We start from the raw sequence: 55,300 nt of genomic DNA on the forward strand, positions 1-55,300 counted from the left end.
CACAAAGACTCCTCTTCCGCTTCATCTCAATCGTTCTAACGACTCACCCCGACGCCGTCGGCGGATTCAATAGAGCTATGACGACGGAATCGACGTTGTCTTCCTGCTCTTTCAACGAATAATATTGCTGCATGTCAGGGCTACCAACGGTCGTATTGGGACCGTAGCGTTTCGCTTGTATCAGCTTCTTCTGTGGATACGGGTTTTCCTTCGTCGCAATCACATCGATACCGGCGTCTGAACTCGCCTGTGACACCTCAGTATCCCATCCCTGCTGTTCCCATAGATCGGCCACCAGATGCTCAAAGTCGTAGCTGTCCATCGACTGTAGCTGCGACAAGACCTGCCCGGATTCTCTCGTCGTGCCCATCTGTTTGAACAAAACCACCGATGGGCGGCACTTAGTGTTTGCTACTCACCCACACATCGTGTCTGTGTGTCACGCCCGAATAGCGACCTATCCTTCCCTTTCTGCGACAACACCATGCCGCTCAGAACGGCCACGAACACCCACGCTGATTGGTCCGTATCGACACCATCACGTCGTCAACCGAACACCGATAGCTGATATACCACGCGAAAAGTATAGTTGTATCGCGGACATTACGAACGCATCGCCGAATGAACGACTCTTGGTCCGCTGGACCGACTCAGTCAACGAAACGAATCGGTCGATGCTATCTATGACAGCCGTTGGCACGAATATGTGAAGCCCATAATAAGGATGTTATGGGATTCGCATATATGCGCTAATCCTTCACACACCCTCCCACGTTCGACGAAGATTTCCGCTATTGTCTGTCCCGCCGATGCCGACGAATCCCTGCTCCTCCAGTCCGGTCAGTGACCGTGAGACGTTCCCTTGGTCCATCCCTGTCTCGTCAACGATTTCACTTTGGGTCCTCCCATCGGTGTCACGAAGACAGCCAATGACGCGCCTGTCGGCACCGTTGAACGTCGTCATCGTCAACGGCTCAGGTTCGACCCACGACGGCGTACACATCGATGTGACAAGGACGTGCGCCTCTTGACCATCCCGACCGAAGCGAAGAATCGACTGTAGCACCTGATTGTGAACGTAGTGCTGGTATATCTCGTCGCCAGTCCGTCCGTACTCAAGGTTTGGCCCTTTATCATCTGGACTGTTATCCCCTAAGCGGCGAATGGGTAGTCCCATGAACGCACCCCAGCGTTTGAACGTCTCGTCGCCGGGATGTGGGGAACCAAGAACGGCCCCCAGCGTCGATTCACGAAAAGCGTTCGATGACTTCACCGATGCGAAGTTTCGGTACTCGTCGGCGTGATGAAGGACTCGGTCGTCTTCGTCGTACCGACGAATCGCTGCCTTCGTCGTAATCACGTCCGGCTCGGCGTCGAAGTGCATCCCCATCCCATGCAGCAGCTTCTCGTCGGTATCGGCATACAGGTGAACACCCGATGAATACGGTCGCGTCCCCCCATTATCGTTGTGCGCCCCGTATTGGTGGACGTGGATATCCAGCGCGTCGGTTAGATAGTCGTTCATGCGCTCCTCGGGGACGACTCTCTCGTGGTCGAAGGACACGCCGAACGCAGTATCCCACATCCGCTTCGTTGGTGTCCCATCAAGCCCAACGACACCGTTCGCGGACTCGAAGTTGGGGACGGACAGCAGGTGGACGGTGGTGTCTTTGGTGTTCCACGCCACTGTTGGCGCAATCTGACGACGTTGGTCCATGCCTCGCAGTGGCACTCGTTGCCAACCCTTCGCCGTCTGTTTGGGGACGTACTTCTCGGTCGTACGGAAGCCGTTGCCCAAATCCTCACAGAACAACAGTCCCAGCACAAGCTTGCCAGCCAGACCATGCACGTCCCCCTCGTCATCGATAACGTCCCAAGGGTCAGGGTTCTTCTCGTCGTAGTTGCGAACGAACTAGCTCACGGCTTCGGCCCTTCGTTCGTACCGATGTTCGACAAAATCGGTCCAGTCGTCGAACGGAAGGCCGCGCCGACGTGAAAGGAAGGCCGAAACCACGGTGTCAGGGTCGTCGAAGGGGGTTACAAGCGCCTCCTCAGCGAACTCATCGATGACGATGGTTCGGTTTTCCACGACGGACGGAATGTTGGCATGGGCGTAGTGACCCACCAGAACGTCGTACTCGTCCGGCTCAAAGTCCCACGCTTGTTGGTAGGGACACGCACCGTCGTCGGTACATGGTAGGTCCATCACCTCGTGGATAGCGCTACCAGCGACTTTTTGACGATACAGATGTCTCACACGGTTGCGCAAGTCATCGCCATGATCGCCATCGAACGTCGGACAGGTTCGGTGGGGACTCGGCAATATCTTCGATTTCAGACTGTCGTCTTGTGCCAGTTCCTCGGCTTGGTCGTACAAGTCCTCACGTTTGGTTAGGTAGGTAATTGGCTCACCCGTATCCTCGACCGCAGGGAACAGTTCAGTTGTCTTGCCAGCCGCTGGTGGCGCTTCGACTAACGTCTCGTCGTCACGCCGAAGTGCATCGGTGATGACCGCTCTCGTCCGGTCACGGACCCACGGCTTCGTGAGGACTTCCGGCAGTCGTTCGGTTTCGCTTCGATTCGTGTCGTCAGTCGATTCAGTAGTGCTCAATGTCGCAGGGGTAAACTCGTCGGCGTCTCACCAGCGCGTTGACGAAGGGCAGTATCCCTAAGTACCCACAGAGCCAAAGAAGGGGCACAGGCTTCCATCCTGCCATCGTCACCACGATGGGTTGCGATTCGTGGTCGTCCGGTGATCTCACCCACCGGGCACGGTTCCCAACTTTGCCATAGCTACGGGTTTGCGAACCATGAATGTGTCGGCAACTCGACTATAATACTGACGGCTTCGCTGTCTTGCGATTATCGGCAAGTGACGACGTGGAACACGTTGACCGACGTACCTTCGCTGTCACGACTCGCACAGCGCGTTCTACGGCGTTCTGACAACGGTGAATAGCAGGCCGTTTCGTCGGCTCGTGCAACGGTCACAGCGACGGCTACAGCGTGTCTGATTCGACTCGAAACCAAGAGCCGTATGAATGGAAAGCCGGACCGTTGGAACCGAATTTTCGGTGGAAGGTTGGATGAAATCCATCGGATGCCAACCGATGCCAGTGCCCACCGGCAACGCCGACAGTCCGGCTGTTCGTTCGGATATCGGCAGATGGAATAAAAGTACAGGGTTCAAAGACCGCGTTCGTATTCATTTCGCACATCATCGTCAGTGATATCAAGATATCGTTGGGTCATGGATATATCGGCGTGACCGAGGTGTTTCTGGACCGTTCGTACGTCTTTCTTGTTCGGGCGTGTCAACGCCGCTACGGCGTGGCTATGACGTAGCACGTGCGACGTGATCTTGTTTCGCTTCAACCCACCGGCGTCCTCGTACATGGACGACTGGATACCGGCTTCGTCGGCGGCTTCTTTGACCACCCAGTTCACTTTGTGGTCAGTGAATTGTTCCGATTGACGCGAACAGAACAGATACGGTGATTCGGCGGCGTACATGGATGACGACCGGTAGCCGCCGTCAATCCACTGATTCATCAGGAAATCGATATCCGGCTGATAGTAGACGGTCCGGTTCGTATCGGTTTTCGTCGCGTGAATCCGAATCGAACGATCGTCCCTGTCGATATCCTCAAGCCGAATCCCCACCAGCTCGCCCTGCCGGCACCCCGTCTGAAACATCAACCGTACCATCAGTTCGTTTCGCAATCGTGGTTCCGGCACGTTATCGGCCAGTTCGTCCACTTGTTCGCGCGACAAGTAGCTGATTTCTTCGCGCGTTGCTTCCGCCTTTTTCGTCCCGTTCATCATGTTGCCGAGGTCCGACCGGTCAACGCCCTCGAACGGTGTTTCGTCGATGATATCCAGCTTGTCGTCAAGGAACGCGTAGAACTTCTTGACGCTGTAGTATCGGTTGTTGATAGTGCCGTTCGCGTAGCCGTCCTGTGATTGCGCGAACACGAAGTCTTCGATATCCAGCGACTCGACGGCCGTCACGTCGTCAACGCCGTCGTTCTGGTTCACCCATCGTTCAAAGTGCTTCATATCCGAACGTCGGCCTTTCGCCGTCGTTTCGGCTTTCATCTGCTCCTGTCGTTTCAAGAACCGTTCGACGTGTTTCGACGGTTCGTATTCGGTGGTCGCCATTATCGGCTACCCCCGTGGGGGTGATTTTCTTGAACGAAGCAGTCCGTACATAGAACGCGGAACTGTTCGCTATTGGCGTTCGATTCGGTGAGTTCGCCACAAAGTTCACAGTCGGTCATGGTCACGCCCTCCTGTAGTATCGTTCGTGGCCGTCCATCGTGGTAGACTCGACAAGGCTGCTGTCTTCCTGTAGCTGTTCTATCGCTCTGCGCACTTTGTACGTCTGTTCGCCAAGGTGGTCGGCGATGTGTTCGACTCGACCGGTGGTCACTGGTGGGTTCATGATCGACACCTCGTCGCCTTCCAGAACGCCCTCGCTGGCAGGCCCGACATCGTGTTCTTCCGGCAAAACGTCGAAGACGGTCCCCATTAGTTCCTTCACGTCTTCAGGTGGTTCCGACATTGCGGATTCGACGGCCTGTAGCCGGTCGTCTACGCCGTCAATCCGCGACAAGATTTTCCGGTGGCCGTCCACCAGTTCGTGTAGCATTTCACGTGCTTCATCGTCTACACCTGCGCCTGCGGTATCATGACTGCCAGCCAGCTCACGCTCTACCGACTGTCGAATCAATTGTGACAGTGACGAGAACTCGTTGTCTTCTTCGACATGGGTATCCCATTTGTCTTTCTGTGCCTGTGATAGCATGAAGTTCGCACGCGCTTTGCTATCCGTGCTATCGCCGTCGTCGGTGTCTGTCGTCGGCATTTGGCTTCGACCTCCGTCATATAGCACACACCGTGTCTACATAGTTATTGTGTATAGCTACAAATGGTTGTTGTTGAACTCGACCAGCGCCGTGGTCAGGCTCGTCCCATAGTTGACCTTCGCGTGCATCGTCCGGAACTCGTCGGCGAGCCGGCCCGAAGAGGTGTCGGCGACCAGACGCAGCGACTCCAGCAGGGTGAGGCCTGTACTGTTCGCACTCGACAGTTTCCGGAGACTTTCGGAGAGTTTGCCGGTGATCCGTCGGCGCGACCTGACGTTCCACTCGTAGAACACCGCGAGCGGCAGGAGATTCAGATAGAGCGGCACGTAGATCCACAGCACCGTGCTCCCGATCGGGTTCGCGACGAACCCATCGATCGAGAGTGGCGCGGCACCCGAGACGAGCGCGAACCCGAGCAGCACGATCGTGGCCGGGATCGTGAGCGCGAGCACCGCGAGCGGGTGATCTCGGAAGAACAGGTGGGGCCGTTCGAGCAGCTTCGCCGTTTGATACGTCCCCTCACGGTCCCGGATTCGATCGAACACGGCGTGCGTGCCGGCGTAGTGCTCAACCGCACCGAGATCCGTGATCCGGCCGAGCCCCGTCTTCCCGACCCACTCGCCCTCGACGTCGTCCGGTCGGAGGTAGCCGTCGCCGACCTCGTCCTGCTGGACCGTCGAGACCAGGATCATGAACCCGATCGCGATCAGCGGGATCAGCGCGTAGACGGTGACGTAGAGCAGCGTGGTCTGGGAACCGCCAATCATGCTCATCACGACGAGGATGATGATGAGCAGGAGCGGAAACACCGAGAGCGTGATGTACATCTCGCCGAACAGTTCGAGGGTTTCGAGCACCAGCGACTGTTCCTGTTTCGCGGTCCGGAGGTGTTTGTCCTTCTTGTCTTGCAGAAAGTCGGTCATGTCACCACCGGAGTCGATGATCGAGAGCATATCGGTCAGAAACTGACTCAGCTCCCCGCTCGGCGTCCGTGTGGTCTGTTTTCTGATCGCCGTTCGGTAATCCGTCTCGAAGTACTCGGTTTCGAGGTAGATGCTCTCGAACTCCCGCGCGACCTCGCCGTAGGTGTCGTCGGCCTCGGCCATCGCCTCGAAGATTTCGAGCTGGTTCAGCCCGCCGATCGAGAGCGCGTACATAAAGGAGACCGAGTCCGCGAGCAGCATGTTGATCTCCCGTTTCCGCGAGCTCGCCCGGAAGTAGGGGATCGCGATCAGCGTACCGAACCCGAACGTGAAGCCGACGAGCCCGAAGACGAGGCCCGAGACCGCGACGAACAGCGGGATCTTGATCGCCTCGAAGAGTTCGAGCGCCGTCCCGTGGAGCACCCGGAGATCGGTCAGCTTCGGCGTTTCGGTGACGTAGAGCTCGACGGCAGCGTAGCCGGCCAGCGTAACCACGAGCCACAGCAGCGCACCCGCGATGACGCCGACCCCGAGCGCCCGCGAGAGATACATCTCGACGGTGTCACCCATCCGCGCCTCCGCGAGCTTGCGCTCCATGTCGTCGACGAAATCGCCGTCCTCGTCGAACAGCCACCGATAGAGCGGGTAGAACCGATCGCCGAGCGTGCTCGATCCACCCCCGTAGCCCGCGCTTCCTACTTCGTGGCTCACTTCCCGCCCTCCGCGCCGTCGTCGGTTTCGTCTGTATCACGCCCGCCGCCGGACTCGTCGTCCTCGTCCGGCGTGGTTCGCAGGCCTCCGGCCTGCTCACCGCCGCCAGACCGGATGCCTGGCGAGGATCGCGCGCCTTCGGCGCGCTCACTTCCATCGGGCGGAGCCCGATGACGTTCGCGCTCGCTGCGCTCGCGCTCACCACCGCCAGACTCACTTCGCTCGACTGACGAGGCTCGCCTCGCTTCGCTCGGCTTACTTCCGGAAGACTCGCTTCGCTCGTCTTCCGACGTTCGCAGGCCTTCGCTCGGCTCACCGCCGCCAGACCGGAGGTCTGGCGAGGATCGCGCGCCTTCGGCGCACTCACCCCCATCGGCGAGCGCGGTGGTGAGATGCGGCGTCGCTCCCTGTCGGTACTCGTCGAACAGTCGATCGTCGGCCTCCTCCAAGATCGCGCCCGTCAGCTCCTCCAACTCTTCGTCGGGATCGGGCCGCGGTACCATTGCCTCCGCCGCCGGATCGGTGTCGATCAGCACGCTCTCCATCCCGCGGAGATCGTCGAGGCTCCTCTCCAGCCGGTCGTTCGCGATCAGTCCGAGAATCGTGTCGGGGTCGTTGATGAACGCCTGGAGCGTCGCGGCGGCCTCGGTGTAGGTGTTGAGCCCGTTATCGATCAGATAGGCGAGCACGACCTTCCGCTGGAACAGCTCCGATGAAAGCCGATCCTGATCCCAGCCGCGATCAAACTTGATCTCCTCTAGGGTGGTCGAACTCCCCATTCGGAGGAATTCATCGGTTTCGGCCTGCCACTGGAACACGTCCTGGACGTTGATCTCGTCGTTCTCGGCGTCGTAGTAGTTGATCTCGGTCAGCACCTTGTTCCGACGAACCTTCTGCCCCCGCACGCGAGTCGCAGTTTGAATACTCACGAGGTCGAGCGCCGTGAACAACGTCTTCGAGACGTTGATCGGATCGGTCGTAAAGCGCTTGATGACCTCGCCGACGTTGTCGGCGTGGAAGGTGGTGAGCGTGGTGTGACCCGTGCTCATCACCTGGAACAGCGTCCGACCCTCCTCGCCCCGGACCTCGCCCATCAGGATGTAGTCAGGGCGCTGGCGCAGACCCGCTTCGAGGAGTTTGAACTCGTCGACGTCGCCAGCGTCATCCGCACTGAACGACGGTCTCGTTACCGAGGCGACCCAGTTGCGCTGGGGGATCTCGAGCTCTCGGGTGTCCTCGATCGAGACGATCTTCGCCTTGCTCGGGATGAAGAGCGAGACCGCGTTCAGGCTCGTGGTCTTGCCCGAGGCGGTGCCGCCCGCAAACAGCATCGACTTGTTATTCTCGATGCAGAGCCAGATGTACGCCATCTCCTCCAGACTGAAGGTTCCCCAGTTGATGAGGTCGATCGGGGTGAAAGGAACGTCCTTGAACTGCCGAATCGTGTAGTTCGTCCCGTGATCGGAGACCTCGTAGCCGAGGGTGAGCTGGGCGCGCGACCCATCCGGCAGGGTGGCGTCGACCTGGGGCTGGCGCTTCGAGATGCCCTTGCCCGAGCGCTGGGCGAGCTTGACGACGAAATCGTCGAGTTCGTCCTCACCGTGGTACACGTTGGAGATCAGCTGTTCGCGATCGGAATGGTAGACGAACACCGGGCTGTTGTAGCCGTCACACGAGATGTCTTCGACGTTGACGTCGTGTTTGATCCCGTCGATCCGGCCGTAGCCGATGAAATCGCGCTTGAGTCGGTAGAGGAGCTTTTCGACCTGGTACTCCGAGAGGTCTTTCGCATCCTCGTCGAGCACCGCGGCCTCGGGTCTGGCGGCGATCCCGACGAGGTTCCCGTCCTGCGCTTCGTCGTCGCCGTCGTCCGCCCCCACTCCGAGGGCGCGTTTCAGCCGAGCGATCACGCCCGACTCGCCGGCCCCCGTGATCGGGCCGTCGTAGAGACCATAGCGATCGAGCAGTCGGGCGGTCTCGGTCTCGATGACTTGTCCGCGGTCGGCGTCGCTGCCCTCGACCATGACCTCGTCGCTCGAATACTTGATCGCGGTCTTCAACTTCCGGGTCAGGAACTCCTCTAAATCCCCCTCGATTTCCGTGACGTGGGGCTCGACGAGGTAGTATTTCTCCTCGTTTTCCTTCGCGGAGTGGAAGATCACCACGAACGCGTAGGGTTTGTTGACCCAGTAGCGCGTCACCTCTCGGAAGTGTGTGCGCTTCTCTACGGGGACCGCCTTCGCGAGGTCGTAGCGGTTGGCGACCGTCGTCCGTCCGTCGGCGGTCGAGAAGAATCCGTCTTCGTCGACCGACGGATCGGTGTCGACCGTGCGCCGATCGACTACCCTGGCGAGCGTGCTCGCGGTTTCGGCCCCAGCCGCGATTCGTTCGACGACCGTTCCGGTGCCGTCCGGAGATCCGGATTCGGTACCGTTGCTCTCCCGACCGCCAGCGGCGCGTTCGTCGGTGTGACGCTGCGAACCGAACACGTCCATCACCGGTGGTGGTCCGGTTATCGTACAAAAACCCTCACCTGCCGCCCGATCGGCTCCGCGTCGGCCCGTTGTCCCGTCGGTCGCTGCTGCCGCCGTGTCCATCAAACGACCGCCGGTCTCTGGCGGACCCTGGGCGTGCAGTTACTCGACGAACGCCTCGATCCGGGCCATCGCCTCGCGGAGGTCCTCGAGACCGGTGGCGTACGACACCCGGAGATGGCCCTCGCCGCCCGCGCCGAAGACGTCGCCGGGGACGACCGCCACGCCCGTCTCGTCGAGCAGCGCCTCCGCGAACGCCTCGGCGTCGGGCCACGGGCTCTCGGGGAAGACGTAGAACGCCCCTTCGGCCTCGAAACAGTCGATTCCCATCTCCTCGAAGCGCGAGAGCACGAACCGACGGCGACGGTCGTACTGGGTGCACATCTCCGCCACCGCGTTGTCGGCGTGTTCGAGTGCGTCGAGCGCGGCGTACTGAGCGGTCGTGGGGGCCGACAAGAGCGAATACTGGTGGATCCGGTTCATCGCCCGGATCGTTTCCGGCGGTGCGAGTGCGTAGCCGAGCCGGAGGCCGGTCATCGCGTAGGCTTTCGAGAAGCCGTTGAACACGATGGTTCGCTCGCGCATCCCCGGCAACGTCGCGATCGACGTGTGATCCCGTCCGTACGTGAGCTCGGCGTAGATCTCGTCCGAGAGAACGGTGAGGTCGTGCTCGCGGGCGAACGCCGCGATCGGGGCGAGCTCCTCGCGGGTCATGATCGCGCCAGTGGGGTTGTTGGGATAGCAGAGCACCAGCATGTCGGCCTCCCCCGCATCGTGTGCGTCGAGGACCTCGGGGGTGAGCTTGAACGCGTCTTCCTCGCGGGTCGGCACGCGAAGCGGCTCGCCGCCGGCGAAGATCACGCCCGGCACGTACGAGATGTAGGCGGGCTGGGCGACCGCGACGCGATCGCCGGGATCGAGGAGTGCGCGGAAGGCGACGTCGATCGCCTCCGATGCGCCCGCGGTCACGATGATCTCCTCGTCGGGATCGTAGTCGAGAGAGTACTGCTCGTCGACGTTCGTCGCGATCGCCTCGCGGAGTTCGGCCATCCCGCGGTTCGCGGTGTAGGAGGTCCGGCCCCGTTCGAGGGAGTCGATGGCGGCCTCGCGCGCGCTCCACGGCGCGGTGAAATCGGGCTCGCCGACCCCGAGCGAGATCACGTCGTCCATCTCCTCGGCGAGCTCGAAAAATCGCCGAATCCCGGAAGGAGGGACGCGTTGGGTGCGCTCCGAGGGATTCATGGAGAGACCGACAGCCGATCGTCGTCGTGGCCGTCGTCGAATTCGACCCCGCGCTCCTTGTACGTCGTCATCAGGTAGTGGGTCACGGTCTGGGTGATCTCGGGCACCGGTGCGACCTTCTCGGAGACGAACCGCGAGACGTCGCTCATCGAGTCGGCGCGCACCCCTAGCGAGAAATCGTACTCGCCGGAGACCAGCCGGAGCGACTCGACTTCGGGGAACTTCGCGAGCCGGTCGGCGATGTCGTCGTAGCCCGTCTCGCGGTCGAGCGTGACGTTGCACTCGACCAGCGCGCGCACCGGCTCGTCGTCGACCTGCCGCCAGTCGACGACCGCCTGATACCCCCGGATCACGCCCTCGTCTTCGAGAGTCTCGATGATCGCCTCGATCTCGCCTTCGTCGGCGTCGATCTGTCGGGCGAGATCGGTGGTCGAGTAGCGCGCGTTCTCGCACAGCAGCGAAAGCACCTCCTCGCGAACGCTCATACTACCGAGGCCACCAGCCCGGGGCAAAAGACTTCCGCCCGACCTACGCGTCGGGGTCGTTTTCGAGGAACGCCGCCGCCAGCTCGCGCTGGGCTTTCCGGAGGTGGTTGTGAAGCGTGGGGGAGGTGATCCCCATCGACTCCGCGACCTGCTCGGCGGTGGAGTCACGGGGCCAGTCGTAATACCCCGCGAAGTACGCCGCCCGCAGCGCGGAGCGCTGTTTCTGGGTGAGGCGCTCGTCGAGGGTCTGTCGGAACGTACCCTCGGTCCGGAGCGGGAGTTCGACGGTGCGTTTCGACAGCAGCTCTGCCCCCGGGTACGCCGCCTCGAACCCGTCGACCACGGTGCGAACGTCGGCGTCGGTGGCGATCTCCGCCACCACCCGTGCTTCGCCGTCCTCGGCCGTGAACTCCTGGACCGTTCCCCCGACCTCGATCAGCGTGTTCACGGGCGAGTCGGTGATGGCGAGTTCGAACACGCTACCCGTCTCGCGCTCGCTGACGAGTCGCGCTGACGCGACGAGGTCCGATTCGTCGGCGGCATCGAGCACGCGCTCGGGCGCGACGCCGTCGACGACGACGTACTGGAGGAGCGTTCCGTCGGCACCGGGAACGACGCCGTCGAGGCTGTACCGACAGTCGAGGCGCTCGGTGAGGCGGGTGGCGAACCCCGAGCCGTCGGGAACGTGGAGTTCGAGCGCGACCGCGGTGTCCGACAGCAGGAGCCGCATGTTCTGGGCGGCGTTGATCGCGAACCCGGCGATCTCGCCGAGCACCGCGAACCCGGACTGTTCGCGCTCGCTGAAGGCGTCCCGTCGCGTGGAGTACACCGCGAGCACGCCGTACACCACGTTCTCGTAGGACAGCGGGATGGCCGCCGCCGATCGGTGCTCGTGATCGGTCGCAGCTTCGTCCTCCACGATCGAGCCGTCGGCTGGATCGAGAACCTGTACCCCACCCGTCTCTAGCGCGCGTGCTGCCGGTTCCGCGACCGCCTCGCCGTCAGTCGCGACATCGACCCCGTCGGTGTCGTCGATCCCGGCTCCGGTCCGTACCGCGAGGTCGCCACCCGCGCCGCGCTCGGCGATCCACGCGAACTCGTAGAGCTCCGAGGCGGCGAGGCGCTCGCAGATCGTGTGTTCGATCTCGTCGCGCGTCGCCGCGGCGACGAGGTTACGGATGATCCCCTGGATGACTGCGTTGATTCGATCGAACGTCGCGAGTTCGTCGCGCTGGGCGGCCAGCCGGCGTTCGCGCTCGGCCAACGCCCGCTCCGCCCGGCGCTGGGCCACCGCGTTCTCGATCCGGTTCGCGAGCACCGCGTACTGGTCGGTGCCGGTGTCCTTCCGGAGGTAGTCAGTGACGCCCGCCGAGATCGCTTCGCTCGCCACCTCCTCGCTCCCTTTCCCCGTCGAGAGGACGAACGGAACTTTCGAGTGCTCCTCACGAACCGCTTCGAGGAACTCCAGTCCGTCGAGCCCCGGCATCCGGTAATCGCTGACGATGCAATCGGGGACTCCCTCGTGATCGAGCCGGTCGAGAGCGTCGCTGGCGCTGGTTTCGGTGACGACCACGAACGACTCCTGGAGGTCCTCGAGAAAGCGCGCGGCGACCTCGACGAGGCGCTGCTCGTCGTCCACGAACAGCACGCGGATCGGCTCGGTCACGCTCGCCTCGTCGTCCGACGACATTCCTCTCAAAACCATTCCGCTCGACGTATTAATATATCGTCTGTCAGTTCGCACTCAGTTTTTCGGTGTTTACCGACAGACGGCCGACGAATTCGATCTCTCTTGCAGTTCGAGCGGTCACATTCGTGTCTCATCGGACGTCTGTGTCCGGATCTCGAAGCGTGCGCCGCCTGCCTCGCTTTCGTCGACGGTCACCGTCCAGTCGTGAGCTTCGGCGATGGATCGGACGATCGAGAGCCCCAACCCCGTGCCGTCGTCGGCGGTGGAGTACCCACCCTCGAACACGTTCTCGCGCTCCCCGTCGGGGATTCCCGGGCCGTCGTCTGCAACGAAGAGCCCGCCATCGTCGAGCGCGCCGACGGTCACGGCGACGTCGTCGTGTTCCGTTGTGTCGTCAGGTGAAGCCTGACTGTTCGTGGAGCCGTGTTCGACAGCGTCCTCCTGAGCCTGCGAAGGTGGGTTTGTGGAGCCATGCTCCACAGCGTCGCCGGCCTCCGACCGGCTGCTCGTCGAACCATGTTCGACGGCGTTCCGGAACAGGTTCTCGAACAGCCGCGCGAGCCGGTCGGGATCGGCCTCGACCTCGCCGGGATCGTCGACGGTGAGCTCCGCGGTTTCGGTGCCGGCGGTGTGCCACGCTCGCTTGGCGACCGTCGCGAGCGAGACGCGCTCGGTTGCGCCGATCACCCGTCCCTGTCGCGCGAGCGTGAGCACGTCCTCGATCAGCTCGTTCATCCGGACGAGCGCCGCGTCGATCTCCTCGTGGTGTTCGGAGTCCTGTTCCCTGCGTGCGAGTTCGAGTCGGCCGCGCGCGACCGAAAGCGGGTTCCGGAGGTCGTGGCTGATGACGCTCGCGAACTCCTCCAACAGCTCGTTCTGGCGTTCGAGCTCGCGCTGGCGGCGTTGCTGATCGGTGATGTCGGTGTAGATCGAGTAGCCCTCGGCGTTGCGCTCGTCGAGTGCGATCGGCACCACGTGCAACAGGAAATCCCTGACCCCGTCGGCCGTCCGCCGGCGTGCGGTCGTTCGGAGCCGTTCGCCCGCCAGCAGCCGTTCGTTGAGCTCGTCGGCCTCGTCGTCGTCACTCATTGGAACGATGAACTCGTCGATGTTCTCGCCGGCCACCGTTTCGGACGAGTAGCCGAAGACTTCCTCGAACGCCGTGTTGACGTCCCGGACGATCGGCTCGCCGTCGACGAGGTCGTAGCGGAGCGCGGCGTCGGGAACGTTCTCGAACAGCGCCGCGAGCCGATCGTGTTCGGCGACGAGCCGTCGCTCGCGGTCTGCACGCGAGAGCGCCGCCTCGGTGTTGGTGGCGAGGAGCTTCGCGAGCGAAACGTTGTCATCGTCGAACGCGCCCGGCTCGGTCGATCCGATGTTCAACACGCCGAACTCGCCGATCGGGACCACGATCTCGCTGCGGAGCGGCGTCTCGGGATCGAAGACGTCGGCTTCGCGGTTGACGTGGTCGTACCGACGGGTCTCGCCGTCTTCGAACGCCTGCCACGACAGGCTCTCGCCCCCGGTGTATGTCGGGGCCGTCCCGAACAGCTCCACGCCGCGCTCGGAGATCGCTGCCGGGCGGAGCACCGCGTCGGCCTCGTCGTGGAGCCAGATGCCGCACATCGGCATGTCGAGCACGCGCTCGACCGTCGCGACGGCGATCTCGGCGATCTCGTCGCGGTCGGCCGCGTCGATCATCGCCCGCGTCGCGTCGTGGAGCGTCTCGATCGCCGCTTCGTGGCGTTTCTGGGCGGTAATGTCTCGGATCGTGGCGGTGAAGCGATGCTCGCCCTCGGCGGCGTGTTCGCCGAACGAGACGCCGAGCTGGATCTCGCGTCCGTCTCGGTGTCGACCGGGGAGCTCGATCCACCCCCAGTCGAGATGCTTGTCTCCCTCTCGGAGATACCGGTCGAGCCCTGCGAAGTGGGGATCGTGAAGCCGGTCGGGCATGACCGTCGTGAGCGACTCGCCCTCGAGTTCGGTGGCGGAATAGCCGAACACCCCTTCGACCGCGTCGTTCGCGTACCGAATCGTACTGTTCTCGTCGATGGTGACGACTGCGAGCGTGGTGTTCTCGGCCAGCGCCCGGAACCGCGCCCGCGCTGCCTCGAGTTCCCCCTCACGCTGCTTGCGCTCGGTGACGTCCTCACAGATCATGACTGTCCCTTCGAACTCCGTGTCGTACGGGAGCAACGAAACCCGGATTTTGAGCGTACGCCGATCCCCGTTGGGCGGAGTGATGGTGAGTTCGTACGTCCCGGTCGTGCGCTCGGTGTCCGCCGAGAGCAGGTCTCGTACTGTCGTGGCGTACTTCTCGATGCTTTCCGGCGGAACGATTCCGTTCTCGACGAGCGTCCGGAACGGTTTCCCGCGGAGCTCCATCATGGGGTAGCCTGCCATCGATCCCGCCCGCTCGTTCCCCCCGACGACCGTCCCATTGGGATCGACCACGAACATCCCGACCGGCGCGGTTTCGACCATCGTCTCGTAGCGTTCCAGCTCGCGCTCACGCTGCTTGCGCTCGGTACTGTCGCGGATCACGCCGACGGTCCCCTGGAACGCTTCTGCTTCCGCCGTCGGGAGCAGTGCGACCTGAATCTCACACGGGAACGTACTGCCGTCGGCGGGATGCACGGTGGCCTCGAAGGACTCGCTGACGCTCCCGAACGAATCCCGCGAGAGCAGATCGCGGATCAGGGCCCGTCCGTGTTCGATGTCCGCCGCTTCGAGGAACGTCGAGACGTGCTTGCCGAGCAGCTCCTCGCGCGCGTAGCCCGTTTTCTCGACGATGGTGTCGTTGACGCTCGTGACCTGCCCGTCGGTATCGAGTGCGTAGATCCCGTCACCGGCGGCGTCGAGCATGCGTTCGTGGCGTCGCAGCTGTGCCTCGCGGTCGACCCGATCGAGCGCGACTGCCGCGTTCGCCGCGAGCACCTGTGCCAGCCTGATGTCAGCGTCGTCGAACGCGTCGTCGGACAGGCCGATGCTCAGCGTTCCGTGGTCGCCGAGCGGCACGTACATGGAGCTCTCGAACGGGAGGTCGTCCGCACCGTACTCGGCGACGCTCCCCGCGGTCAGGACGGGCTCGTCCGAATCGAGCGCACGCCACGGGAGTGCCTCGCCGTGGGCGTAGCTGGGTCGTTCGCCGAGCAGCCGTCTCGCGGCATCGGACACCGCGACGGGTTCGAGCGTGTCGGTGTCCGAGTCGTGCAGTCGCACGGCCGTCGCCGAAAAACCGAGCACCTCCGCCGCGGCCTCGATGGTCGCCGTCGCGACTCCCACCCGGTCGTCCGCGCGGACGAGATCACGGGTCGATTCGTGGAGCGCCGTGATCGCCGCCTCGCGACGTTTGCGACCGGTGATGTCGCGACCGGAACCGATCACTCCGTACACCGACTCGCTGTCGGTGAGCGGTGCGCCGTTGAACTCGTGGGGGATCGCCTCCCCATCCGAAGTCACGAACGCCGACTCGACGGTGACGGTTTCGCCGCGCTCTGCGATCGCCGCGATCCGATCGGCGATCAGATTTTGGTCGGCCTCGGGGACGAACTCGAGGGCGTTCATCTCCGCGATCGTCTCGTCGTCGTACCCCACCGTCGCGGCGAACGCGTCGTTCCACCGGAGCATTCGGCCCTCGGGATCGAACGCGTAGATCGCGTCGGGAATCGCGTCGAAGACCCCCTCTGCGACCGCGCGCTCCTCGCGGAGTTCGCGCTCGCGCCGTTCGAGTGCGGCCCGGGTCTCGGCCGCGTCGATCGCCTGCCCGATCGTGCCCGCGAGCTCCGCGAGCGCCGTTCGCTCCTCCTCGCCGAACGCGTACCGCCGACTCGAATAGACCACCAGCACGCCGTACTCGACCTCATCGTACGAGAGCGGCAGTGCGATCACTGACTCGTGGTCGTAGCGATTGGCGGTCTCCGCCCACGGCTCGAACGTCTCGTCCTCAGTCAAGTTCCGCGTGGTTTGAACGGCCCCCAAGCGGAGCGCTCGTCCGGCCGGGCCGCGACCACGGGGTGTGTCGTCGGCCCGGACGGTGATCTCGTCGAGATACCCCGTCCCCGATCCCGCGCGCTCGCTGATCACGACCCGGTCGCCGTCATCGGGCTCGCCGATCCACGCGAGCGTGTACGGTGTCGACCGGGCGAGACGCGCACAGACCTGCTCCTCGATCCCCCCGCGAGTCGACTGGCCGACGAGTTCGCGCTGGACGTCGCTGATCACGCCGTTGATCCGGGCGAGTTCGTCCGCCCGGCGCTCGGCACGGTGGGCCTCGACCGCGTTCTCGATTCGGTTTGCCAACAGTTCGTACTGCTCCGTTCCGGTTCCCTTCTGGAGGTAGTCGGTGACACCCGCCGAGACGGCTTCGCTCGCGATCTCTTCCGATCCCTTGCCGGTGAACAGCACGAACGGGCGATCGGTGTCGATCTCTCGTACCGCGGCGAGGAAGTCGAGCCCGTTCATCCGGGGCATCGTGTAGTCGCTCACGATGCAGTCGAACGCCGCCGGATCGCGTTCGAACCGGGCGAGTGCGGCCGCGCCACCTTCGACGACCGTGACGTCGAAGTCGTCGCGAAGCCGCTCGAGGTGCGTCGCCGCGAGGTCCGCAACCGCCGGCTCGTCGTCGACCAACAGCACCGCGATCTCGCCATTCATGCTCGTTGTTGTCGAGTGCGTCGCCGCTGGCAAAAACCTATCTGCACCATTCCGCCGACGACCGACAGCGAGCGGCTCCAAGCGGTGTCGAGCCATCTTTGGTCCTCGCGCACGTGGGTCGGCCGTGACTCTCGAAGAATCCGCACGCGAACTCGACCGTGGCGACGAAGCTCCCGACTTCGAACTCCCCGGTGCCGACGGCGAAACTCATGCTCTCGCCGATTTCGCCGACCACAAGGCGCTGCTGGTGACGTTCACTTGCAACCACTGTCCCTACGCCCAGGCGAAGTTCGACACCCTGAATCGGCTCGCTGACGACTACGACAACGCCGCTGTCGTGGGGATCAACCCCAACGACGCCGAAGAGTATCCCGACGACTCCTTCGAGACGATGCAGGAGCTCGTCGACGAGGGTACGATCGATTACGACGCCTACCTCCGCGACGAGTCCCAGGACGTCGCGCGGGCCTACGGCGCGGTCTGCACCCCCGATCCGTTCCTGTTCAAAAGTACCAACAACGGGTTCGAACTCGCCTACCACGGCCGGCTCGACGACGCCCACGGCCCCGACGAACAGCCCTCCGGCGAGCCAGGCTTCGAGATGGCGGGTGCGATCGAATCGGTGCTCACTGGCGTCCCGGTGGACCACGAGTTCCGGCCGTCGCGTGGCTGCTCGATCAAGTGGCAATAATACATGAAAACTCGAACAAACGTTATTGTGTCCGTTCCCTGAATCTGCTAGATCAGTCCGTATTTGAGTGTATCAATCCCCTCCCACTGTCTGGCGATCACGGTACCATACCAGTGTGTCTAGGAGTGTAAGTACCGACATAAACGCGATAATACCTGCCATCTCCCACACTACGCCTCTCCCGACACCGATCAGGCTGAGGAGGAAAAGCACGACAGCACTGGCGACCACCGAAATGATCGGGAACAACACCGCCACACCCGCTGTACGAATCCCCCTCATAAACTGATGTTTCTGTTCGTTGTTGTATGAGTTTTGCACTATGGTCATGATCGGCACACGGACCGCAACCGTGATTCACCGATGAACCGCACCGCTGACCGCCACCACAACCACGCAGCACCGCCCGAGCCCTCGGCCATTCACTCCGTTCGTGGCCTTCGCCCTCGATCCGCCAGGACCGCCACCGCTCCGCTGACCGCCGACCACTTTGCCGCACCGCACCCGCGCCGCAGCCGCAAACTCAGCCCTCGCCAACGAGGTCGTCGTAGCGCGCGCCAGTTTGTTTCAGCGTCTCGGTCGAGTAGAGACGTTCGTGGTCGTAGGGCAGATGGTCGCCGGCGAGTTCGTCGACTTTCGCGTCGACGGCGTCGGACTCGCGGCCGTGGATCATCGTGAAGAGGTTGTACGGCCAGTCCTGCTCGGGCCGGCGCGGACGGTGATAGCAGAGCGTGACGTACGGCAGCGCCCCCACCTCGGTCCCGCGGGCGTCGAGTGCGTCGTCGGGCACGTCCCAGACCACCATGCAGTTCGCGTCGAACCCGGTGACGACGTGGTTCACGATACAGCCGATCCGCTTGATACAGCCCGCATCGCGCAATCGGTGAACGGCGTCGAGCACCTCGTCCACGGGAGCGTCGATCTCCTCGGCAACGTCGCGGTACGGCGTCGCAGTTAGCGGGAATCCTTCTTGGATCGCAAGCAGCAAGCGCGCGTCGAGCGCCGAAAGATCGCCGGCGGCGTCCTCACCGATCCGGGTCGGCGAGACGTCGGTTTCGTCGACTCCTTCCCGAGCGAACCGATCGGTGTTGACCACGGGGAATTCGAGATCGATGTAGAAGTCGGTCAGCATCGGGAGCCGCAACACGCCACAGCCCGTCCGCTCCTCGATCTCGTCGAGGATCGTGTCGCGGGTCTCGCGCGATCCCGCAGTAACCACGAACCACATGTTCCAGTCGTGATCGCGCCGGTAGTTGTGGTTGACCTGACGATAGCCGTTGACGACTTCCGCGATTTCGTCGAAGCGTTCTTCGGGGGCTCTGACCGCGGCGAGCGCCGACGATCCGATCACGGGCGGGTTGAGGACCGCGCCGAACCGCCGGAAGACGCCCGCTTCGCGCAGCCGCTCGACGCGCGCGAGCGCTTCGGCCTCGCTCACGCCCAGCTCGTCGCCGACGGCCTCGAAGGGACGTTCGCGGACGGGGAACCCGCTCTGATAGCCGTCGACGAGTGCGGCGTCGACGTCGTCGAGATCCGCGCGCCAGCCCTCCGCCAGCGAACTCATTGTTTGGAGGAGGAGCCCTCGACACAACGGTCTATCGGTTCGGCGGAACTATCCCGTTCGCGCGTCCACTCACCGCATGACCGGGTTCGAAGATCTCACTGATCGGGTCGCGCTCGTGACGGGCGCGACCGGCGGCATCGGGCGTGTCGTGGCGCGGCGACTCGGCGGCCGCGGCGCGACCGTGGTCGTGGTCGGACGCTCGCGCGAGCGCGGCCAGGCAGCCGTCGATGAGATCGAGCGCGCGGGCGGCGAGGGAGCGTTCGTCTGCGCCGACCTCGCTACGACGGACGCCGTTCGCGGGCTCGCCGACGCGTTCCGTGAGCGGTACGACCGCCTCGACGTTCTGGTCCACAACGCCGCCTGCTCACACGACGACCGCCGGCTCACCGACGACGGGTACGAGAAAACGCTCGCTGTCAACCATCTCGCGCCGTATCTCCTGACCCACGAACTGCTCGACCTGCTCCGTGCGTCCGCACCGGCCCGCGTCGTCAGCACCTCTTCGACGGTCCACCGACGCGGCGAAATCGACGTTGACGACCTCCACCTCGAATCGGGCTACGACGCGCTCGACGCCTACGCGCGCTCGAAGCTCGCGAATCTCCTGTTCACCATCGAGCTCGCCGCGCGCCTCGACGGGACTGGCGTGACCGCGAACGCCGTCCATCCCGGGTTCGTCCCCGGCAGCGGGCTCTACCGGGACGCCTCACTGCCCGTCCGCGCCGCTACGGCCGTCGCCGCACGCCTCCCCTTTGTGGGGACTTCAGTCGAAGATGCCGCCGACGGTCTCGTTCGACTCGCCGCAGCGTCCGAAGTGGCCGAAGTCAATGGTGTGTACTTCGAAGGATGCGAGCGCGCCGACCCGGACCCGCGCGTCCACGACGACCAACTGCGTGAACGTCTCTGGAAGGCGAGCGCCGACTTCGTCGGTGTCGATCCCGCGTGGCCGTGACCCGAGCACCCAGATCGACGAAAGCCGGCTGCTGTCAACCGCGGTGGCGCGCGGGAGCGGAGCGCGGCGCGACCGAAGGGAGGGCCGCGGACGTGAACGGGGAGGGACGACCCGTGAGCGCGTCGAAGACGCGCGACTCGCGCGAGGGATGACCGAGTGAGCGTAGCGAACGAGGGGGTCGGTTGGGGAGGGTGTGGCCTGCGGTCTCTCGTTTGTGTCGGGATTAGCTATAGCCAAGTCAGCTGTCCTCACCGAATTCCAATCGCCGAGTTCGATGGTGTTCGATTCAGGAGCGCACCGAGCGGGAGCCTTTTGCGCCACGCGATCCAACACGAGTCATGGCCCAGATCACAGAACAGTACGGCGAGTGGCCGCTCAAGCGACTCATGACCGAGGTCGTCGGCTCGGGACACAAGTCCGCCGACGACATGACGCGCGACCAGGCCAGCGAGGCGATGACGCGGATCCTCGATCACGAACCCGACCACACCACCCTCGGCGCGTTCTGGCTCGCGAACCGTTGGAAGCGCAACACCCCAGAGGAGCTCGCGGCGTACATCGACGTCATGGCCGAGGAGTCGGTGAACGTCGCCGCTCCCGACTGCGATCCCGTCGACTGCGGTGCGAACTACGATGGCAAGGGACGCTCCGCGATCCTCGGTGTCGGAGCGGGCGTGGTCGCTGCCGCCGCCGGCACCCCGGTCGTCGCCCACTCCGGCGACCGCGTCCCCACGCAGAAGCAGGACGCCTACAAGCACGTCCTCGACGCCTTGGAGATCCGGACCGAGATCGAACCCGACGAAAGCGCTGCGATGGTCGACGAAACCGGGTTCGGCTTCTACTACCAGCCGCAATTCAATCCGGGGATCGACGCGCTCGCCGATCGCCGCGACATGATGGGGGTGCGGACGTTCGTCAACACGATCGAGACGCTCGCGAACCCTGCCGGGGCCGACGTCCACCTCGGGAGTTTCTACCATCTGCCCTACGCGAAGCGGATCATCGACACCTTCGAAGCCAGCGAGCGCTACGACGTGCCCCGGGTCGTGATGTTCCAGGGGATGGAGGGGTACGACGACATCCGGCCGGGCTCGACGACGGTCGCCGTGGGCGAAGCCGGCGAGCTGGAGGACTTCACGATCGAGACCCCCGAGTACGGGATGGACTTCGACGAAGAGGATCTCGGGGTCGAGGACGTGGCCGCCGACTCCGCGGCGATTACCGAGGACGTACTCGCGGGCGAGCGCGAGGGAGCGTTCGCCGACGCCATCGCGCTCAACGGCGCGTTCCGGATCTACGCCCGCGAGGACTGTGAGTCGCTCGACGACGGCCTCGCGATGGCCCGCGACGCCATCGCCGACGGGAGCGCCGAAGCGGTCCTCGACGACCTCCGCGCGTTCTGAGACCGCCGGGGCTGTCGTCGAGTCCACGACCGGAACCCGTTCGTCAGACCAGCTTTCCGCCGGCCAACTGCCGATTTCGGAGCGATCAGAGTGCCTGGTCCGTGCCGAGCCCCGCTTCCCGTGCCGCCCCGTAGATCGCCGTGGCCGCGGCGACGTCGAACACCGCCGATCCGACGCTTTCGACCACGACGATCTCGTCGGCGGACTCCCGGCCTGCGTCGTCCTCGAACAGCGCCGCCATCGGGACGAGATCGGCGGCGGTCAGCGACGTCGCGGCGAGATCGCCGGTCGTCGCCGCCTCCTCGGGCACGTCCGCGAACACACGCGCCGCACGATCGAACACTCCTGGTTCGAGCTCCTGCATCCCCGACTCGTACGCCCCGATCGCCACCACGAGCGTTCCGGGTCCGAGCGCGTCGGCCGGGAACACCGGTTCGGTGCTCGTGGTCGCCGTCACGACCACGTCTTTGTCGCGAACGGCGTCGGCGGCCGATTCGACGGCCTCCGCCGGAATTCCCTCCTCGTCGAGCGCGTCGACGCACTCGTGTTTCGAGTCGCTCGGCGAGTAGATCGCGACGCTCTCGACGTCACACAGCGCGGCGATGGCCCTGGTCTGCCACCGCGCCTGCGCGCCCGCCCCGACGACGCCGATTCGAACCGGGTCGGTCGCGAGCTCGCGGGCGGCGAGGCCGCCGATGCAGCCGGTTCGTGCGTTGGTGATCCGCGTCCCGTCGAGGAAGGCGACGGCCTGGCCGGTGCGTGCGTCGGCGAGCACGATCTGGGCGTGGAGCGTCGGCAGCCCGCGGTCGGCGTTGCCCTCGTGGATGCTGGCGAGCTTCGTCGCGAAGTAGTCCTCGCCGTGAACGTACGCGGGCATCACGAGGCCCGTTCCGAGGGGGTCGTCGGAGTCGAGTCCTTCGCCGACCGGGTAGTGGGGTCGTTCCGGGCGTTCGACCGCCCCCGCGGCCTGCTTGACGAGCGCGTGCTCGACCTCACTGGCGAGCGATTCGAGGGCGAGCACCTCGTCGATCTCGGCGTCGGTGAGCACCAGGACCATGCGTTCGCCTCGCCAGCGACCGGGTTATGGGTTTCCCCGCTTCGGTGTGAGGGCGGGAACGGTCGTAGAAATATTCGAAAAGCGAAACGAACGGGTTTGTTGAGGTTCCTGAATGATGATTGGATTTTAAGTCATGCTGTATATAAGGGCCGTATACAACAAATAGCGTTTTCTAACGAACGTGTGACGATAGCAGAGAATCAAATATCTCTATCAGAGAACATTTCTGCATCCTCGTAGCCAAGCTCGTCGGTAACACGATAGTTCACATCTCTTTCTTTAACAATCGTGATGACCACTCGCTTGGCAGAGACATTTTCACCACCGTCAGTCGCAGCTGTTCGGTTAGGGACATCGTCACTGGAATTGGCTTCAAGTAATTGATTATAGTGTTGAGCGACCCATCGATCACCCCATAGACCGTAGAACACTTCTTTAAAGAAGTTTCGTGTCGCTCGATTTGAAAACTTCTTGCTCATTTCTGGTAGTGAAAGTTTAGTGTCAGCAAGACCGTCTGCTACGAGTTGGGATGCAGGGAAGAATCGATAGGTGTCATTGTAATAGATATTCGCAAAGCTGGCTGGAGTGTGTCCCTGCATTGTGTTGCATTGATCGACGAGTTTGGTTGTCGCACCTGATCGATTTGTCGCATTAGCATAGTACTTGGCCTGCGATAGAAATCCCCAGTCTGTGATTGCGGCTCTCGTCGCATACACAACCATAAATATAAAATCGGCTCCCACGACAGATTCAGCCCGTGGATTAATCTTAGAAAGTTCGTCAGCCGCGACGAGATGCTTCATCGAGGCGCTATTCAGTTTGCTAACTAGATTGTGGATGAATTCATCAGTAATATCTTCCTCATCCGATACGCCCAGGGTGGTGTCACGAGTAATTAGCGCCGCTTCTTGTGCTACTGCACCGAGATTTTCTGCCTCATCCAGCGAGAGCATATCTTCTCAGAAGCGGGCAAAATCCAAAACCGTTTATACTATTGCTCTCCAGTCGACTTCCGCTTAAGACTACGACACGAAGGTCAAAAAGAGAAAGAAAGGATTGCTCGAAACAGCCACTCAAGTGGAATATACACAACGGATATGTTTGAGCTACTTTCTTTCCAATAAAAACTACACAATTATTAAGCCACTTCCACCAATCATTGAGTGTCTTGACGGAGCCGAATGAACGATTCCTCGGAGAGGGCTCCGATGGGCACCGCTTCCGGCGTCGCCAGTAGACTTATTCCACCACGCGGCTCAGATTCGCCAGCATGAATGTGGTCGTCGTCGGGGGCGGCATCGTGGGGCTCTCGTCCGCGAACGCGCTCGCCGCGGCCGGTGCGGACGTGACCCTCTGTGAGAGCGGCTCGCTCGGAACGGGGAGCACCGCCCGCTCGGCGGGCGGGATCAGGACCCAGTTCTCGACGCCGGTCAACGTCCGCCTCTCGATCGAGAGCCTGCGGGTTTGGGAGGCGTTCGAGGCGAAGTTCGGCGTCGACATCGCCCACCGGCGGCCAGGCTACTGCTTCCTCGCCCGCACCCCCGAGACGGCCGATCGGTTCCGCGAGAACGTGGCGATGCAGCACGACCTCGGCGTGGACAGCGAGTTCCTCTCGCCCAGCGAGGCCGTCGAGCGCTGTCCGGGCCTTGATCCCGACGAGTTCGTCGGAGCGACCTACAACGCTGCCGACGGGTTCGCCGACCCGAACCTCGCCGTCCAGGGGTACGCGACGAGCGCTCGGGAGGCCGGCGTCGACGTCCGAACGGGGACGCCCGTCGTCGATCTCGTCACCGACGGCGGCCGGGTCACGGGCGTCGAAACCGACGCCGAACGGATCGACGCGGAGTTCGTGGTCAACGCTGCGGGCGCGTGGGCGGCGACCGTCGCCGACCTGGCGGGGATCGACCTCCCGATTCACCCGCGCCGCCGCCAGATCGCGGTCGTCGATCCCAGCCGCCCGGTGTCGGCGGATGTCCCGCTGACGATCGATCTGGAGGAGGGGTCGTACTTCCGCCCCGAACGGGACGGGGCCGCGCTCGTCGGTGGCCACTTCGCCGAGACCGGGTCCGACGTCGATCCGAGCGCCTACTCGGACTCGATGGATCTCGACTGGGCGGCCACGGCGGTCGAACGCGCGGCGGCGTACACGAGCTACTTCGACGGCGATTCGCGCATCCGCCGTGGGTGGGCGGGGCTGTACGCCGTGACGCCGGATCACCACCCCATCCTCGAAGAAACGGTACCTGGCCTGGTCACCGCGGCGGGGTTCTCGGGCCACGGGTTCCAGCACGCGCCAGCCACCGGACGGCTGGTGGCCGAACTCTGCACCGACGGCGAGGCGTCGCTGGTCGACGTCGAGCCGCTGTCGAGTCGCCGGTTCGAGGACGACGGCGACGAACTCGTCGAGCGAAACGTCGCGTGACGCCGGCGACGGTGCGTCGATCGTCGTTCTGGCTCCGGCGGTCGCCACGTTGCACGGAACGGACGGGAGCGATCGGTCACCAGCACCCTTTTCCGCCGGCTCGTCGTTCGAGCGGGTATGACGGACGCAACGCTGCACACCAATCGAGGCCACATCGAGGTCGAACTCCACGACGAGCGCGCACCGCGCACGGTCGAGAACTTCGTCGGGCTCGCGACCGGCGAGCAGGAGTGGGAAGACGACGGCGAAACGGTCGAGGAACCCCTCTACGACGACGTGGCCTTCCACCGCGTGATCGAGGGGTTCATGATTCAGGGCGGCGACCCCGACGAATCGGGTCGCGGCGGACCTGGCTACCAGTTCGACGACGAGTTCCACGACGAGCTGCGCCACGACTCGGCGGGCACGCTCTCGATGGCGAACTCCGGGCCCGACACCAATGGCTCGCAGTTCTTCATCACCCTTGACGCCCAGTCCCACCTCGACGACCGCCACGCGGTGTTCGGCGAGGTCACCGACGGGATGGACGTCGTCCGCGAACTCGGCTCGGTCTCGACCGACGCGAACGACCAGCCCCAGGAGGAGGTCGTTCTCGAATCGGTCGAGATCCACGACTGAGACCGGAAACGACACCGAGCGAAACACTGATTGCGAGTCGGGCGAGTACGCGTGCGTATGGTCGACGATACCACGACGCGCTGTCTGAAGTGTGGATTCGAAGCCACAGGGATAAACCAGTGGAATTCGGTCGACGCGCCACCGTTGGGCGCACTCACGCAGTGTCCCGAGTGCGGGAGTACCGATATCTACACGCGCTCGTGACACCGGGAGAGCCGAGCTGTGGTTCGTCTCGACGGGCCCGACGGCTGCCAGCCGAACGGTACACGGAAACCGATCGAGGCCCGACCTTGTGGTATGGCCGACGAACCCGTCGATCCGAGCGACATCGGCGAGCGCGACGCGCCGCCGATCGCCGAGAAACCCTACAAGATCATCTTCGAGGCGAACAAATGTATCGCGGCGGGCAAATGTGCCGAGGTGTCGGACAACTGGTCGATGAACCTCACGAGCGGGATCGCCCAGCCCGAATCGTACTTCATCGGCGAGGACGACCTCGCAGCGAACGTCGAGGCGGCCGAGGTCTGTCCCGCGAAGAAAGACAGAGGTGTGATCCACGTGGTCGACCGTCGCACGGACGAGGAGATCGCGCCCGATCTCGAGGGCGACGGCACGCTCTCGGTCGATTGGTAACCGAGACCGAAACCGACTTTCCTTCGAGCGCGTAGGGGCGAACGCGCGAGGGTGGCCGAGTCTGGCCAAAGGCGTCGGGCTTAAGACCCGATCTCTTAGGAGTTCGTGCGTTCAAATCGCATCCCTCGCACGTTTCGCCGGATCGCCGAACAGCGACGATTTTATCACGATTCCCCATGAGCACCCGGACGATGGACTCCGACCTCCTCGCCGACGGGCCGGCCGACCGCCTCGTTCGGGTCGCCCGGACCGCGACCGGCGACAGCCTCCGCTCGGTCACGTACTTCACGCGGAGCGACTACGACCAGCTCTACCTCCGGGACGATCTCGAACAGGACGCCGATCTGATGAGCTTCATCGGCCACGAGTGGCACGACTTCAAGAACACCCGCAACGCCTATCAGAACTCCGAGCTCGGGACCTACCGCCACACCATCCGGACCTTCGAGAACGGTTTTCTCCTCCGGATCACCACCGAGCGCGACGGCGTGTTCGTGACCACCGACGGGCTGACGATGCAGGACTTCGAGGCGGTTGCGAACGCGGTCACCACCGTTTTAGAGGACCGAACCGAGTAGTTCCGCGAGCGGGTGACGACGCGCTTTTGCCCGCGAAGGGCGAACCGACCACATGACCCACAACGCGCCCAGAACCGACGGGTTCGACAGTCATAGGGCGTTCGAGCCGATCGACGACGGGTTCGCGCTCACCACCATCCCGTTCGACAGCCGCGCCGAGGCTACTGAGTCGGGCTATCGTATCACGATCCACGTCCCGACGCTCGACGCCGCTGCCGGGGAGTCGATCGCGGAGGCGCTGCGGGAGGGCTGGTTCGAGACGTTCGAGCGGCGACTCGCCGATGCCGGCGGCGTGACGCGCGGGGCGATCGACGTACCGGCACCGACCGTCGAACGCGACGCCGGCACAGTGAGGGTCGAGTTCGCGTTCGAGCACGACGATCCTGCGGGGGCGGCCGACGCCGCGAAGGCGCTGGCGGAGTACGTCGAAGGGACCTACGTCGAGGGTATCGTCCCCGGCTACACCTACGAGCCGCCCGTCGCCGATCTGCTCTCCCGAGCGCGTCAGCAGGGCGACGAGGGCGACGGAGAAGGGTCGAGCGGCGCGATGCCGCTCTGAGAGCGAGGAGAGAGAAGACTCAGGCCTCGCCGGCCGCACGGCTCGTGTCGCCGGCGATGATCCGACGAACGTCGCCGAGCACGTCGAAGTCCGCGAGCGCCACCACCCGATCGCCCTCTTCGAGCGAGTCGTCGGCGTGGGGCAGCCCGAGCGCCGCCCCTTCCTTGCCGAACGCCAACAGCCGGGCGTCGCCGGGGAGTTCGAGTTCGCTCAGGGTGTACCCCCGGGTCGGCGACTCGGGCGTGATGGTAAACTCCACGAGCTGGAGGTGATGGGCGATGTCGGCGATCGCGCGGATCGTTCCCCCCAAGAGAGCGTTTTTCGCGCCGATCGCGCCGAGGCGCTCGGGGTAGACCACTTCGTCGACCTCCGCGGCGTACTTCCGGTAGATTCCCTCGTACTCGTCGTTGTCGATGCGCATTACGGTACGACAGCCTCTCGACTTCCCGATCAGACACGCCATGATGTTGGTGGTCACGTCGCCGGTCAGCGCCCCCACCGCGTCGGCCTCCTCGATGCCCGCGTCGACGAGGTCGTCCTCGCTGCCGCCGTCGCCGTCGAGGATGTCGACGATTTCGAGGCGTTCGCCCCAGAGCTGTTCGAGCTGGTCGGGATCGTTCTCGACCACGGTTCCTTCGTGGCCCTCCTCGGCGAGCACTCTCGCTGTTCGGAGCCCGACCCGGCCGGCACCCACGATGACGAATCGCATACCTCCTGTACACCGAGGACTACCAATAACCTTACTCCGTTCCCGCAGTCTCGACGGCGGACTGTCCCGGCTCCTCAGTCGTCGCCCGCGATCGATGCACGTTGTCGCTCGAGTTCGGGCGTCGGCTCGGCATAGACGTGCTCGAACAGTTCGTCGCTTGCGGGGTCGGGGATCGCCTCGGCGGTCTCGACCGCGTCCGCGAGTTCGTCGTCGGCGTCTTCTTCGCATTGCTCGACGAACGTCTCGTCGATTACGTCACGGTCGGTGAGATACTCGGTGAATCGCTCGACGGGGTCGCTGGTGCGCCACGCGGGGAGATCGGGATCGTCGTCACGGTAGCGGCTCGGATCGTCGCTCGTGGTGTGGGCTCCCCGACGGTAGGTCAGGCTCTCGACGAGCACCGGCTCGCCGTCGCGAGCGCGATCGAGGGCGATCTCGACTGCCTCCCGTACCGCGAGCGGGTCCATCCCGTCGACTTGTGCGCCCTCGAACCCGTACGCTTCGGCCTTCTCGGCGATACTCGGGCTCGCGGTCTGGCGTTCCCGAGGAAGGGAGATCGCCCAGCCGTTGTTCTCACAGAGGAAGACGACCGGCGCGTCGAACACGCCCGCGAAGTTCATCGCCTCGTGGAAGTCGCCCTCCGACGTCGCGCCGTCGCCGAAATCACAGACGATCGCGTGGTCTTCGTCCTGGTGGTCGGCGGCCATTCCCGCGCCGACGGCGTGAGGGAGCTGGGTCGCGATCGGGACTGCCTGTGGGAAGATCGGGAGATCGTGATCGGAGTTGAACTCGGGATGACCACGCCGGAAGGCGAGCAGATCGCTCATCGGGACGCCGCGGGCGATCTGCATCGCGTTCGAGCGGTAGGTGGGGAACAGCCAGTCGTCGGCCGCCAGCGCGTGGGCCGTCCCGACTTGGGTGGCCTCCTGGCCCGCAAAGGGTGGATAGCCGCTCATCCAGCCGCGGCGCTGGAGCGCCACGGCGCGCTCGTCGAACCGCCGCGCGCGGATCATGTCCCGGAGCAGGTCGCGCGCATCGTCGGCGTCGAACTGGGTCGCTTCGAGGTCGCGCTCGCCGATGACCCGGTGCATATCTGCTCTCCCACGGGCCCGCCCGAAAGCCGTTCCGATACGCCGAAGTCCCGCGGGCCCCGAGGGGCGATATGGTCTCGGTTGCCGACCTCGTCGGGCTCGCCGTGGTCGTCGGCGTCAACGCCGTCATCGCCGCGCTCGCCACGCGTTTCATCCGCGTCCGGCTCGACACCCAGTGGGGCGTCGCGCTCTACATCGCCCTGCTCGTGCCGACAGTGTTGTTCGTGACGACGCTCGTCGCGACTGGCCCCGTCGGACTCGGACCGGACCTCGGTGGCGCAACGGCGGTGCTCGGTGTCGCGGTCGCGCTGCCGTTCGCGCTCGGCGTCGCGTTCGATTACTTCTGGATGCCGGCCCCCGAGGAAGTCGAACTCCCCGACACGCTCCGGGAATCCTGAGTTCGCCGCCACAGCCACCACAGCTACCACGGCCGCTACAGACACTACAGTCACCACAGCCACCGCTTCACCGCACGGCCAAAGATTGTGGTGTGTTCACGATCTCCACTCGAAACGGGCGGGCCGAACCACGACAACTCGAAGCGAATTTTTAACCGAGATCGTCGTCTGGACACGGCCATGGGGAGTGCATGCGTTATCAGGGGTGAGATTCCGGCCGACGAGTTCGCGCTCTACGAGGCGCTCTCGTCGTCGCCCGACATCGAGTTCGAGGTCGAACGGATCATCGAGACTGGAACGGATGCCGCAATGCCACTCGTGTGGGTCCGGGGGGCCGACCACGAGGCCGTTGCGGACGTCTTCGAGAACGATCCGAGTGTGCAGGAGATCGAACTCCTCTCGGAGTTCGACAACGAACAGCTCTACCGGATGGAGTGGGTCACCGAGGTCGATCTCGTTCTCCAGATGCTCACGAACTCCGAGGCGACCATCACCGACGCGTACGGCACCGACGGCCGGTGGCATCTTCGGGTGCTCTATCCCGACCGCGAGTCGTTGACGAAGACGACCGAGTTCCGCGATGAGCAGGGGTTGACGTTCGATATCACCGCGATCCGTGAGCTGGAGGGCGAGCCCGCCGGTCGGTACGGCCTGACGACCGAACAGTTCGAGGCGCTCGAAGCCGCGCTCCAAGCGGGCTACTACGAGGTCCCGCGCGACATCGATCAGAACGATCTCGCCGAGAAGCTCGGGATCTCCCATCAGGCGCTCTCCGAACGCCTCCGGCGCGCGACCGGCGCGCTCGTCGAGGACGCGCTGCTGGTCGGGGCCGTCCCGGATCACGATGGGAAGTCCTGAGAACGGGATCTTCCCGCTCGTTCACGAGCGACCGTACCGTGGAACTGTGCTTTCATTCGCAACCTCAACGGATACAAACCACTCGCCGAGTAGTACCGACAATGAGTCTGATCGGCGCGTTGCCGCCCGCTCCGCTGGAGCAAGCGGATGCAGAGGCGATACGCGCCCGCAACGATGTGGATGCGCTCATCGTGCTCGGGACTTCCTCGATGTACGCCCGCCGGAGTCGGTACGACGACCCCGCAACCGAGGCCGTTGCGCTCGTCGACGGTGACGTGTGCGGCTTCTCGTACGACGACTCCGGCTGGTCTCGGGAACTCCTTCGCCGCGACGCCGATCCACACGAGCATCTCGAAGCCACGCTTCAGTGGTCCTCAGGGTAACGTCGTCGGCGTGTATCGGCAGCGATGGAGTCGTCGGACGGGAAACCGGGCGACGACCGACTCGATGAGCTACTCGGTAGCCGTATCGAGCAGCCGCTCGACCGTCGATTCGGCCGCTTCGATCACCGTCTCGGGCGACTGGGTCGCGTCGACTCGCACGAACCGCTCGGGTTCGTACTCGATGAGTTGCTCGTAGTTCGTCCGGACCCGGTCGAGATACTCCGCCTGCTCGAACTTGTTGGTCGCGCCGCTTCGCGCTGCCCCCTGCTCGGGATCGAGGTCGAGATAGATCGTCGCGTCCGGCGGGCGCGTCCACGGCTGGTGAACGCCACGAACGTACTCCATCGGGCGTTTCACCCGCCCGTCGAGCGCCGCGCCCTGGTAGGCGTACCGCGAGTCGGAGTACCGATCCGCAATCACGACGTCGCCGGCGTCGAGTGCGGGGCGCACAGTAGAGGAGAGGTGGGCGGCGTGGTCAGCCGTATACAGAAAGAGTTCGGCGAGCGGGTCGGCGTCGGGATCGTTGATCGAGCGCGCGACCGCCTCGCCGTACCACGAGTCGGTCGGCTCGCGGGTGAAGGTGGCGTCGACGGTGTCGTGAAGCGCCTCCCAGACCGTGGTCTTTCCGCTGCCGTCGATGCCTTCGAGCGTGATGAGCATACCGCGACTTCGCCCGCCGACGGGTAAGCCTTCCCTGCCGGTGACGGTGGTTTTAGGTTAGCTCCCCGAGTAATCAGAATATGGACGTGCTCGTGACCGGTGGCGACGGCTTCGTCGGACGGAATCTGTGTGACGAACTGGCGGAACGCGGCCACGACGTGACGGCGCTCTCGCGCGATCCCGATCCCTCGGTGTTCGAGGCGGACGTCGACACCGCGATCGGCGACGTGACCGCCTACGACTCGATGGAAGGGGCGTTCGCGGGCCAGGATTCGGTCGTCAATCTCGTCGCGCTCTCGCCGCTCTTCCAGCCCTCGGGCGGCGACGAGCAGCACTTCGAGATCCATCTCGGCGGCACCGAGAACGCGGTTCGGGCGGCCGAGGAACACGGTGTCGAGCGGTTCGTCCAGATGAGCGCGCTCGGAGCCGATCCTCGGGGACCGACGGCGTACATCCGGTCGAAAGGTGAGGCCGAGGGAGTGGTCCGTGACTCGGCGCTCGACTGGACGATCGTCCGGCCATCGGTGGTGTTCGGCGACGGCGGCGAGTTCGTTCCGTTCACGAAGAAACTCACGACACCGTATCTCGCGGCGCTGCCCCGCGGCGGTCGCACCCGGTTCCAGCCGATCTGGATCGGCGATCTCACGCCGATGCTCGCCGATACCGTCACCGAGGATGGCCACACCGGCGAAACCTACGAGATCGGCGGGCCGGCGACCCTGACGCTCGCCGACGTCGCCAAACTCGCCTACCGGGCGGAGGGGAAGTCGGTCTCGATCGCCCCGGTGCCGATGGCGCTCACGAAGCTCGGGATGGGGCTCGCCGACCCGCTGCCGGTGGTCCCGTTCGGCTCGGACCAGGCGCGCTCGCTCGAAATGGACAACACGGTCGCCGACAACGACGTCACCGCGTTCGGTCGTGACATGGGCGATCTGCGCTCGCTCGCCGACTACCTCGGCGTGGCGTAACTCACCGCTCCGTCGCCAGCAGCGCCGCCGACGGAACTCTCTTTCCCCGCCGACCGGCACCCATTTGACGCCGAACGGCCGAGCATGGCGCATGCGCGTCGTCGTCCCGTTCGCGGCCGAACAGCCGAAGACCCGGCTCGCGGACGTGTTCACGCCTGCCGAGCGCCGCGAGTTCGCCCGCGTCATGCTGGACGACGTACTCCGTGCGCTCCGCGAGGCCGGCCACACGCCCGAAGTGCTCACGACGGCCGGGATCGACGTGGACGCACCCACGATCGTCGACGATCGTCCGTTGAGCACGGCCGTCGATGCGGTGCTGGCGGCGGGAACGCCGGTCGCAGTGGTGATGGCGGATCTCCCGCTCGCAACTCCGGACGCGCTCACGCGGCTGTTCGCGCCCGACGCCGACGTGGTGCTCGCACCCGGTCGGGGCGGCGGAACGAACGCGTTCGTGACGCGTCATCCCGAGTTCCGGGTCGACTACCACGGCGCGTCGTACCGCGATCACCGCGAACGCGCCCGTGAGGTCGGTGCGAGCCTTGCGACGGTCGATTCCCACCGGCTCGCGACCGATGTCGACGAGTCCGCGGACCTCGCGGAAGTGCTGCTCCACGGAACAGGGGAAACGCGTCGGTGGCTCGAAAGGCAAGACGTTCGACTCGACACGAGCGGGGACGATCGCGTCGATATCCGACGGGACGGTACGACCGCTGTGCAGCGGGATGAGGGGCCAGAGACGGGCTGAATCGGGTGAGAGTTGGGACAATCCTTTCAAGCAGTCGTCACCGAGGACGAACTGCGCGAACCCTCTTACCGGTTCGCGCGGGTGGCCGTCGGCTGTGGTGCCCACCGCTCCCGGCCCGGTATCCCCACTCCCCCTCCTTGGATACCGGGCATCCCCGCTGAGTGAGAGCCTTTTAGCCGTCCGCGGTCTTCACCCGATCCATGCAGGAGGCCGACACGCGCGATCCACTCGATGCGATCGACGTCACGCCGCACGACGTCGATCGGCTGTGTGCTGTCGACTCCAACGACGTCGATCCTGCACCCCGCCTCTCGTTCTCGCGCAACGTCTTCGTTCCGCTGACCACGGCGTGTCGGTACACCTGTACCTACTGCACGTACTTCGACCCGCCCGGCGAAGCCAGTCTGATGAGTCGCGAGGACGTCCGACAGGTGCTCGAAACCGGAGCCGACGCCGGCTGCACCGAGGCGCTGTTCACCTTCGGCGACAAACCCGACGACCGCTACGACGCGATCCACGACCAGCTCGATGAGTGGGGCCACGACTCGATCCACGACTACCTCTACGAGATGTGCGAACTCGCGCTCGACGTCGGGCTCCTCCCCCACAGCAACCCCGGCGATCTCCAGCACGACGAGATGGCGATGCTCGCCGAAGTGAACGCCTCGATGGGCGTGATGCTCGAAACCACCGCCGACGTCGGCGCTCACGCCGGCCCCCGACAGAAGACGCCCGAACAGCGCCTCGACACCATCCGTGCGGCCGGCGAGGTCGGGATTCCCTTCACCACCGGAATTCTGGTGGGGATCGGCGAGGACTGGGAGGACCGGGCCGAATCACTGCTGGCGATCCGCGAACTCAACGAGCAATACGGGCACATCCAGGAAGTGCTCGTCCAGCCCGTCGTCGAAAACGAGCGGTGGAACAGTCCGACGCCCGACGCCGAGATCCTCCGACGTGCGGTCGCGATGGCCCGCGTTGCGCTCCCGGAGGACGTCTCGATCCAGGTGCCGCCGAACCTCGCGCCCGTCCGTGAGGTGCTCGACTGCGGTGTCGACGACCTCGGTGGGGTGTCGCCCGTGACCGACGATCACATCAACCCCGACTACGCGTGGCCAGGCCTCGACGAGCTCGAAGCCATCGCGGGAGAGGCTGGCGTCCCACTAGACGAGCGCCTGCCGGTGTACGAGCGGTTCGTCGACGACGGCGGCTGGATCGACGAGCGCATCGAGGCGGCGCTCGCCGCCGACACCGTCCACGGCGAGCGCTTCCGATCGGTGCTCGAACACGGCGAGAACCCCGCCGGAGTCTAAGCCCACGTCAGCCTGATCCCGGTTGCGATCGGAAACACGGACACCTCGCCAGCTACCGGCGTCTTGCGGGTTCGCGTTCGCGCTCTTGATTGTCGTCGGAGCGCGACCGTGAATCGACTGGCTCCGGTGTCGGACTGTACCGATCGGTCCCGTCGTCGGCCGTCGATTCGTCGTCGAACTCGACGGTGAGCGGCCGTGCGAGTCGGGCAGCCGTGGTCGCGGCCAGATGCCGAGCCCGTGCTACCCCTCCCGGCTCCGACGGGGACTCGGTACGGAGTTCGCTGCCCTGCCGAACGAGGAGGTCACGGTCGTCGAGTTCGGCGAGCGCGTGATCGAGCGTCGCGTCGTCTGGGTCGAGCGCGTCGGACAGCTCTCGACGGGTGAGAGGTTGCTCGCGGAGCGTCTCGTCGACCTTCCTCGTGACGTAGTCGTGGTAGACGTCCCGGCCGTCGGGGCTCTCACCGTCGCCCTCGTCGATGAAGAGCCCCTCGTGACGGAGCGTCTGGACCGAATCGAGGGCGAGCCACCCGCCGACGGCCGCGAAAACCACCGGCAGCCACCACGTACCAGTGCCGCCAAGCACGAACAGGGCAACGCCGGAGAGCAACGCCATGAGACCGAAACCGAGGGTTCTGACTGTCTCGCGGAGATCGTACACCTCCGTCAGGAGCTCCGAAAGACCGAAAATTCCCGTCACCGTGAGGCCCGTCGCGGTCTGTGTCGCCGATCCGTCGAAGACCCACACGGAGATGGCGATGACCCCGAGCCACGCCAGTATCGCCCGCGAACTCACCCGCTCTCGAACCGCGACACGGACGGAGTCGGCCATCGATCCTCGGTTCTCTCTCAGTACAATTAACTCCCCGCCTCGCCGACCGTTTCGGATTGGCGAGCGAATAACGGCTCGTCGCTGAGCGGATCGGAACACTCCATGCGAACCGATCGTTCTTCCGGAATATCTCGGTTATTCAACACGCTTCGCCGTGGATGAGGGTGTGGTGAGGACACGAATGACCAACCACACGCGGCGCGAGTTGCTGAAACTGACCGGGGCGACGGCGGCGGCCGCGGTCGGCGTTCCGAGCGTCGGTCTTGCGCAGGACGACACGCCCGACATCGAGTGGACGGAGGCAGAGTCGCCGACCACGAAGACCCTGAACGGTGCGGTCGACACCGCCGAGGGGCCGTTCGCGGTCGGGGCCGGTGGCGACGTACTCGCGAGACGGAAGGACGGCTGGCAGAAGGTCGTCGAGTACGGCCCTCAGGCACGGAGCCGGCCGCTGACGGGTGTCGACGTGACCGACGACGGCAAGGCGCTCTGGTTCGTCGGCGGCTCGGGTGTGATCGGCGAGTATCGCGTCGACACTGAGACGCTCACGAACTACTCCGCGCCGAAGGAGAAGACGAGCACGTGGGAAGGCTGTGCGGTGCGGGGCACTGCGGGCGAGAACGAGCGGCTCTACTTCGTCAACGGTTCGGGCGAGCTACTGATCGGCGTCCGCCAGGAGAGCGGCGCAGTCAAGTACGAGGACGTGACCAAACCCGGCGGTGGCTCCACGATCCCGGCGATCGACTTCCACGCGCGGAAGAAGGGCCACGTCGTCTCGACCAGCCAGTTCGTCGCCGCGACGGGCGACGGCGGCATGAAATGGAACAAGATCGGGATCGACTTCGCTGGCGGGGCCTTCTTCGACGCCGCGAGCGTCGGCCCGAAGGACGTCAATGTGGCCGCCGGCGGCGGGATCGTCTACCGCTACGACGGGTTCCGATGGACGCCCCACGTCATCGATGGCGGCCGCCAGGCGATCCGGGCGATCGACCGCGACGGCGCGATGGGGCTCGCGGCAGGCTCGGGCGGAAAAGTCTACGAGCGCCAGTCTGCCGGCCAGTGGCGGCGATTCCAGGCGCCGGTCGAGACGAAGCTCAACGGCGTCGCGCGCACGGACACCTACGATGTGGCGGTCGGCGCTGGCGGGGTTATCGTCGAGCGCTCGGTCGATCGTGACGCCGAGCCACCGAGCGGCAACAAATCGGTGGTACGGTACGCGGAGGGTGCTGTCGAAGCGGCGTGGGACTGAGTTCGAAGGGGCCGGCTACGCCGAGCGAGTCGACGGCGAGCCCGAGGGATCACCGAGCTCGTCGTCCAACCCCGACCAGCAGTCCGCACACACCATCCGGATCGTCTCCTCGTCGCCGTCGGGCCCGCTTTCGTCGATCAGGACCGCCCGACAGTCGGGATAGTCCCGGGGACTGAGGTCGGTCTCACAGAGCGCACATTCCGTGCCAGCGGGGGTCGAGTCGGCGGGCGTCGCGTCGGCCGTCGACCCGTCGGAATCGTCCGTCATCGATCACTCCCCCTCGCCGAACCGGCCGCTGAGATCGTCCCAGCAGCCCCGACAGAGCCGGTAGGTACGTTCGTCCGCATCGCGTTCGAGGCGGATCGCCCACTGAGACTCGGCTTCGGTGTCACACTTCCCACAGATGTGTTCGGTCATTGCGTGTGGATCGGTACCTCGAAGCTTCGAGACGGACCGGTGTTATACCTTTGCTCCGCTCGATCGTCGAGGGCGATATAGCAACCGCTTAGTTCGACCGACGGAACTCCCCCGCATGACCAGTGTCAAGGAGTTCCGGATCGAGGAGCCCGCCACCGCCGACACGCCCGGCAGCGGGCGGTTCGTGTTCACCGACGCCTATTCCGTGTTCGACTGGGGGCAGATGCCCGACACCGTTCCCGAGAAAGGTCGCTCCCTCTGTGCGATGGGCGCGTACAACTTCGAACTGCTCGAAGCCGAAGACGTGCCGACCCACTACCGGGGTGTCGTCGATCCGACGGCCGACGAAACGGGTGGGGAGTCCGAGGCGGTCGAACTGGACGCCGTCGCGGCACCGCCCCGTGAGATGGCGATCGATCTCGTCCAGGTGCCGGATCTTCCCCCCGAAGACGGAAGCTACGACTACGAGACGTTCCACGCCGCAGCGGGCGAGAACTACCTCGTCCCGCTCGAAATCGTCTTCCGGAACAGCGTCCCGGTGGGATCGAGCCTGCGCTCGCGCCGCGATCCCGGCGAGGTGGGGCTCGGTGCGGCCGAGTGGCCCGACGACCCGGTCGATCTCCCGGAGCCGGTCGTCGAGTTCTCGACGAAGTTCGAGGAACAGGACCGGTATCTCACGCGCGAGGAAGCCGACCGGATCGCGGGACGGGCGGCGCTCGACGACCTCGCGGCGGTCGCACGCGAGGTCAACCGGATCGTGACAGATCGGGCCGAATCGATCGGGATAACCCACGAGGACGGCAAGATCGAGTGCTGTTACGTCGACGGCGAGGTCCGGGTCGCCGATGTGGTCGGCACGTTCGACGAGAACCGGTTTTCCTACGACGGCCAGCAGCTCTCGAAGGAGGTGCTCCGCCAGTACCACAAGCGCACGCAGCCGGAGTGGGTCGCAGCGGTCAGTGCTGCGAAGACCGAGGCCGACGAGCAGGGCGAGACCGACTGGCGTGCGCTGTGTGAGCGCGACCCCGAACCGCTCGCCGAGAGCGTGATCGACACCGCGAGCGATCTCTATACTGCGGGCGCGAACGCCTATCTCGATCGCGACATCTTCGACGCACCGGCGCTCGACGACGCGGTTGCGACTGTGCGTTCGCTCGGGAACTGAGAATCAATCGTCAGTCGTTAGTTGTCAGTCGTCGCTCGTTCCGGCCGGTTCGCCGGCGGGTGGTGTCTCCGCGTCGACCGGCCGATCCGGGTTTAGTCGTTCGATCTCGTCGGGAAGCCCGAGGGCGGCGTTCTCGCCGTTGCGGAGGTGGGTTCGGCCTCGACCGACGACGAGATCGTCTTCGAGGTGGAGCCGCACCGCTTCGACGAGCGCCTCGGCTTCGAGGGGCTGGCCGCGGCGTTCGAGATCGGCGACGGTGGCGTCGTCGGGCACGTTGAACGCGCGCTGGGTGATGATCGGCCCCTGGTCGAGGTCGGTCGTGACGTAGTGGGCGGTGACGCCCGCGACCCGGACCCCGGCGTCGAGCGCCTGGCGGTACGGCTCCGCGCCGGGGAAGGCGGGCAACAGGGAAGGATGGATGTTGATGATGCGGCTCTCGTAGCGAAACACCACGTTGGGACTCAGGATGCGCATGTAGCGCGCGAGCACCACGAGATCGACGTCGTGATCGGCGAGGACATCGAGCAACCACTCCTCGTCGGGCACGCCGCCCGCATCGCCGACATCGTAAAACGGCACGTCGTGAGCCTCGGCGATCGGCGCGAGGTCGTCGTGGTTCGCGACTACGACCCCGATCTCGGCGTCGGGATCGCCCGTCTCCCACGCGTCGAACAGCGCGTCGAGGCAGTGTGATTCCTTCGTGGCGAGCACCGCGACCTGTCTCGTCTCGCGATCGGCGGGGAATCGGACCTGAACGTCCATTCCCAGCTCCTCGCAGAGGTCGTCGAGCGCCCGGCGGAGGTCGTCCTTCGAGCCGTCCATCTCGCTCGTGTCGACCCGCATCGTCATCCGGAACAGGTCCTGACGAACCGCCTGATCGAGGTCCTCGATGTTCACGCCGCGCTCGAAGAGGAGCGAGGTGATCCGAGCGATGAGGCCGGTGTCGTCGTCGCCGATCACCGTGATCTCGGTGAGTCGTGGGTTCATCGCCACCACTGTGTGTCGGTCGTGTTCATTGGCGTCGTTTCGCCGAACGCGGGCGAAAACCCTTCGTTTGCAGCAGCACTCGCGGCCGAACCGATGCAGAAGGGTTTTCGCCGACCGCTCCGTTCCGCCGCTCATGACCGCCTACACCGCCGTCGTCACCGTGCGGCTGAAACGGGGCGTGCTCGATCCCGAGGCCGAGACCACCGCCCGCGCGCTCGAACGCCTCGGGTTCGAGCTGGAGGAGCTCCGCGCGGCCGATCGTTTCGAGGTCGATCTCGACGCCGCGAGCGAAGATGCGGCCGCAGAGCGCGCCGACGCGATGGCCGAACGCCTGCTCGCCAATCCGACCATCCACGACTACACCGTGGAAGTCGAGTCGCGATGACGGTCTCGGTCATCCAGTTCGGCGGCTCGAACTGCGATCGCGACGCGGTTCGCGCGCTCCAGGATGTTGAGATCGACGCCGAGCGGACGTGGCACGAGGACGGACTCCCCGAGAACCCCTCGGGGATCGTCCTTCCCGGTGGCTTTTCGTACGGCGATTACCTCCGGGCGGGCGCGATGGCCGGGCGCGCACCGATCATGGAGGCCGTCCGTGATGCCGCGAACGGGGGCATGCCAGTGCTTGGGATCTGCAACGGCGCGCAGGTCGGCTGCGAGACGGGCCTCACGCCCGGCGCGTTCACCACCAACGCGAGCGCGCGCTTCCAGTGCGAGCACGTCCACCTCCGGGTCGAGAACGCCGACACGCCGTGGACCCAGGCTTTCGAGCCGGGCGAGGTGATCGAACTCCCGATCGCCCACGGCGAGGGCCGATTCGAGATCAGCGAGGAACGTCTCGCCGATCTCGATCGCGAGGATCGAGTCCTCTTTCGGTACTGCGATGCCGACGGGAACGTGACACCGGAATCGAACCCGAACGGATCGACGGACGCGGTGGCGGGCGTGTGCGGCGAGCGCGAGTCCGTTGCCGTGTTGATGCCCCATCCCGAGCGTGCGACCCTGCCCGAGCTCGGCGGCACCGACGGGCGGGCGATCCTGCGCGGGTTCGCGGAGTAGCCACTCATACCGACCCCAGCGTTTTTCATCGGCAGCGCGGTATTAACTCACATGGGAGAGCGTGCGTGCTATCGCGCTGTCTGTCCGAACTGCGATCTTCAGGTATCGATCGCCGACGAGACCTGTCCGGGGTGTGGTGCGGACCTCGAGACCGACGGATGACGACGACGCATGGCCGAAATCAACGAAAGGGTGGATCAGCACTACCACCGGTTGGCCGTACCGTTAGGGTGTCATAGAACGGTTGGCATGGTTTTCGGATGTCGCTCAAGAGGTCCGCTACGGCCGGCTCTAAATATCGGTGATACTGGCTGCTTGTCAGACACCGTTTCTCGGACCGCTGGTGAGGTATGTGAAGTGTTCTATGACACCCTGCGTACCGTCGCTGGGATGACCGACGAGACGGTTCAGTTCTGACTGGTCGAGCGGACGTACTCCGACGACGAGCAGAACCCCATCATTCTGCCGGCGAGACGCCCGACGACGAGCACGACCTCCGGAAGGAGCGCGCCCTCCCGAGCGTTTCGGGACCGGGCCGCTTCGAGGACCGCCGGCTCACTGGGACTGTTGGGACTGTCGGACGGGGCGGCGCAGTCGAGTGAGGAGCACGCTGCCGTTCGTCGTTTCGACGGTGAGTTCGTGCGTGCCGTCGCCGAGCGTCCCGCGAAGCGTGTCCTTTGGCCCATCCCGTTCGAAGGGGAGATCGTCGACGTTGACGGTGCCGTTCTCCGTCGAAGCGACGACCGTCGCATCGAGATCGGGAGCTAGCGCCGCGATGACGGTTCCGTTTATCGACGAAATCGACACGTCGCCATCGATCGCGGGAACGGCCACATCGACCTCCCCGTTGGTCGTCTCAGCCCCGTCGAGACCGGTGATCCCGCGCGCACTGAGCGGGCCGTTCGTCGACGCCAGCGAGACGGACCCGTCGACATCGTTCGCCCTCGCCATCCCGTTCGTCGCTTCGAGGCTCACGTCACCGGCGACGTTGGTTGCGGTGGCGACGCCGTTCCCCGACGAAACCCTCTCGACGGCGACGCCTTCGGGCACCCCGATATCGAGGGAGATCGATCCGCCACCGAGGCCGAGAAACGAGCCGCCGCTTGTATCCGTGCTGATGTGGAGTCGATCGCCGTCGCGCGCCGTCTCGACGGTCAAGTCGTCGAGATCCGTAAACACCGATCCCGTCTCCTTGGTGCCGCGAACGCGAACCGACTCCGCGTCCGTTCGGCTCACCCTCGCATCGCCGCTGTCCGTCTCGACAGTGATCCGCGCTACATCCGTCCCGAGACCACGCTCGAACTCCGTCTGATCGGTGCCGAACGACATCGCACCGCCACAGCCGGCCGAGACGACCGAGAGACCGACCGCACAGGCACCGAGCAGCCGACGGCGAGTGAGGGGCAACGTCATCGTTCTCGGGTCATACTCCGCCAGTATCAGCTTTGTGTCGGTATCCGCGATACAACCCCTCCGATGTCGAGCCCACAACACTAACCGCTGGCCGTCCGTACTGCCGCCGGAATGACCGACGAGACGATCCGGGTCTGGCTGGTCGAGCGCACGTATTCGGACGACGAACAGAACCTCATCATCCTGACCTACGCGACGCCCGACGGCGAGCACGACTTCCGGAAGGAACGCGCCCTGCCGAGTTTTTCGGGACCGGGCCGCGAGACGACCGCCGCGCTCGATGTCGATCCGGGCAACCTCGGCGATGTCAGCGATCCCGAAACCCGCGAGCGCTACGCCAGCGAAGTGAGTCGAATGGCCGACGAACACGACCCCGACGACGCGATCTGACAGGATGTCGCTACCCAGCTACCGCGCCAGCGGCATCCCGTAGCTCTTCTCCCGTTCCATCACTGCCTTCCACGTCGCCTCGCACTCACAGGACACCTGCTCGAACACTGTGGGGTCCTGTCGCTTGTCGAAGTCCTTGATCGCGGTCTGAACCCGATCGTCGCACTCGCCGCAGTTGTGCGGGCCGCGATCCGAGCCGTGGCCGACCGGATCGGAGACCACGATCGCGTCGGCATCCGCGGTCGATTCGAGCACGTCGGCCACCGACCAGAGCCACGGTGGACGATAGCTCCCATCGTGATAGAGGTCCTCGACCATCGTGTGGCGCTGGACGTTACAGGGGTTCATCGACACGGTATGAGCGTGTTCGGCACACCGTCGGATCGAGGACTCCATGTCCGCGACCGCCTCGCTCTCGGTGAGGAAGGGCGGTTTCATCAGGAGGTAGGCTTTGATCCCTGCGCCCGCCGCGTCGGCCGCCTCGCTCGCCGCGACGAACTCCGAGAAGTCGAAGTACTTGTTCACGCAGTCGTGGCGCACCCGGTCGGTGGCGGTTTCGAGGCCGACCGCGATGTCGATCGCGAGGCCGCGGTCGGTGAAGTCGGCGAGGCGCTCGCGATCGACGAAATCGGGGAGTGATTCGACCACGATCCGCTCGCGGTCGGCGAACGTCTCGGCGATCGCGGCGCGGGTTTCGGGGGGGATCTCGCGCTCGTCGAGGAAGCTCCCGGAGGTGTAGATCTTGACGAGCGGGCAGGGTTCGTCGGCGTTCTCTTGCTCGTGATCGAGACAGACTTCGAGCTGGTCCATGAGCGCGTCGTGGGGGACTGTGCCACCCTCGACCGATTCCGCGACGTAGCCACACATGGTGCAGCCGCCGGCGCGCGCCCACCGACAGCCGCCGGCGTTCAGAATGATCGTGAGCGACTGGCGAACGCCGTCGGGCGTGTTGTCCTCATCGAGCCAGACCCGGGTGGGTTCGTGGGGATCGTAGGTCTGATCGTTGCGCGCGCGGATTCGGCGCATGGCCGCGTTGTGGGCGTCCATCCCCTTGCCCTGCTCGTAGACCTCGGGATCGGGCGTACTGCTCATTGCCGGTGCTACCCGATCGAGCGGCAAAACCCTGCCGTCCGCCGGCTCAGTCGAACCACGTCGCCATGAGCACCTCGTCGACGTACTCCTCGTCGACCAGGTAGTGTTCGGCGTGGACGGCTTCGCGTTCCCAGCCCGCGCTTTCGAGGAACGCGACGGCCTCGTCGTTCGTCGCCGGCAGCGCCTGGTAGATCTTGTGGTAGCCGACCGACGCCGCCCAGTCGAGGGCGTGTTCGAGGAGCGCCCGACCGATGCCCTGTCGGCGACGCTTGGCGACGACCCCGACGGTGAGTTCGGCGGTGTGGCTGAGTTTCTCGACGTCGAGCGCGTCGACGTGGACCCACCCGACCACCTGTTCGTCGTCATCGTCCTTGCTGCCGTCGTCCTCGCCGCCGCCGTCCTGGTCGGTCTCGTCCGTGTCCGCCGTGTCCGTTTCGCCGGCGTCCTCGCGTTCGGTCGCGACGAAGAACGTCCGTCGGCGGTCGTCGTGGCGCAACAGCGCGCTCTCGCGGTCGATCGCCTCCCCGACGGTCTCGGCGCGGATGTGGGTTCCCGCGGCCGTGACTCGTCCGATCACGTCGGTGATTCCTTCCATGTCTTCTTGGTGGGCGGGACGGATCGTCACCGGCCCGTCAGCGGTGTCGAGTTCGGTGGTTTCGGCCTCCCACGCGACCCTGAGCTTGCCGTCGTGCTCGTCGAGGTGGCCCGCCTCGATCAGCGCGTCGACGTGCTCGCGGAACTGTGCGGCCGGGAGGCGGACGCGTTTGGTCGGCAGTGCCGACCGTGGCGGTTTCGATCCGGGCCGGTCCTCCGCGACCCGAACCTCGTTTCTGAGCACTTCGGGTCGAACCGCGCCGTTCCGCTCGACGTACTCGTAGAGCCGCCGTCGCACGTCATCATCGAACGTCTCCGGTTCGGTCGTCGCGCTCATACCGTGAAAAACACGACTCTCCCCCTTAGCTGTTGGCCGCGTTCGGTCCGGCGTGGCTCCCGCCATGGAGAACCGTCCGAATCGAGTGGGCGACGAATGGCAAAGCGAAAGTGGCCGAACGAGGTAGATGCGTCATCCATGGGTGACGGCACAGGACGAGGCTATCGGCGATCGGAGGGTTCTCGCGGGCTGTACCCGTGGTTCGTTTCGGCGTGGGTCGACAGGTACGGGCCGCCGATGGTGGCTCTCGCGTCGACCGTCCTGAGCTGGGTGACCGTGCAGGTGCCGCTGGGGTCGGCGCGAAGCTTCTCGGGTCTCGAACTCTGGCCCGGTCGCGGTGTCGCAGTCGTTGCTGTCGTCGTTCTGTTTCTCTCGTGGCGGCTTCGGGGCTGGGTGGGTGCGTGGTGTCGCTTCGCGGGCGGTGTCGCCATCATCGGATTGGTTTTCCTCCAACTGGGCTCGAACGAATGGGTCAAACAGCAGGTCATCGGGTCGGCTGCCGATGCAGGTAACCCTCTTGCCGAGGGAAGTGCCTCGGCGTTTGCCGTCACACCCGGTATCGGTCTGGGAGTGGCGCTGCTCGCCGGTGTGTTCCTGCTGTTCGTGGAGTACTACCGCTGGCAGATGACCTCGACCTGATGAGCGGCTCGAACGCCGCTTCCAGCATCGACTGGCTGGTCATAACGGCCCGTAGCTCACGGTGGGGCGAAGTAAATCGGTCGGTCGGGGTCGGCGACTCGCTCGGTCCTATCGCTCCTCGACGTGACGGACCGTGACGGCGACGCCGCGGGTGCCCTCGGCCATCGCGGAGCCGTGCATCGCCGCGCGGCCGACCGCGAACGCCTTCGGTCCCTCGACGACGACCTCGTCGCCGACCCGGATTTCATCGCTCGCGTCGACGATTCCCGGTGCGAGCACGCTGCCGTGCGGGACGAACCCGTCGATCTCCACTCGCTTCGTGGGGGCGTCGCTCTCGACCCACCGGCGGGCACCCGCGAGCGTCAGAGAGAGCGTGCCGTACTGCGGCACCATCGTCGCGAGGTGGTCGTCTTCGTCACCGTCGGCCCCTCGAACCCGGAGTTTGGGGTAGAAGCTCTCCGTGGAGATCTCTCCAAATAGCGCGTCGCCCGCCCGCGGCCCGAACTGGTAGTCCGCGATCGCGCGGACGGTGTTGTGCTGGCGCTCGCGTTTGGAGTATTTGAGCTCGCCGTCGAGCGCGTCGTCGAGCGCCGCGAGCGAGTCCGTCGTCGTCGGATGGTCGCTGACGGTGTACGTGAAATCGATCCCGAGCGAGTCTTCTACGCGTTCAGTTATCGGGCGGTAGTCCTCGGGAACGTGGGCGATCACCTGGGGGTACTCGTTGCGTTCGAGATAGGCTTCGAGCACGCTCGCCACGAACTCGATCTCCCCGGCGGTCCACTCGCCCGTCACGACCGAATCGTAGTGCTGGGCCGGGTACGTGCATTCGAGTTCCTGGGGCACGACGCCGATCGGCGAGGTCATCGACACCGTGTGCGCCCGGAACCCGATGGCGCTGTGGAACTGTTCGTGGCTCTGGGACTCGCTGTACGGCTTCGTCGCCGAGCACGGCACGAGGACGAGCGGGTTGTCGAATCGATTGTGATACCGGGTCGTGACCCGCTCGGCGAAGCGTTGAATCTCGGCCCGTCGAAGGGTCTCCTCGCTCGTGGCCAGCAGTTCGGCGCGTCGGATCACGGGCGTGCGTGCTTCGAGATACGCGTACTCCTGGTCGAGTCGTCTGAGCGCCGCCGTCAGCCACCCCTCGTGGCGGGCCTGGCCTTCGAGATAGTCCCGAAGCCGTCCTCGACGGATCCGCTCGCGAACGGTCGACAGTTCGGCTTCGAGGACGGTCGCGTTGTGGCTCGCACAGTCCTCGCGGTCGAACTCGCCCCGCTCCACCTGGCAGGCCGGGCACGCACACGGCAGCTCGGTGAGGTCTTCGAGGAAGTGTTCGCCGTCCGAAGTGAGGTATTTCCCTTGGGTTCCCTTCACGACAGCACGATCGCTGTCGAGGAGATCGACGCCAGCGTACGCGAGCAGCGCGGCGTTCGCGGGTGTCGCTACCCCTGGTAGGTAGAGCGCCGTGTCGTCGGGGATCGCTCTCCGTACGGCGACGATCGCCTCCACGAACGCGCGGGCGTGGCCGACGATTCCCTGAGCGTCCGAGAGCACGTAGGCGTCGGTCCCGTGGTCGGTCGCCGTTTCGGTCGAGACGACTGCGGCACTCGGCGCGTCGATGTCGGGGTACTCGGGAGCGAACGCACCCGCGACCTCCTCGGGGGTGCCCGCCGGGAGCGCGCGATGCGGGAGGACGGTCAGGTGCTCGGAGTCGCCGGTCGGCGTCTCGCGTTCTTCCGGCCAGCGGCTGCCCGCGTCCGCGAGAATCTCGTCGCAGAGTGCGGGCGTGGTAAGTGGATCGTCGAGGCGCACCTCCCCGATCCGGGCCGCCCCATCGCGGTCGTGAACCTCGAAGGATTCGGTCATTGGTCCGTTTCGCCCGCCGCGTCGTATTCGTCCATCGATTCGAGCGGCACCGTCGCGACGCGCTCGGGAACTTCTTTGAGCGCGCTCGCCGGCCACTCCCGATGGGCGAGCGTGAACCCGGTGTCGGGGTTCGATTCGGCGAGGCGGGTGATTCCCTCGGCGGCTGCCTCGTAGCTCTCGCGGTCGGTGCGCTCGGGCACTTCGGCAGTGAGCGGGTACGTCTCCGAGAGGTGTCGCGGGAACGGGCCAAAGGGCGGGACTACACGCCACGACTCGTCGTACTGGCTGTTTTCGCCGCCCTCAGTGAGCAGGACATCGCCTTCGGGAGCCAGCCGTGCGAGACGGTCGTGGTGGCGGCGGACCTCGGGTCGGCGGGCGCTCTCCGCCGAGAGGTGGAAAAAGGCGCTCTTCGAGGCCGGATCCGAACTCTCCAGCCGATCGGCGTGATCGAGCAGCGCACGATACCCGTCGAGCATCGCGGGATGGCCCCGTGCGCGCACCTCGACGAGTTCGAGGAGGTTGCCGCGGCGGATCGCCTGCTTGATCCGACGGAGTTCGCCGAAGCTCACGTGGAGGTTGTGTTCGGCGAGGCGTCGCTCGCGTTCGTCGTCACCGAGATCGCGGAGCTCGGCGGGTGTGTTGGCGACACAGATCGGACACTCACAGGGCAGGTAGTCGAGCTCTGCGAGGTGTTCGGTGCCGCGAACCGTCAGATAGCGATCGTCACGAGCGTAGAGCGCGTACGCCGCGGAGTCGAACAGGTCACAGCCCGCCGCGACCGCGAGCGCGAACATCATCGGGTGGCCCGCGCCGAACAGGTGGACTGGAGCCCCTGCACCGAGCCCGCGCTTCGCCGCGGTGACGATCTCGACCACGTCATCGTAACGGTAGGCGTTCAGCAAGGGGACCGCCGCCCCGACCGGGAACACGTCGAGACCCGTGTCGCGGGCGTGTCGCCCCGCGTCCTCGCGGAGGTCGGGATGGGTCGAGCCCTGGACGGGAGCGTTCACGAGCATCTCGCCGGTCTCGACCTCCCGGGCGCGTTCGAGCCGGTCCTGGGTCGTCGAAAGCTCGCGTTCCGCCTGATCCCGGCCCGCATCGGGCGGTGTCGGGATGTCGATCGGCGTGCCGATGTCTGAGCCGATCTCGTACTGGAAGTCGAGGATCTCGGGCGTCGTGACGTCGATCTCGCCGTACTCGGCGAGCTGAAAGGACCCGGAATCGGTCATGATCGCCCCCGAGAAATCGAGGAGATCGTGAAGTCCCATCGACAGCGCGGCCTCGCGGAGATCGTCGCTCTGCGAGAGGATGTAGCCGTTCGTGATCAGGATCTCCACACCGAACTCCTCTTCCAGCCGTGACGGCGCGATCGTCTGAACGTGGGGGTTGACGACCGGCATCAGCGCGGGCGTCTCGACCGTGACGCCCGAGCGCGGGACGGCGAGCTCGCCGATCCGGCCCGCAGCGTCCGCCGTCCGTTGCTCGAAAACTCCACTCATTCCTGTTCAAAACCGCTGGCGTGCGCCTAAGGATTGCGTTCTCCGTACCAGCACTTGTTGAGGTGTTTGTAATCGCCGACGGTGTTGAGAGCGATTCGACTGTTGTTACCGTGATCGCGACCGCTACTGATGACGGCACAAATGAGTACCGCAAGCCACGAGAGTCGGGCGTCTTCGACGCCCTCCCGCGCGCCAACTCCATTCCAGCAACCCGGCTCAGTCGTCGGCAAACCGTTCGTGATAGAGCAGACAGAGCGCGGAGCGGCCGTCACGGAGGTCGCCGGCGGCGAGCCCATCGAGGAGTTCGTCGCGGGTGGTCGTCTCGACGCGGATCGACTCGTCGTCATCGAGGCGCTGTTCGCCAGCCGGTCGACAGCCGCGCGCGACGAAGTGGTGATGGACCGAGTTCGCCAGTCCGTTGAGCGGCTCGACGGTCGTGATGTGGTCGAACTCGTCGGCCACGTAGCCCGTCTCCTCTTCGAGTTCGCGCCGTGCCGCGGTCGCGAGATCGTCGTCATCGGGCTCGACGGTGCCGGCCGGGAGCCCACGATTCACCCGTCCGACGGCCTCACGCCACTCCTCGATCACGACCACTCGATCGTCGGGCGTCAGCGCCAACACTACGACTGCGGCGGGCTCGTCGACGTAATCGAAATCGGTCTCGGTCCCATTGGGGAGTTCGACGGTCTCGGTGACGATATCGAACCCCGGACACGAGTACGCGATATCGGCGTCGCGGGTCGCCCACGCGAGCGGGTCGTCCATGCGTTCTCGACCACGGACCCGAGAATAAACGTTGTCGTCGGTTCCGATCAGTCGTCGATGGCGTCCGCCGTGGCCGTCTCGGACGGCTCACCCATCGAGCCCGCGACGTCCTCGCGCTCCACGCCGTCGAACTCCAGCACGAACTCGGGGCCGAACGCCGATGCCGGCGTCTGGAAACCAGGCGCGACCTCGCCGGCCGCCACCCGCCGCGCCGACTCGACGGCGGTCCGTGCGGTCAGATCGTAGGTGTCGGGGGTTTCGAGGCGGGCGGCGAGGCGTTTGCCCTCGTCGTTCTCGACTTCGGCCCACACCCGGGTGGTGCTCCGTGCGCGCTCGGCGGCGGTCGGCCCCGAAACGGTCGCATCGATCACCGCATTCAGCGCGCGCTGGACCGCAGACGAGCCGAACACGGGTGTGAGCGCTCCCGTCCGCCGCATCATCGCGACCGCGAGCCGCGGAACGGTGGCGTAGGTCTCGACGTTCGGGATCCCGGTGGTGTAGTACGCCGTCGCGACATCGCCCCACGGGATCGTCACCGCGGGTTTCGGCCCCACGCCGAGGTCGATCCGGCGGGTCTTCCACGCCGGCGGCACGCTTTCGATCTTGCCGTCGATCCGCGCCGCGCCCGATCGCGAGAGCCCCTCCACGATGGATTTCAGGGTTCCCGGTGAGAACGTCCCCATCCCATCGATCGCGAGCCGGAGCTGCGTCGAGGAGGGGAGCCGGCTTTCGAGATACGCCGCGAGGCAGTCGGTGGGGACGACGTCGAAACCCACCCCCGGCAGCAGCGTCACGTCGGCCTTCTCGGCCTCGCGGTCGCGCTCGGCGAGAGCTTCGAAGGCGGCGATCTCGCCGGTGATGTCGAGGTAGTCCGTACCGCTCCGGAGACACGCCTCGACCATCGGCTCCGCGGTCGCCGAGAACGGCCCCGCACAGTTCAACACCGCGTCGAACTCGTCGAGGTGAGCTTCGATCACCGCGGGATGGTCGAGGCTGAACACACGGTGATCGAGACCGCGGTCGGTGGCCTGTCGCTCGACCGGCTCTGCACGCCGGCCCGCGAGCGTCGGCGAGAGTCCCTCCTCGGTCGCCGTCTCGACGATCAACGCGCCGGTGTAGCCGTACGATCCGTAGATCAACAGCTCGTCGGTCATAGTTCTCCCATCGGGCGGCGGCGATAAAACTCACGCGGCCGTTCGTGGCGCGATTGTCGGAACGAATGCGACCTTTCTTGTAGTAGTCTTCGGTAGCCGGTAGCACGTCGCTCGAACGACCCAACGCCGAGTATCGACGGACATGCCGATCGTGTCGTCGTCGAGGGGTCGGCGGCCGAGCATGCACACCGTCAGCGAACACCCGAAACACAATATATGGCAGAGACACCCACACAGGAGTCCGACACAGCACCGACCGTGGACGACGACACACCGGAAGCGTACCGGGAACTGCTCGATCGCACCAAACGGCTGGCCCATCTCGCCGATGTCGGCGGGGTGCTCCACTGGGATCAGCAGGTGACGATGCCGGATGGCGGCGCACCGGCGCGGGCAGCCCAGCAGTCGGCGCTGTCGAGTCTCACACACGAGTACCTCACCGACGACGAGACCGGCGACCTCCTCGATGGGGCGGTCGAGGCCGAGCTCACCGATCCCCAGGCGGCGGTCGTCCGCGAGACTCGCAGGGACTACGAGCAGGCGACCCGGGTGCCAGGCGAGTTGGTCGAGGAGATCACCAGGACGGGCTCCGAAGCCCAGCAGATCTGGCAGGACGCGAAGGCCGACGACGAGTTCGCGGCGTTCGCCCCCACGCTCGAAACCCTCCGGGACCTCCACGTCGAGCGCGCCGAGCACATCGATGCTGACCGCGACCCTTACCGCGTGATGTTCGAGGGAGTCGATCCCGACCTCCCGCTCGATCGGGTCGAGGCGATCCTCCACGATCTCCGCGACGAACTCGTTCCGCTGATCGAGGACCTCCAGTCCCGCGATCCCGACCTCGCGGACCCGTTCGCCGAGGGGAGCTTCGACGAGGACTCCCAGGAAGCACTCTCGCGGGCGTTCCTCGACGATCTCGGCTACGACTGGGATCGCGGTCGCCTCGACACCTCGCCACATCCCTTTACTGTGGGCTCCCAGCACGACTGCCGGATCACGACTCGCTTTCGGGACGAGGATCCTTTCGGGGCGGTGCTGGCGACGATCCACGAGTTCGGCCACGCCACCTACGAACTCGGCCTTCCCCAGGAACACTACGGAACCCCGCTCGGCCAGTCCCGGGGCATCGTCCACGAGTCCCAGTCGCGGTTCTGGGAGAACCACGTCGGCCGGACGAAAGCGTTCTGGGACCGCTACGCCGACACGGTGAACGAGCACTTCGGGACCGAGGCGAGTCCACAGGACCTCTACGAGGCCGCGAATCGAATCTACCCCGACAACCTGATCCGGGTCGAGGCGGACGAACTCACCTACCATCTCCACATCATCCTTCGAGCGGAGATCGAGAAGGCGTTCGTCGCGGGCGAGCTGGACGTTGAGGAAATCCCGACGGCGTGGAACGACAGGATGGAGGAGTATCTCGGAGTCCGGCCCGACACGGACACCGAGGGTTGTCTCCAGGACATCCACTGGACCGGCGGGTTCGCGAGCTTCCAGTCCTACACCGTGGGAAGCGTGCTCGCCGCCCAGCTCGACGCCGCACTCCGGGAGGACCTCGACGAGGACGTGGACGAACTGATTCGGGCGGGTGAGTTCGAGCCGCTCCACGACTGGATGACCGAGCACGTCCACCGCCACGGCCAGCGGTATCCCGCGGACGAACTCATCGAGCGTGCCACCGGCGAGCCCCTGACAGCCGAGTACTTCGTCGACTACGCCGAGGCGAAGTTCGGCGACCTCTACGGCTCCTGACCGGCAGAACGACCATCACCGTATCGCTCAGCTGAACACACCGACGCCACGCCAGGTCCTGACCGACGACCTAGCCAACGACTGCGCAGCCGACTCCATCGAACGGCGGCTGTCGCTCTCGGCGGGCTACTCGTACTCGTAGAACCCGCGGCCCGTCTTCTTGCCGAGGTTGCCCGCCTCGACCTTTCGTTTCAGAAGGTACGCCGGCGTGTAGCGATCGCCCAACTCCTCGTGGAGCGTCTCGGTGGCGTCGAGACAGATGTCGAGACCGATGTGATCGGCGAGCTCCAAAGGGCCCATCGGCACGTTCGTCCCGAGTTTCATCCCGCGGTCGATGTCCTCCTTCGTCGCGACACCCTCGTCGAGAGTTCGGACTCCCTCGTTGATCCACGGCATCAGGATGCGATTCGAGACGAAGCCCGGCTTGTCGTCGGACTCCCACGTCTCCTTGTCCAACTCCTCGGCGAAGTCGTGGGCCAGTTTGGTCGTCTTCTCACCCGTGCGCTCGCCGACGACGACCTCGACGCCGTCCATCACCGGGACGGGGTTCATGAAGTGGACGCCGACGACGAGTTCCTGCCGATCGGTCGCGCTCGCGATCGATGTGACCGAGAGCGTGCTGGTGTTGGTCGCGAGCACCACGTCGTCGGGCACCGTCTCGTCGAGATCGGTGAAGATGTCCTGTTTGATTGCCATCTCCTCGACTGCGGCCTCGATCACGAGATCACAGTCGGCGAGATCGTCGAGCTCCGTGGTGCCCGTGATGCGCTCGCGGGTCGCCGTCGCCCCGTCGTCGGACAGCTTCTCGCCGTCGACGAGCCGATCGAGACTGCTGTCGATCGCGTCGAACCCCTTCTCGACGAACTCCTGTTCGATGTCGCGCATCACCACGTCGTACCCGGCGGTGGCGGCGACCTGAGCGATGCCGTTGCCCATCGTCCCCGCGCCCACGACGCCCACCCGCTCGACGGAATCGAGTTCGCGCATATCCCCGCTCCGGGCGGCCCGCTCGTAAGCCTGCTGGACCGTCGCCTGCACCCGGAGGAGACGAGACGAACCCCGGGCTCCGCGCGCTACGCGGCGTGCAGTCGGTCGAGCGCCTCGACCATCGCCTCGACGCTCGCGCGAGTGATGTCGGCGTCGCTCGCGGCGACCGATACTGACTGTGCGTCACGGCTCATCTCGACTTCGACCGTGACGACCGCGTCGGTGCCACCGGTGATCGCGTCGACGTGATAGGAGTCGAGCGTCGCGTCACCGCCGGGCCCGAGCGCCTCGCGGACGGCCCCCACCGCGGCGTCGACGGGGCCGCTGCCGGTGCCGCTCGCGGTGCGCTCGTCGCCGTTGATCCTGAGTCTGACGCTCGCGGTCGGCGTCCCGCTGCCGCTCGCGGCCGTGAGATCGAGGAGTTCGACCCGGCGCTCGCGCTCGCGGCCTTGGACCGATTCCGCGAGTGCGAGCACGTCGGCGTCGGTCACGCGCTTGTCCTCGCCGAGATCCGTCACGCGGTCGGTGATTGCGGCGAGTTCGTCGGCAGTTACGTCGACATCGTGTTCTTCGAGCGCCGCTTCGACGCCCGCGCGGCCGGCGTGTTTGCCGAGGGCGAGCCGGCGCTCGCGGCCCACCGTCTCGGGTGGATAGGGCTCGTACATCGCCTCGTCTTTGAGGGTGCCGTCGGTGTGGATGCCCGACTCGTGGGTGAACGCGTTCTCGCCCACGACCGCCTTGTTGGGTGCGAGCGCGATTCCTGTGGCGTCGGCGACGGTGCGGGCGAGGTCGTAGAGGAGGGTGGTATCGACGGTCTCGACCCCGTACCCATGCGCGAGCGCGATCGCAACCTCCTCCAGAGCGACGTTGCCCGCACGCTCGCCGACCCCGTTGACGGTCGCGTGGACGAGATCCGCGCCGGCCGCCACGCTCGCGAGCGCGTTCGTCACCCCCAGCCCGAGATCGTCGTGGGTGTGGGTGCTCGTCGGACCGCACTCGGCGAGGGTCGAAACCACCTCGACCGTGCGCTCGGGCGTCGCGTGCCCGACGGTATCACAGTAACACACCCGATCCGCGCCGGCATCGAACCCCGCACGGGCGAGCCGCGAGAGGAAGTCGATGTCGGCGCGGGAGCCGTCCTCGCCGAGGAGTTCGACCCAGAGGCCGTGATCGCGGGCGTACTCGACGAGCTCGACCGCGTCCGCGAGCACGTCCTCGCGAGTCGAGTCGACTTTTCCCTCGATGTGGCGGTCGCTCGCGGGCACGACGAGGTTGATCCCGTCGACATCGCAGTCGAGCGCGAGATCGACATCGCGGCGGATCCCGCGGCAGAAACTCGTCACTCGGGCGTCGAGGTTTTCTCCTGTTACCCGCGAGATCGCCTCGCGCTCGCCCGCACCGGTGCAGGCGCTGCCGGCCTCGATGACCGACACGCCGGCCCGATCGAGCTGCCGCGCGATGTCGACCTTCTCGTCGGGCGCGAGGGACACCCCTGGGGCTTGTTCGCCGTCGCGGAGCGTGGTATCGAGAAACTGTACGTCAGCGTCGGAGAGCGGAGTGGTTTCGGGGAGGCCCCCGAATAAATCGGTCACTGGTCATGATAGCCACTCGCACCGCCGCGCGGTAGACTCTTAAAGGGGTGCCTTCCGACAGATGTTGCTGTCCGGGCGAGTCGAACTGTGGCCGACTATCGTGTCCTCCGCTCTGGTCGCGGTATGGTTGCGGTGGCGCGCGGGAGCGGAGCGCGGCGCGACTCGTGCGAGGGATGAGCGAAGGAGCGAAATGACTGAGCGAATCGGCTGGGGAGGGTGTGGCCTACGGTTCTCAGTTGCGTCAGGATTCGTCGTGGACGAGTCGGCCGTCGCAACAAAACCCATGAGTATCCGATGTAGCGATGTACTCAAACCCCTCCGAGACGCAAAACGGACATGAAAAAGACGCCCGCCGGCACGTCGGTCGGCGTCGATGACCCCTACTCGTTCGTCGAGCGATGCGACCACCTCACCGACGACGGCCGGTGTCGGTACGCCCTCGAACACGCCGAAAGCGCGTCCCGGAGGGACGCGAAACGGTCGAGCAGGGCGGGGCGCGAGCGAAGCGAGCGCCCCGGGGTGAGCGGGGAGGAACGACCCGCGAACGGGCGACGTCGTCCGAAAGGCGGAGCCTTTCGGGATGACGAGAGACAGCCCGGCCGTCTCTCGAACCACCCGCGAGACGGAGATCCCGGGTTCGCCGCCAAGCGCCGAGCCGACGACTTCCGTTGTCCGGCGGCCGATCCCGCCGGCGACTGGGACTGGCCGGACTGCCCCCATTTCCGGGCGCGAAACCACTCCCGGGAGTGCGCGCGGTGTGGAATCGACGAACGCCGGATGACCCACTCCGACGAACGGCCGCT

The 55,300-nt window shown here is 65.2% G+C and carries 52 protein-coding genes, 1 tRNA gene and 2 pseudogenes (1 of these 55 cut by a window edge); 24 read left to right on the forward strand and 31 right to left on the reverse strand.

Going from position 1 to position 55,300, the window contains the following annotated elements:
- Positions 1 to 43 precede the first annotated feature (43 nt).
- The 11 genes and pseudogenes from PHA81_RS16880 to PHA81_RS16930 all read right to left on the reverse strand — a co-directional run bounded on the left by PHA81_RS16880 (position 44) and on the right by PHA81_RS16930 (position 17,109).
- The gene (locus tag PHA81_RS16880) at positions 44 to 322 is read right to left on the reverse strand and encodes a restriction endonuclease (RefSeq protein WP_273837628.1); all 279 of its coding nucleotides are present in this window, start codon (positions 320 to 322) and stop codon (positions 44 to 46) included.
- A gap of 435 nt (positions 323 to 757) precedes the next feature.
- Positions 758 to 1,717, reverse strand: a complete 960-nt coding sequence (locus tag PHA81_RS16885; RefSeq protein ID WP_273837629.1) for a helix-turn-helix domain-containing protein — start codon at positions 1,715 to 1,717, stop codon at positions 758 to 760.
- 195 nt (positions 1,718 to 1,912) lie between these two features.
- Positions 1,913 to 2,377: a hypothetical protein gene (locus PHA81_RS16890; protein WP_273837630.1), complete on the reverse strand. Its 465-nt coding sequence runs from the start codon at positions 2,375 to 2,377 to the stop codon at positions 1,913 to 1,915.
- 809 nt (positions 2,378 to 3,186) lie between these two features.
- A complete protein-coding gene (locus tag PHA81_RS16895) occupies positions 3,187 to 4,161 on the reverse strand; it encodes a tyrosine-type recombinase/integrase (RefSeq protein ID WP_273837631.1) in 975 nt (324 codons plus the stop codon).
- Between the two features lie 121 nt (positions 4,162 to 4,282).
- Positions 4,283 to 4,867 (reverse strand): hypothetical protein, encoded by a 585-nt coding sequence (locus tag PHA81_RS16900; protein ID WP_273837632.1) that lies wholly within the window; start codon positions 4,865 to 4,867, stop codon positions 4,283 to 4,285.
- Between the two features lie 69 nt (positions 4,868 to 4,936).
- Positions 4,937 to 6,502, reverse strand: a pseudogene (locus PHA81_RS16905) (type II secretion system F family protein); the annotation flags it as partial.
- Positions 6,499 to 8,997, reverse strand: coding sequence for an ATPase, T2SS/T4P/T4SS family (locus PHA81_RS16910; protein ID WP_273837633.1), 2,499 nt, complete (start codon positions 8,995 to 8,997; stop codon positions 6,499 to 6,501). The gene PHA81_RS16910 and the pseudogene PHA81_RS16905, both read right to left, overlap by 4 nt.
- A gap of 141 nt (positions 8,998 to 9,138) precedes the next feature.
- Positions 9,139 to 10,278 carry an aminotransferase class I/II-fold pyridoxal phosphate-dependent enzyme gene (locus PHA81_RS16915; RefSeq protein ID WP_005039331.1) on the reverse strand — a complete coding sequence of 380 codons (1,140 nt, stop codon included), beginning with the start codon at positions 10,276 to 10,278 and terminating at the stop codon, positions 9,139 to 9,141.
- Entirely contained in the window at positions 10,275 to 10,763 is a 489-nt protein-coding gene (locus PHA81_RS16920) for an Lrp/AsnC family transcriptional regulator (protein WP_005039329.1), read from the reverse strand. Before PHA81_RS16920 ends, PHA81_RS16915 begins: the two co-directional genes overlap by 4 nt.
- A gap of 43 nt (positions 10,764 to 10,806) precedes the next feature.
- On the reverse strand, positions 10,807 to 12,453 hold the full coding sequence (locus tag PHA81_RS16925; RefSeq protein ID WP_273837635.1) for a bacterio-opsin activator domain-containing protein: 1,647 nt from the start codon (positions 12,451 to 12,453) through the stop codon (positions 10,807 to 10,809).
- A 117-nt stretch (positions 12,454 to 12,570) separates the two neighbouring features.
- Positions 12,571 to 17,109, reverse strand: a complete 4,539-nt coding sequence (locus tag PHA81_RS16930) for a PAS domain S-box protein (RefSeq protein WP_005039323.1) — start codon at positions 17,107 to 17,109, stop codon at positions 12,571 to 12,573.
- Between the two features lie 124 nt (positions 17,110 to 17,233).
- Here PHA81_RS16930 and PHA81_RS16935 point away from each other — a divergent pair, with 124 nt between their 5' ends.
- Positions 17,234 to 17,800 carry a thioredoxin family protein gene (locus PHA81_RS16935; protein ID WP_005039321.1) on the forward strand — a complete coding sequence of 189 codons (567 nt, stop codon included), beginning with the start codon at positions 17,234 to 17,236 and terminating at the stop codon, positions 17,798 to 17,800.
- 72 nt (positions 17,801 to 17,872) lie between these two features.
- Here the strand turns inward: PHA81_RS16935 and PHA81_RS16940 are convergent, their stop codons facing one another.
- A complete protein-coding gene (locus PHA81_RS16940) occupies positions 17,873 to 18,130 on the reverse strand; it encodes a hypothetical protein (protein ID WP_049909784.1) in 258 nt (85 codons plus the stop codon).
- Positions 18,131 to 18,323: 193 nt separating this feature from the next.
- Complete coding sequence (locus PHA81_RS16945; RefSeq protein WP_005039315.1) at positions 18,324 to 19,364, reverse strand: Lrp/AsnC family transcriptional regulator; 1,041 nt, start codon at positions 19,362 to 19,364, stop codon at positions 18,324 to 18,326.
- A 76-nt stretch (positions 19,365 to 19,440) separates the two neighbouring features.
- On the opposite strand from PHA81_RS16945, the gene PHA81_RS16950 reads away from it, so the two are divergent.
- Both PHA81_RS16950 and PHA81_RS16955 read left to right on the forward strand, forming a co-directional pair.
- Positions 19,441 to 20,316 (forward strand): SDR family NAD(P)-dependent oxidoreductase, encoded by an 876-nt coding sequence (locus PHA81_RS16950; RefSeq protein ID WP_005039313.1) that lies wholly within the window; start codon positions 19,441 to 19,443, stop codon positions 20,314 to 20,316.
- 338 nt (positions 20,317 to 20,654) lie between these two features.
- Positions 20,655 to 21,719: an anthranilate phosphoribosyltransferase gene (locus PHA81_RS16955; protein ID WP_005039308.1), complete on the forward strand. Its 1,065-nt coding sequence runs from the start codon at positions 20,655 to 20,657 to the stop codon at positions 21,717 to 21,719.
- A gap of 85 nt (positions 21,720 to 21,804) precedes the next feature.
- On the opposite strand, the gene PHA81_RS16960 is transcribed toward PHA81_RS16955, so the two are convergent.
- Positions 21,805 to 22,776, reverse strand: coding sequence for an ornithine cyclodeaminase family protein (locus PHA81_RS16960; protein ID WP_005039306.1), 972 nt, complete (start codon positions 22,774 to 22,776; stop codon positions 21,805 to 21,807).
- A 200-nt stretch (positions 22,777 to 22,976) separates the two neighbouring features.
- The gene (locus PHA81_RS16965) at positions 22,977 to 23,729 is read right to left on the reverse strand and encodes a hypothetical protein (protein ID WP_005039304.1); all 753 of its coding nucleotides are present in this window, start codon (positions 23,727 to 23,729) and stop codon (positions 22,977 to 22,979) included.
- 317 nt (positions 23,730 to 24,046) lie between these two features.
- On the opposite strand from PHA81_RS16965, the gene PHA81_RS16970 reads away from it, so the two are divergent.
- From PHA81_RS16970 to PHA81_RS17000, 7 genes are all read left to right on the forward strand, one after another.
- The gene (locus PHA81_RS16970; RefSeq protein WP_005039302.1) at positions 24,047 to 25,198 is read left to right on the forward strand and encodes an FAD-dependent oxidoreductase; all 1,152 of its coding nucleotides are present in this window, start codon (positions 24,047 to 24,049) and stop codon (positions 25,196 to 25,198) included.
- 117 nt (positions 25,199 to 25,315) lie between these two features.
- Entirely contained in the window at positions 25,316 to 25,816 is a 501-nt protein-coding gene (locus PHA81_RS16975) for a peptidylprolyl isomerase (RefSeq protein WP_005039300.1), read from the forward strand.
- A gap of 57 nt (positions 25,817 to 25,873) precedes the next feature.
- Entirely contained in the window at positions 25,874 to 26,020 is a 147-nt protein-coding gene (locus tag PHA81_RS16980) for a hypothetical protein (protein ID WP_005039298.1), read from the forward strand.
- Between the two features lie 93 nt (positions 26,021 to 26,113).
- Entirely contained in the window at positions 26,114 to 26,449 is a 336-nt protein-coding gene (locus PHA81_RS16985; RefSeq protein WP_005039296.1) for a ferredoxin, read from the forward strand.
- A gap of 45 nt (positions 26,450 to 26,494) precedes the next feature.
- A tRNA-Leu gene (locus tag PHA81_RS16990) sits at positions 26,495 to 26,579 on the forward strand.
- A 61-nt stretch (positions 26,580 to 26,640) separates the two neighbouring features.
- Positions 26,641 to 27,027, forward strand: coding sequence for a hypothetical protein (locus tag PHA81_RS16995; protein ID WP_206536821.1), 387 nt, complete (start codon positions 26,641 to 26,643; stop codon positions 27,025 to 27,027).
- A 52-nt stretch (positions 27,028 to 27,079) separates the two neighbouring features.
- Positions 27,080 to 27,586: a DUF5813 family protein gene (locus tag PHA81_RS17000; RefSeq protein WP_005039292.1), complete on the forward strand. Its 507-nt coding sequence runs from the start codon at positions 27,080 to 27,082 to the stop codon at positions 27,584 to 27,586.
- 19 nt (positions 27,587 to 27,605) lie between these two features.
- Here PHA81_RS17000 and PHA81_RS17005 read toward each other — a convergent pair whose 3' ends face one another.
- Together PHA81_RS17005 and PHA81_RS17010 are read right to left on the reverse strand one after the other, a co-directional pair.
- A complete protein-coding gene (locus PHA81_RS17005; protein ID WP_005039290.1) occupies positions 27,606 to 28,295 on the reverse strand; it encodes a TrkA family potassium uptake protein in 690 nt (229 codons plus the stop codon).
- A gap of 74 nt (positions 28,296 to 28,369) precedes the next feature.
- A complete protein-coding gene (locus PHA81_RS17010; protein ID WP_005039287.1) occupies positions 28,370 to 29,386 on the reverse strand; it encodes a thiamine pyrophosphate-dependent dehydrogenase E1 component subunit alpha in 1,017 nt (338 codons plus the stop codon).
- 71 nt (positions 29,387 to 29,457) lie between these two features.
- Between PHA81_RS17010 and PHA81_RS17015 the strand changes: the two genes are divergently transcribed.
- From PHA81_RS17015 to PHA81_RS17025, 3 genes are all read left to right on the forward strand, one after another.
- Positions 29,458 to 29,784, forward strand: coding sequence for a hypothetical protein (locus PHA81_RS17015; RefSeq protein WP_005039284.1), 327 nt, complete (start codon positions 29,458 to 29,460; stop codon positions 29,782 to 29,784).
- Between the two features lie 180 nt (positions 29,785 to 29,964).
- Complete coding sequence (locus tag PHA81_RS17020; RefSeq protein ID WP_005039281.1) at positions 29,965 to 30,642, forward strand: helix-turn-helix domain-containing protein; 678 nt, start codon at positions 29,965 to 29,967, stop codon at positions 30,640 to 30,642.
- 101 nt (positions 30,643 to 30,743) lie between these two features.
- Complete coding sequence (locus PHA81_RS17025; protein WP_005039279.1) at positions 30,744 to 31,025, forward strand: hypothetical protein; 282 nt, start codon at positions 30,744 to 30,746, stop codon at positions 31,023 to 31,025.
- Positions 31,026 to 31,094: 69 nt separating this feature from the next.
- Here PHA81_RS17025 and tmk read toward each other — a convergent pair whose 3' ends face one another.
- The gene (tmk, locus tag PHA81_RS17030) at positions 31,095 to 31,685 is read right to left on the reverse strand and encodes a dTMP kinase (RefSeq protein ID WP_005039276.1); all 591 of its coding nucleotides are present in this window, start codon (positions 31,683 to 31,685) and stop codon (positions 31,095 to 31,097) included.
- A gap of 80 nt (positions 31,686 to 31,765) precedes the next feature.
- Here tmk and PHA81_RS17035 point away from each other — a divergent pair, with 80 nt between their 5' ends.
- The 3 genes from PHA81_RS17035 (at position 31,766) to cofG (ending at position 34,711) form a co-directional block, all read left to right on the forward strand.
- On the forward strand, positions 31,766 to 32,653 hold the full coding sequence (locus tag PHA81_RS17035; protein WP_005039273.1) for a complex I NDUFA9 subunit family protein: 888 nt from the start codon (positions 31,766 to 31,768) through the stop codon (positions 32,651 to 32,653).
- 91 nt (positions 32,654 to 32,744) lie between these two features.
- Complete coding sequence (gene cofC / locus PHA81_RS17040; protein WP_005039271.1) at positions 32,745 to 33,398, forward strand: 2-phospho-L-lactate guanylyltransferase; 654 nt, start codon at positions 32,745 to 32,747, stop codon at positions 33,396 to 33,398.
- A 200-nt stretch (positions 33,399 to 33,598) separates the two neighbouring features.
- The gene (gene cofG / locus PHA81_RS17045; protein WP_005039270.1) at positions 33,599 to 34,711 is read left to right on the forward strand and encodes a 7,8-didemethyl-8-hydroxy-5-deazariboflavin synthase subunit CofG; all 1,113 of its coding nucleotides are present in this window, start codon (positions 33,599 to 33,601) and stop codon (positions 34,709 to 34,711) included.
- A 52-nt stretch (positions 34,712 to 34,763) separates the two neighbouring features.
- On the opposite strand, the gene PHA81_RS17050 is transcribed toward cofG, so the two are convergent.
- A complete protein-coding gene (locus PHA81_RS17050; RefSeq protein ID WP_005039268.1) occupies positions 34,764 to 35,540 on the reverse strand; it encodes a hypothetical protein in 777 nt (258 codons plus the stop codon).
- A 181-nt stretch (positions 35,541 to 35,721) separates the two neighbouring features.
- Between PHA81_RS17050 and PHA81_RS17055 the strand changes: the two genes are divergently transcribed.
- Positions 35,722 to 36,789 (forward strand): hypothetical protein, encoded by a 1,068-nt coding sequence (locus PHA81_RS17055; RefSeq protein ID WP_005039266.1) that lies wholly within the window; start codon positions 35,722 to 35,724, stop codon positions 36,787 to 36,789.
- Between the two features lie 15 nt (positions 36,790 to 36,804).
- On the opposite strand, the gene PHA81_RS17060 is transcribed toward PHA81_RS17055, so the two are convergent.
- Complete coding sequence (locus PHA81_RS17060) at positions 36,805 to 37,056, reverse strand: hypothetical protein (protein WP_005039263.1); 252 nt, start codon at positions 37,054 to 37,056, stop codon at positions 36,805 to 36,807.
- Positions 37,057 to 37,059: 3 nt separating this feature from the next.
- Positions 37,060 to 37,206 carry a hypothetical protein gene (locus tag PHA81_RS17065; RefSeq protein WP_161606936.1) on the reverse strand — a complete coding sequence of 49 codons (147 nt, stop codon included), beginning with the start codon at positions 37,204 to 37,206 and terminating at the stop codon, positions 37,060 to 37,062.
- A gap of 115 nt (positions 37,207 to 37,321) precedes the next feature.
- Between PHA81_RS17065 and PHA81_RS17070 the strand changes: the two genes are divergently transcribed.
- On the forward strand, positions 37,322 to 38,371 hold the full coding sequence (locus PHA81_RS17070) for a phosphoribosylaminoimidazolesuccinocarboxamide synthase (RefSeq protein ID WP_005039261.1): 1,050 nt from the start codon (positions 37,322 to 37,324) through the stop codon (positions 38,369 to 38,371).
- A gap of 24 nt (positions 38,372 to 38,395) precedes the next feature.
- Here the strand turns inward: PHA81_RS17070 and PHA81_RS17075 are convergent, their stop codons facing one another.
- Positions 38,396 to 39,358 carry a formyltetrahydrofolate deformylase gene (locus tag PHA81_RS17075; protein WP_049909783.1) on the reverse strand — a complete coding sequence of 321 codons (963 nt, stop codon included), beginning with the start codon at positions 39,356 to 39,358 and terminating at the stop codon, positions 38,396 to 38,398.
- Positions 39,359 to 39,491: 133 nt separating this feature from the next.
- On the opposite strand from PHA81_RS17075, the gene purS reads away from it, so the two are divergent.
- A complete protein-coding gene (gene purS / locus PHA81_RS17080) occupies positions 39,492 to 39,743 on the forward strand; it encodes a phosphoribosylformylglycinamidine synthase subunit PurS (RefSeq protein WP_005039256.1) in 252 nt (83 codons plus the stop codon).
- Positions 39,740 to 40,417 carry a phosphoribosylformylglycinamidine synthase I gene (gene purQ / locus PHA81_RS17085; protein ID WP_005039255.1) on the forward strand — a complete coding sequence of 226 codons (678 nt, stop codon included), beginning with the start codon at positions 39,740 to 39,742 and terminating at the stop codon, positions 40,415 to 40,417. Before purS ends, purQ begins: the two co-directional genes overlap by 4 nt.
- 555 nt (positions 40,418 to 40,972) lie before the next feature.
- On the opposite strand, the gene PHA81_RS17090 is transcribed toward purQ, so the two are convergent.
- The gene (locus PHA81_RS17090) at positions 40,973 to 41,830 is read right to left on the reverse strand and encodes a DUF4097 family beta strand repeat-containing protein (protein ID WP_005039250.1); all 858 of its coding nucleotides are present in this window, start codon (positions 41,828 to 41,830) and stop codon (positions 40,973 to 40,975) included.
- Between the two features lie 111 nt (positions 41,831 to 41,941).
- Here PHA81_RS17090 and PHA81_RS17095 point away from each other — a divergent pair, with 111 nt between their 5' ends.
- A complete protein-coding gene (locus PHA81_RS17095; protein ID WP_005039248.1) occupies positions 41,942 to 42,220 on the forward strand; it encodes a hypothetical protein in 279 nt (92 codons plus the stop codon).
- 18 nt (positions 42,221 to 42,238) lie between these two features.
- Here PHA81_RS17095 and PHA81_RS17100 read toward each other — a convergent pair whose 3' ends face one another.
- Both PHA81_RS17100 and PHA81_RS17105 read right to left on the reverse strand, forming a co-directional pair.
- On the reverse strand, positions 42,239 to 43,312 hold the full coding sequence (locus PHA81_RS17100; protein ID WP_005039246.1) for an archaeosine biosynthesis radical SAM protein RaSEA: 1,074 nt from the start codon (positions 43,310 to 43,312) through the stop codon (positions 42,239 to 42,241).
- A gap of 46 nt (positions 43,313 to 43,358) precedes the next feature.
- The gene (locus PHA81_RS17105; protein ID WP_005039243.1) at positions 43,359 to 44,243 is read right to left on the reverse strand and encodes a GNAT family N-acetyltransferase; all 885 of its coding nucleotides are present in this window, start codon (positions 44,241 to 44,243) and stop codon (positions 43,359 to 43,361) included.
- Positions 44,244 to 44,381: 138 nt separating this feature from the next.
- On the opposite strand from PHA81_RS17105, the gene PHA81_RS17110 reads away from it, so the two are divergent.
- Complete coding sequence (locus tag PHA81_RS17110; protein ID WP_005039241.1) at positions 44,382 to 44,882, forward strand: hypothetical protein; 501 nt, start codon at positions 44,382 to 44,384, stop codon at positions 44,880 to 44,882.
- 108 nt (positions 44,883 to 44,990) lie between these two features.
- On the opposite strand, the gene arcS is transcribed toward PHA81_RS17110, so the two are convergent.
- From arcS to PHA81_RS17130, 4 genes are all read right to left on the reverse strand, one after another.
- Positions 44,991 to 46,748 carry an archaeosine synthase subunit alpha gene (gene arcS / locus PHA81_RS17115; RefSeq protein WP_273837667.1) on the reverse strand — a complete coding sequence of 586 codons (1,758 nt, stop codon included), beginning with the start codon at positions 46,746 to 46,748 and terminating at the stop codon, positions 44,991 to 44,993.
- The gene (tgtA, locus tag PHA81_RS17120) at positions 46,745 to 48,247 is read right to left on the reverse strand and encodes a tRNA guanosine(15) transglycosylase TgtA (protein WP_005039237.1); all 1,503 of its coding nucleotides are present in this window, start codon (positions 48,245 to 48,247) and stop codon (positions 46,745 to 46,747) included. Before tgtA ends, arcS begins: the two co-directional genes overlap by 4 nt.
- 216 nt (positions 48,248 to 48,463) lie before the next feature.
- The gene (locus PHA81_RS17125) at positions 48,464 to 49,012 is read right to left on the reverse strand and encodes an NUDIX hydrolase (protein WP_273837670.1); all 549 of its coding nucleotides are present in this window, start codon (positions 49,010 to 49,012) and stop codon (positions 48,464 to 48,466) included.
- Between the two features lie 47 nt (positions 49,013 to 49,059).
- Positions 49,060 to 50,166 (reverse strand): saccharopine dehydrogenase NADP-binding domain-containing protein, encoded by a 1,107-nt coding sequence (locus PHA81_RS17130; protein ID WP_005039231.1) that lies wholly within the window; start codon positions 50,164 to 50,166, stop codon positions 49,060 to 49,062.
- Positions 50,167 to 50,382: 216 nt separating this feature from the next.
- On the opposite strand from PHA81_RS17130, the gene PHA81_RS17135 reads away from it, so the two are divergent.
- On the forward strand, positions 50,383 to 51,918 hold the full coding sequence (locus tag PHA81_RS17135; protein WP_005039229.1) for a carboxypeptidase M32: 1,536 nt from the start codon (positions 50,383 to 50,385) through the stop codon (positions 51,916 to 51,918).
- Positions 51,919 to 52,044: 126 nt separating this feature from the next.
- On the opposite strand, the gene PHA81_RS17140 is transcribed toward PHA81_RS17135, so the two are convergent.
- Complete coding sequence (locus PHA81_RS17140) at positions 52,045 to 52,905, reverse strand: 3-hydroxyacyl-CoA dehydrogenase NAD-binding domain-containing protein (protein WP_005039228.1); 861 nt, start codon at positions 52,903 to 52,905, stop codon at positions 52,045 to 52,047.
- Between the two features lie 86 nt (positions 52,906 to 52,991).
- Complete coding sequence (locus tag PHA81_RS17145; RefSeq protein ID WP_049909782.1) at positions 52,992 to 54,497, reverse strand: (R)-citramalate synthase; 1,506 nt, start codon at positions 54,495 to 54,497, stop codon at positions 52,992 to 52,994.
- A gap of 627 nt (positions 54,498 to 55,124) precedes the next feature.
- Between PHA81_RS17145 and PHA81_RS17150 the strand changes: the two are divergent.
- Positions 55,125 to 55,300 (forward strand): annotated as a pseudogene (locus tag PHA81_RS17150) (hypothetical protein); its annotated part runs 262 nt beyond the window's last position; the annotation flags it as partial.

Origin of the sequence: Halococcus sp. PRR34, from assembly GCF_028617175.1 — an archaeon.
Taxonomy (GTDB): domain Archaea; phylum Halobacteriota; class Halobacteria; order Halobacteriales; family Halococcaceae; genus Halococcus; species Halococcus salifodinae.

What these genes read in the sequence shown, in the direction of transcription:
- PHA81_RS16980 (WP_005039298.1), top strand. Translation starts at nt 25,874, where the DNA reads ATGGTCGACGATACCACGACGCGCTGTCTGAAGTGTGGATTCGAAGCC.
- PHA81_RS16940 (WP_049909784.1), bottom strand. Translation starts at nt 18,130, where the DNA reads ATGACCATAGTGCAAAACTCATACAACAACGAACAGAAACATCAGTTT.
- PHA81_RS16910 (WP_273837633.1), bottom strand. Translation starts at nt 8,997, where the DNA reads ATGGACGTGTTCGGTTCGCAGCGTCACACCGACGAACGCGCCGCTGGC.
- PHA81_RS17070 (WP_005039261.1), top strand. Translation starts at nt 37,322, where the DNA reads ATGACCAGTGTCAAGGAGTTCCGGATCGAGGAGCCCGCCACCGCCGAC.
- PHA81_RS17110 (WP_005039241.1), top strand. Translation starts at nt 44,382, where the DNA reads ATGGGTGACGGCACAGGACGAGGCTATCGGCGATCGGAGGGTTCTCGC.
- PHA81_RS17055 (WP_005039266.1), top strand. Translation starts at nt 35,722, where the DNA reads ATGACCAACCACACGCGGCGCGAGTTGCTGAAACTGACCGGGGCGACG.
- PHA81_RS16930 (WP_005039323.1), bottom strand. Translation starts at nt 17,109, where the DNA reads ATGAATGGCGAGATCGCGGTGCTGTTGGTCGACGACGAGCCGGCGGTT.
- PHA81_RS16915 (WP_005039331.1), bottom strand. Translation starts at nt 10,278, where the DNA reads ATGAATCCCTCGGAGCGCACCCAACGCGTCCCTCCTTCCGGGATTCGG.
- PHA81_RS16975 (WP_005039300.1), top strand. Translation starts at nt 25,316, where the DNA reads ATGACGGACGCAACGCTGCACACCAATCGAGGCCACATCGAGGTCGAA.
- PHA81_RS16955 (WP_005039308.1), top strand. Translation starts at nt 20,655, where the DNA reads ATGGCCCAGATCACAGAACAGTACGGCGAGTGGCCGCTCAAGCGACTC.
- PHA81_RS16880 (WP_273837628.1), bottom strand. Translation starts at nt 322, where the DNA reads ATGGACAGCTACGACTTTGAGCATCTGGTGGCCGATCTATGGGAACAG.
- PHA81_RS16985 (WP_005039296.1), top strand. Translation starts at nt 26,114, where the DNA reads ATGGCCGACGAACCCGTCGATCCGAGCGACATCGGCGAGCGCGACGCG.
- PHA81_RS17035 (WP_005039273.1), top strand. Translation starts at nt 31,766, where the DNA reads ATGGACGTGCTCGTGACCGGTGGCGACGGCTTCGTCGGACGGAATCTG.
- cofG (WP_005039270.1), top strand. Translation starts at nt 33,599, where the DNA reads ATGCAGGAGGCCGACACGCGCGATCCACTCGATGCGATCGACGTCACG.
- PHA81_RS16995 (WP_206536821.1), top strand. Translation starts at nt 26,641, where the DNA reads ATGGACTCCGACCTCCTCGCCGACGGGCCGGCCGACCGCCTCGTTCGG.
- PHA81_RS17060 (WP_005039263.1), bottom strand. Translation starts at nt 37,056, where the DNA reads ATGACGGACGATTCCGACGGGTCGACGGCCGACGCGACGCCCGCCGAC.
- PHA81_RS17020 (WP_005039281.1), top strand. Translation starts at nt 29,965, where the DNA reads ATGGGGAGTGCATGCGTTATCAGGGGTGAGATTCCGGCCGACGAGTTC.
- PHA81_RS16895 (WP_273837631.1), bottom strand. Translation starts at nt 4,161, where the DNA reads ATGGCGACCACCGAATACGAACCGTCGAAACACGTCGAACGGTTCTTG.
- PHA81_RS17105 (WP_005039243.1), bottom strand. Translation starts at nt 44,243, where the DNA reads ATGAGCGCGACGACCGAACCGGAGACGTTCGATGATGACGTGCGACGG.
- PHA81_RS16945 (WP_005039315.1), bottom strand. Translation starts at nt 19,364, where the DNA reads ATGAGTTCGCTGGCGGAGGGCTGGCGCGCGGATCTCGACGACGTCGAC.
- purS (WP_005039256.1), top strand. Translation starts at nt 39,492, where the DNA reads ATGACCGCCTACACCGCCGTCGTCACCGTGCGGCTGAAACGGGGCGTG.
- tgtA (WP_005039237.1), bottom strand. Translation starts at nt 48,247, where the DNA reads ATGAGTGGAGTTTTCGAGCAACGGACGGCGGACGCTGCGGGCCGGATC.
- PHA81_RS17090 (WP_005039250.1), bottom strand. Translation starts at nt 41,830, where the DNA reads ATGACGTTGCCCCTCACTCGCCGTCGGCTGCTCGGTGCCTGTGCGGTC.
- PHA81_RS17005 (WP_005039290.1), bottom strand. Translation starts at nt 28,295, where the DNA reads ATGCGATTCGTCATCGTGGGTGCCGGCCGGGTCGGGCTCCGAACAGCG.
- PHA81_RS16950 (WP_005039313.1), top strand. Translation starts at nt 19,441, where the DNA reads ATGACCGGGTTCGAAGATCTCACTGATCGGGTCGCGCTCGTGACGGGC.
- PHA81_RS17140 (WP_005039228.1), bottom strand. Translation starts at nt 52,905, where the DNA reads ATGCGCGAACTCGATTCCGTCGAGCGGGTGGGCGTCGTGGGCGCGGGG.
- PHA81_RS16920 (WP_005039329.1), bottom strand. Translation starts at nt 10,763, where the DNA reads ATGAGCGTTCGCGAGGAGGTGCTTTCGCTGCTGTGCGAGAACGCGCGC.
- purQ (WP_005039255.1), top strand. Translation starts at nt 39,740, where the DNA reads ATGACGGTCTCGGTCATCCAGTTCGGCGGCTCGAACTGCGATCGCGAC.
- PHA81_RS17095 (WP_005039248.1), top strand. Translation starts at nt 41,942, where the DNA reads ATGACCGACGAGACGATCCGGGTCTGGCTGGTCGAGCGCACGTATTCG.
- PHA81_RS17130 (WP_005039231.1), bottom strand. Translation starts at nt 50,166, where the DNA reads ATGACCGACGAGCTGTTGATCTACGGATCGTACGGCTACACCGGCGCG.
- PHA81_RS16885 (WP_273837629.1), bottom strand. Translation starts at nt 1,717, where the DNA reads ATGGACCAACGTCGTCAGATTGCGCCAACAGTGGCGTGGAACACCAAA.
- PHA81_RS16900 (WP_273837632.1), bottom strand. Translation starts at nt 4,867, where the DNA reads ATGCCGACGACAGACACCGACGACGGCGATAGCACGGATAGCAAAGCG.
- arcS (WP_273837667.1), bottom strand. Translation starts at nt 46,748, where the DNA reads ATGACCGAATCCTTCGAGGTTCACGACCGCGATGGGGCGGCCCGGATC.
- PHA81_RS17065 (WP_161606936.1), bottom strand. Translation starts at nt 37,206, where the DNA reads ATGACCGAACACATCTGTGGGAAGTGTGACACCGAAGCCGAGTCTCAG.
- PHA81_RS17025 (WP_005039279.1), top strand. Translation starts at nt 30,744, where the DNA reads ATGAGTCTGATCGGCGCGTTGCCGCCCGCTCCGCTGGAGCAAGCGGAT.
- PHA81_RS16960 (WP_005039306.1), bottom strand. Translation starts at nt 22,776, where the DNA reads ATGGTCCTGGTGCTCACCGACGCCGAGATCGACGAGGTGCTCGCCCTC.
- PHA81_RS17075 (WP_049909783.1), bottom strand. Translation starts at nt 39,358, where the DNA reads ATGAACCCACGACTCACCGAGATCACGGTGATCGGCGACGACGACACC.
- PHA81_RS16970 (WP_005039302.1), top strand. Translation starts at nt 24,047, where the DNA reads ATGAATGTGGTCGTCGTCGGGGGCGGCATCGTGGGGCTCTCGTCCGCG.
- PHA81_RS17135 (WP_005039229.1), top strand. Translation starts at nt 50,383, where the DNA reads ATGGCAGAGACACCCACACAGGAGTCCGACACAGCACCGACCGTGGAC.
- PHA81_RS17100 (WP_005039246.1), bottom strand. Translation starts at nt 43,312, where the DNA reads ATGAGCAGTACGCCCGATCCCGAGGTCTACGAGCAGGGCAAGGGGATG.
- PHA81_RS17050 (WP_005039268.1), bottom strand. Translation starts at nt 35,540, where the DNA reads ATGGCCGACTCCGTCCGTGTCGCGGTTCGAGAGCGGGTGAGTTCGCGG.
- PHA81_RS17000 (WP_005039292.1), top strand. Translation starts at nt 27,080, where the DNA reads ATGACCCACAACGCGCCCAGAACCGACGGGTTCGACAGTCATAGGGCG.
- PHA81_RS16925 (WP_273837635.1), bottom strand. Translation starts at nt 12,453, where the DNA reads ATGTCGTCGGACGACGAGGCGAGCGTGACCGAGCCGATCCGCGTGCTG.
- PHA81_RS16965 (WP_005039304.1), bottom strand. Translation starts at nt 23,729, where the DNA reads ATGCTCTCGCTGGATGAGGCAGAAAATCTCGGTGCAGTAGCACAAGAA.
- tmk (WP_005039276.1), bottom strand. Translation starts at nt 31,685, where the DNA reads ATGCTCATCACGCTCGAAGGCATCGACGGCAGCGGAAAGACCACGGTC.
- cofC (WP_005039271.1), top strand. Translation starts at nt 32,745, where the DNA reads ATGCGCGTCGTCGTCCCGTTCGCGGCCGAACAGCCGAAGACCCGGCTC.
- PHA81_RS17015 (WP_005039284.1), top strand. Translation starts at nt 29,458, where the DNA reads ATGGTCTCGGTTGCCGACCTCGTCGGGCTCGCCGTGGTCGTCGGCGTC.
- PHA81_RS17010 (WP_005039287.1), bottom strand. Translation starts at nt 29,386, where the DNA reads ATGCACCGGGTCATCGGCGAGCGCGACCTCGAAGCGACCCAGTTCGAC.
- PHA81_RS17125 (WP_273837670.1), bottom strand. Translation starts at nt 49,012, where the DNA reads ATGGACGACCCGCTCGCGTGGGCGACCCGCGACGCCGATATCGCGTAC.